This window comes from Streptomyces sp. NPDC005496 (assembly GCF_042872045.1).
Classification (GTDB): Bacteria; Actinomycetota; Actinomycetes; order Streptomycetales; family Streptomycetaceae; genus Streptomyces.
On sequence record NZ_JBIAJQ010000019.1, the window covers coordinates 1 to 56047 of the forward strand.

At 72.5% G+C, this 56047-nt stretch carries 50 protein-coding genes and 1 tRNA gene (1 of these 51 cut by a window edge); 29 read left to right on the top strand and 22 right to left on the bottom strand.

Translation table 11 applies throughout. The annotated features are described in order from the left end of the window. The first annotated feature begins 487 nt into the window (after window positions 1-487). The 3 genes from ACFYQQ_RS38295 to ACFYQQ_RS38305 all read left to right on the top strand — a co-directional run bounded on the left by ACFYQQ_RS38295 (window position 488) and on the right by ACFYQQ_RS38305 (window position 4849). Entirely contained in the window at window positions 488-1429 is a 942-nt protein-coding gene (locus tag ACFYQQ_RS38295) for a Ppx/GppA phosphatase family protein (protein ID WP_356239552.1), read from the top strand. A gap of 469 nt (window positions 1430-1898) precedes the next feature. Beyond that, window positions 1899-3305 carry an NAD(P)/FAD-dependent oxidoreductase gene (locus ACFYQQ_RS38300; protein ID WP_356164048.1) on the top strand — a complete coding sequence of 469 codons (1407 nt, stop codon included), beginning with the start codon at window positions 1899-1901 and terminating at the stop codon, window positions 3303-3305. Window positions 3306-3553: 248 nt separating this feature from the next. Next, window positions 3554-4849: a class I SAM-dependent methyltransferase gene (locus ACFYQQ_RS38305; RefSeq protein ID WP_355795146.1), complete on the top strand. Its 1296-nt coding sequence runs from the start codon at window positions 3554-3556 to the stop codon at window positions 4847-4849. A 258-nt stretch (window positions 4850-5107) separates the two neighbouring features. On the opposite strand, the gene ACFYQQ_RS38310 is transcribed toward ACFYQQ_RS38305, so the two are convergent. Both ACFYQQ_RS38310 and ACFYQQ_RS38315 read right to left on the bottom strand, forming a co-directional pair. Next, entirely contained in the window at window positions 5108-7636 is a 2529-nt protein-coding gene (locus ACFYQQ_RS38310) for an FtsX-like permease family protein (RefSeq protein ID WP_355779578.1), read from the bottom strand. A 114-nt stretch (window positions 7637-7750) separates the two neighbouring features. Next, a complete protein-coding gene (locus tag ACFYQQ_RS38315; protein ID WP_355779580.1) occupies window positions 7751-8521 on the bottom strand; it encodes an ABC transporter ATP-binding protein in 771 nt (256 codons plus the stop codon). Between the two features lie 392 nt (window positions 8522-8913). Here ACFYQQ_RS38315 and ACFYQQ_RS38320 point away from each other — a divergent pair. The 3 genes from ACFYQQ_RS38320 to ACFYQQ_RS38330 all read left to right on the top strand — a co-directional run bounded on the left by ACFYQQ_RS38320 (window position 8914) and on the right by ACFYQQ_RS38330 (window position 11415). Continuing rightward, a tRNA-Leu gene (locus ACFYQQ_RS38320) sits at window positions 8914-8996 on the top strand. 198 nt (window positions 8997-9194) lie between these two features. Continuing rightward, complete coding sequence (locus ACFYQQ_RS38325) at window positions 9195-10370, top strand: 4-hydroxybenzoate 3-monooxygenase (protein ID WP_355779583.1); 1176 nt, start codon at window positions 9195-9197, stop codon at window positions 10368-10370. 148 nt (window positions 10371-10518) lie between these two features. Next, window positions 10519-11415 carry a Bax inhibitor-1/YccA family protein gene (locus ACFYQQ_RS38330; protein WP_355779586.1) on the top strand — a complete coding sequence of 299 codons (897 nt, stop codon included), beginning with the start codon at window positions 10519-10521 and terminating at the stop codon, window positions 11413-11415. Between the two features lie 108 nt (window positions 11416-11523). Here ACFYQQ_RS38330 and ACFYQQ_RS38335 read toward each other — a convergent pair whose 3' ends face one another. Then, window positions 11524-11754: a DUF4287 domain-containing protein gene (locus tag ACFYQQ_RS38335; RefSeq protein ID WP_355779589.1), complete on the bottom strand. Its 231-nt coding sequence runs from the start codon at window positions 11752-11754 to the stop codon at window positions 11524-11526. Window positions 11755-11857: 103 nt separating this feature from the next. Between ACFYQQ_RS38335 and ACFYQQ_RS38340 the strand changes: the two genes are divergently transcribed. Beyond that, window positions 11858-12169 (top strand): hypothetical protein, encoded by a 312-nt coding sequence (locus tag ACFYQQ_RS38340; RefSeq protein WP_355779592.1) that lies wholly within the window; start codon window positions 11858-11860, stop codon window positions 12167-12169. A gap of 52 nt (window positions 12170-12221) precedes the next feature. Here ACFYQQ_RS38340 and ACFYQQ_RS38345 read toward each other — a convergent pair whose 3' ends face one another. The 3 genes from ACFYQQ_RS38345 to ACFYQQ_RS38355 all read right to left on the bottom strand — a co-directional run bounded on the left by ACFYQQ_RS38345 (window position 12222) and on the right by ACFYQQ_RS38355 (window position 16225). After that, the gene (locus ACFYQQ_RS38345) at window positions 12222-13004 is read right to left on the bottom strand and encodes a hypothetical protein (RefSeq protein ID WP_355779595.1); all 783 of its coding nucleotides are present in this window, start codon (window positions 13002-13004) and stop codon (window positions 12222-12224) included. 311 nt (window positions 13005-13315) lie between these two features. Beyond that, window positions 13316-14536, bottom strand: a complete 1221-nt coding sequence (locus tag ACFYQQ_RS38350; protein ID WP_355779598.1) for an acetyl-CoA C-acetyltransferase — start codon at window positions 14534-14536, stop codon at window positions 13316-13318. A 663-nt stretch (window positions 14537-15199) separates the two neighbouring features. Continuing rightward, a complete protein-coding gene (locus ACFYQQ_RS38355) occupies window positions 15200-16225 on the bottom strand; it encodes an SGNH/GDSL hydrolase family protein (RefSeq protein ID WP_355779601.1) in 1026 nt (341 codons plus the stop codon). 173 nt (window positions 16226-16398) lie between these two features. Between ACFYQQ_RS38355 and ACFYQQ_RS38360 the strand changes: the two genes are divergently transcribed. Next, a complete protein-coding gene (locus tag ACFYQQ_RS38360; RefSeq protein WP_355779604.1) occupies window positions 16399-17793 on the top strand; it encodes a cystathionine beta-synthase in 1395 nt (464 codons plus the stop codon). A gap of 447 nt (window positions 17794-18240) precedes the next feature. Here the strand turns inward: ACFYQQ_RS38360 and ACFYQQ_RS38365 are convergent, their stop codons facing one another. The 5 genes from ACFYQQ_RS38365 to ACFYQQ_RS38385 all read right to left on the bottom strand — a co-directional run bounded on the left by ACFYQQ_RS38365 (window position 18241) and on the right by ACFYQQ_RS38385 (window position 22154). After that, window positions 18241-18669, bottom strand: coding sequence for a hypothetical protein (locus ACFYQQ_RS38365; RefSeq protein WP_355779607.1), 429 nt, complete (start codon window positions 18667-18669; stop codon window positions 18241-18243). Window positions 18670-18805: 136 nt separating this feature from the next. Continuing rightward, complete coding sequence (locus tag ACFYQQ_RS38370; RefSeq protein ID WP_355779609.1) at window positions 18806-19738, bottom strand: ABC transporter substrate-binding protein; 933 nt, start codon at window positions 19736-19738, stop codon at window positions 18806-18808. 9 nt (window positions 19739-19747) lie between these two features. Further along, on the bottom strand, window positions 19748-20416 hold the full coding sequence (locus ACFYQQ_RS38375) for an ABC transporter permease (RefSeq protein WP_355779624.1): 669 nt from the start codon (window positions 20414-20416) through the stop codon (window positions 19748-19750). Next, window positions 20416-21057: an ABC transporter permease gene (locus ACFYQQ_RS38380; protein ID WP_355779611.1), complete on the bottom strand. Its 642-nt coding sequence runs from the start codon at window positions 21055-21057 to the stop codon at window positions 20416-20418. The genes ACFYQQ_RS38375 and ACFYQQ_RS38380 overlap by 1 nt, the downstream gene beginning before the upstream one ends. Next, complete coding sequence (locus tag ACFYQQ_RS38385; protein WP_356173108.1) at window positions 21054-22154, bottom strand: ABC transporter ATP-binding protein; 1101 nt, start codon at window positions 22152-22154, stop codon at window positions 21054-21056. Before ACFYQQ_RS38385 ends, ACFYQQ_RS38380 begins: the two co-directional genes overlap by 4 nt. 142 nt (window positions 22155-22296) lie before the next feature. Here ACFYQQ_RS38385 and ACFYQQ_RS38390 point away from each other — a divergent pair, with 142 nt between their 5' ends. The 3 genes from ACFYQQ_RS38390 to ACFYQQ_RS38400 all read left to right on the top strand — a co-directional run bounded on the left by ACFYQQ_RS38390 (window position 22297) and on the right by ACFYQQ_RS38400 (window position 25331). Continuing rightward, complete coding sequence (locus ACFYQQ_RS38390; protein WP_355792418.1) at window positions 22297-23826, top strand: aromatic amino acid ammonia-lyase; 1530 nt, start codon at window positions 22297-22299, stop codon at window positions 23824-23826. Then, window positions 23823-24665 carry a MurR/RpiR family transcriptional regulator gene (locus ACFYQQ_RS38395; protein WP_355792421.1) on the top strand — a complete coding sequence of 281 codons (843 nt, stop codon included), beginning with the start codon at window positions 23823-23825 and terminating at the stop codon, window positions 24663-24665. Before ACFYQQ_RS38390 ends, ACFYQQ_RS38395 begins: the two co-directional genes overlap by 4 nt. An 81-nt stretch (window positions 24666-24746) precedes the next feature. Continuing rightward, window positions 24747-25331 carry a hypothetical protein gene (locus tag ACFYQQ_RS38400; protein WP_388907158.1) on the top strand — a complete coding sequence of 195 codons (585 nt, stop codon included), beginning with the start codon at window positions 24747-24749 and terminating at the stop codon, window positions 25329-25331. A gap of 72 nt (window positions 25332-25403) precedes the next feature. Here the strand turns inward: ACFYQQ_RS38400 and ACFYQQ_RS38405 are convergent, their stop codons facing one another. The 5 genes from ACFYQQ_RS38405 to ACFYQQ_RS38425 form a co-directional block, all read right to left on the bottom strand. Continuing rightward, complete coding sequence (locus tag ACFYQQ_RS38405) at window positions 25404-25778, bottom strand: hypothetical protein (RefSeq protein WP_356173021.1); 375 nt, start codon at window positions 25776-25778, stop codon at window positions 25404-25406. Window positions 25779-25794: 16 nt separating this feature from the next. Beyond that, entirely contained in the window at window positions 25795-26346 is a 552-nt protein-coding gene (locus ACFYQQ_RS38410) for a roadblock/LC7 domain-containing protein (protein ID WP_355784132.1), read from the bottom strand. Between the two features lie 38 nt (window positions 26347-26384). Next, window positions 26385-27122, bottom strand: a complete 738-nt coding sequence (locus tag ACFYQQ_RS38415) for a transcriptional regulator (protein WP_355784150.1) — start codon at window positions 27120-27122, stop codon at window positions 26385-26387. 104 nt (window positions 27123-27226) lie between these two features. Continuing rightward, window positions 27227-27625 carry a hypothetical protein gene (locus ACFYQQ_RS38420; RefSeq protein ID WP_121402515.1) on the bottom strand — a complete coding sequence of 133 codons (399 nt, stop codon included), beginning with the start codon at window positions 27623-27625 and terminating at the stop codon, window positions 27227-27229. Between the two features lie 285 nt (window positions 27626-27910). Further along, the gene (locus ACFYQQ_RS38425) at window positions 27911-29326 is read right to left on the bottom strand and encodes a diaminopimelate decarboxylase (RefSeq protein ID WP_355784135.1); all 1416 of its coding nucleotides are present in this window, start codon (window positions 29324-29326) and stop codon (window positions 27911-27913) included. Between the two features lie 146 nt (window positions 29327-29472). On the opposite strand from ACFYQQ_RS38425, the gene hutU reads away from it, so the two are divergent. The 4 genes from hutU to hutI are packed head-to-tail and all read left to right on the top strand — an operon-like array spanning window position 29473 to window position 34923. Continuing rightward, complete coding sequence (gene hutU / locus ACFYQQ_RS38430) at window positions 29473-31137, top strand: urocanate hydratase (RefSeq protein ID WP_355784139.1); 1665 nt, start codon at window positions 29473-29475, stop codon at window positions 31135-31137. Then, complete coding sequence (locus tag ACFYQQ_RS38435) at window positions 31134-32357, top strand: allantoate amidohydrolase (RefSeq protein WP_355784142.1); 1224 nt, start codon at window positions 31134-31136, stop codon at window positions 32355-32357. Before hutU ends, ACFYQQ_RS38435 begins: the two co-directional genes overlap by 4 nt. Beyond that, on the top strand, window positions 32354-33688 hold the full coding sequence (locus ACFYQQ_RS38440; protein ID WP_355784145.1) for a formimidoylglutamate deiminase: 1335 nt from the start codon (window positions 32354-32356) through the stop codon (window positions 33686-33688). The genes ACFYQQ_RS38435 and ACFYQQ_RS38440 overlap by 4 nt, the downstream gene beginning before the upstream one ends. A 59-nt stretch (window positions 33689-33747) precedes the next feature. Next, window positions 33748-34923, top strand: coding sequence for an imidazolonepropionase (gene hutI, locus ACFYQQ_RS38445; RefSeq protein ID WP_388907164.1), 1176 nt, complete (start codon window positions 33748-33750; stop codon window positions 34921-34923). Between the two features lie 383 nt (window positions 34924-35306). Here the strand turns inward: hutI and ACFYQQ_RS38450 are convergent, their stop codons facing one another. Beyond that, entirely contained in the window at window positions 35307-36230 is a 924-nt protein-coding gene (locus ACFYQQ_RS38450; RefSeq protein ID WP_355792394.1) for an RNA polymerase sigma factor SigF, read from the bottom strand. A gap of 238 nt (window positions 36231-36468) precedes the next feature. Here ACFYQQ_RS38450 and ACFYQQ_RS38455 point away from each other — a divergent pair, with 238 nt between their 5' ends. From ACFYQQ_RS38455 to ACFYQQ_RS38480, 6 genes are all read left to right on the top strand, one after another. After that, window positions 36469-36837 (top strand): STAS domain-containing protein, encoded by a 369-nt coding sequence (locus ACFYQQ_RS38455; RefSeq protein WP_355792397.1) that lies wholly within the window; start codon window positions 36469-36471, stop codon window positions 36835-36837. A 233-nt stretch (window positions 36838-37070) separates the two neighbouring features. Beyond that, window positions 37071-37607 (top strand): ATP-binding protein, encoded by a 537-nt coding sequence (locus tag ACFYQQ_RS38460; RefSeq protein ID WP_356173041.1) that lies wholly within the window; start codon window positions 37071-37073, stop codon window positions 37605-37607. A 349-nt stretch (window positions 37608-37956) separates the two neighbouring features. Then, window positions 37957-38694 carry an LPXTG cell wall anchor domain-containing protein gene (locus ACFYQQ_RS38465; RefSeq protein ID WP_388907169.1) on the top strand — a complete coding sequence of 246 codons (738 nt, stop codon included), beginning with the start codon at window positions 37957-37959 and terminating at the stop codon, window positions 38692-38694. 102 nt (window positions 38695-38796) lie between these two features. Beyond that, complete coding sequence (locus ACFYQQ_RS38470; protein WP_356173047.1) at window positions 38797-39732, top strand: hypothetical protein; 936 nt, start codon at window positions 38797-38799, stop codon at window positions 39730-39732. Beyond that, window positions 39729-40835 carry a hypothetical protein gene (locus ACFYQQ_RS38475; protein ID WP_388907173.1) on the top strand — a complete coding sequence of 369 codons (1107 nt, stop codon included), beginning with the start codon at window positions 39729-39731 and terminating at the stop codon, window positions 40833-40835. Before ACFYQQ_RS38470 ends, ACFYQQ_RS38475 begins: the two co-directional genes overlap by 4 nt. A gap of 38 nt (window positions 40836-40873) precedes the next feature. Then, entirely contained in the window at window positions 40874-42157 is a 1284-nt protein-coding gene (locus tag ACFYQQ_RS38480; protein ID WP_355787027.1) for a hypothetical protein, read from the top strand. Between the two features lie 181 nt (window positions 42158-42338). Here the strand turns inward: ACFYQQ_RS38480 and ACFYQQ_RS38485 are convergent, their stop codons facing one another. Further along, a complete protein-coding gene (locus ACFYQQ_RS38485; protein ID WP_355785574.1) occupies window positions 42339-43835 on the bottom strand; it encodes an oligopeptide:H+ symporter in 1497 nt (498 codons plus the stop codon). 575 nt (window positions 43836-44410) lie between these two features. Here ACFYQQ_RS38485 and ACFYQQ_RS38490 point away from each other — a divergent pair. Both ACFYQQ_RS38490 and ACFYQQ_RS38495 read left to right on the top strand, forming a co-directional pair. Further along, on the top strand, window positions 44411-45088 hold the full coding sequence (locus tag ACFYQQ_RS38490; protein ID WP_355785576.1) for a response regulator transcription factor: 678 nt from the start codon (window positions 44411-44413) through the stop codon (window positions 45086-45088). A gap of 119 nt (window positions 45089-45207) precedes the next feature. Continuing rightward, the gene (locus ACFYQQ_RS38495; protein ID WP_355785579.1) at window positions 45208-46482 is read left to right on the top strand and encodes an ATP-binding protein; all 1275 of its coding nucleotides are present in this window, start codon (window positions 45208-45210) and stop codon (window positions 46480-46482) included. 37 nt (window positions 46483-46519) lie between these two features. Here ACFYQQ_RS38495 and ACFYQQ_RS38500 read toward each other — a convergent pair whose 3' ends face one another. After that, a complete protein-coding gene (locus ACFYQQ_RS38500) occupies window positions 46520-47059 on the bottom strand; it encodes a GtrA family protein (protein ID WP_355785582.1) in 540 nt (179 codons plus the stop codon). Between the two features lie 189 nt (window positions 47060-47248). Between ACFYQQ_RS38500 and ACFYQQ_RS38505 the strand changes: the two genes are divergently transcribed. From ACFYQQ_RS38505 to ACFYQQ_RS38520, 4 genes are all read left to right on the top strand, one after another. After that, window positions 47249-48388 (top strand): 5-(carboxyamino)imidazole ribonucleotide synthase, encoded by a 1140-nt coding sequence (locus ACFYQQ_RS38505; protein WP_355785585.1) that lies wholly within the window; start codon window positions 47249-47251, stop codon window positions 48386-48388. Continuing rightward, the gene (gene purE, locus ACFYQQ_RS38510; RefSeq protein ID WP_355785588.1) at window positions 48385-48924 is read left to right on the top strand and encodes a 5-(carboxyamino)imidazole ribonucleotide mutase; all 540 of its coding nucleotides are present in this window, start codon (window positions 48385-48387) and stop codon (window positions 48922-48924) included. The genes ACFYQQ_RS38505 and purE overlap by 4 nt, the downstream gene beginning before the upstream one ends. A 5-nt stretch (window positions 48925-48929) precedes the next feature. Then, the gene (locus ACFYQQ_RS38515; RefSeq protein ID WP_388907179.1) at window positions 48930-50108 is read left to right on the top strand and encodes a dipeptidase; all 1179 of its coding nucleotides are present in this window, start codon (window positions 48930-48932) and stop codon (window positions 50106-50108) included. Between the two features lie 115 nt (window positions 50109-50223). Next, window positions 50224-51348 (top strand): dipeptidase, encoded by a 1125-nt coding sequence (locus ACFYQQ_RS38520; protein WP_356173061.1) that lies wholly within the window; start codon window positions 50224-50226, stop codon window positions 51346-51348. Window positions 51349-51381: 33 nt separating this feature from the next. On the opposite strand, the gene ACFYQQ_RS38525 is transcribed toward ACFYQQ_RS38520, so the two are convergent. After that, complete coding sequence (locus tag ACFYQQ_RS38525) at window positions 51382-51741, bottom strand: VOC family protein (protein WP_355780246.1); 360 nt, start codon at window positions 51739-51741, stop codon at window positions 51382-51384. A 99-nt stretch (window positions 51742-51840) separates the two neighbouring features. Between ACFYQQ_RS38525 and ACFYQQ_RS38530 the strand changes: the two genes are divergently transcribed. Continuing rightward, window positions 51841-52338, top strand: coding sequence for a CGNR zinc finger domain-containing protein (locus ACFYQQ_RS38530; protein ID WP_355783266.1), 498 nt, complete (start codon window positions 51841-51843; stop codon window positions 52336-52338). A 103-nt stretch (window positions 52339-52441) separates the two neighbouring features. Here the strand turns inward: ACFYQQ_RS38530 and ACFYQQ_RS38535 are convergent, their stop codons facing one another. Further along, window positions 52442-53785, bottom strand: a complete 1344-nt coding sequence (locus ACFYQQ_RS38535; RefSeq protein WP_355783267.1) for a UDP-glucose/GDP-mannose dehydrogenase family protein — start codon at window positions 53783-53785, stop codon at window positions 52442-52444. A gap of 185 nt (window positions 53786-53970) precedes the next feature. On the opposite strand from ACFYQQ_RS38535, the gene ACFYQQ_RS38540 reads away from it, so the two are divergent. Then, window positions 53971-55128 (top strand): acyl-CoA dehydrogenase, encoded by a 1158-nt coding sequence (locus tag ACFYQQ_RS38540; protein WP_355783263.1) that lies wholly within the window; start codon window positions 53971-53973, stop codon window positions 55126-55128. A 73-nt stretch (window positions 55129-55201) separates the two neighbouring features. On the opposite strand, the gene ACFYQQ_RS38545 is transcribed toward ACFYQQ_RS38540, so the two are convergent. Then, a protein-coding gene (locus ACFYQQ_RS38545; RefSeq protein WP_355783260.1) for an LCP family protein crosses the window boundary here: on the bottom strand, window positions 55202-56047 show its 3' portion. Its footprint extends 432 nt past the window's final position; the window shows 846 of its 1278 coding nt (coding positions 433-1278); its start codon lies beyond the right edge, outside the window; its stop codon occupies window positions 55202-55204.

The following is a 56047-nucleotide window of genomic DNA, read 5'->3' on the forward strand; positions in this document are numbered from 1 at the left end:
CCATGCTGCCGGAGTGGTGGCGCAAGGGAACGTGCGTGGTCCCCGTCGCCGGGGCCGACTCTCCCGAGGGGTGACCGTCCCTGTGGGCGCCGTTGCCGGGGGCTGCCGCCCCCGGACCCCCGCATCGGCCTGGACGGCCTCGTCCTCAAACACCGGACGGGCTGAGAATCTCTCCCTCGCGGCGAGATCCGGGCCGCCCGGGGGAACCCGCTTCTGACCGGACGGACTTGTCCCCACACGCCGGACGGGCTGAGAATCTCTCCCTCGCGGCGAGAAGCCGGTCACCCGGGGGAAGCGGGTTCGGCCTGGACGGCCTCGTCCTCAAACGCCGGACGGGCTGAAATCTCTCCCGCACGGCGAGATCAAAGCGCTCTCTCCCGCACGGCGAGAGCAAGGCGCTCTCTCCCCCGCGGTGAGATCAAAGCCCTCTCTCCTCGTGGTGAGATCCGGGCCCCGGGGGAACCCATGACGACAGGAGACCGAACGCATGACCAGGGTCGCCGCCATCGACTGCGGTACCAACTCGATCCGTCTGCTCGTCGCGGACGCGGACCCGGCGACGGGTGAACTCGTCGACTTGGACCGGCGGATGACCATCGTCCGGCTCGGCCAGGGTGTCGACCGGACGGGGCGCCTCGCCCCCGAGGCGCTGGAGCGGACCTTCGCGGCCTGCCGCGAGTACGCGGCCGTCATCAAGGAGCACGGCGCGGAACACCTGCGCTTCGTGGCGACGTCCGCCTCGCGCGACGCCGAGAACCGCGACGAGTTCGTCCGGGGGGTCCTGGACATCCTCGGGGTCGAGCCGGAGGTCATCACCGGTGACCAGGAGGCCGAGTTCTCCTTCACCGGGGCGACGAAGGAGCTGACCGGGCGCGACGACCTGGCGAAGCCGTACCTGGTGGTGGACATCGGCGGCGGGTCCACGGAGCTGGTCGTCGGCGAGGACCACGTACGCGCCGCCCGTTCCGTGGACATCGGCTGCGTACGGATGACCGAGCGGCACCTCGTGCACGACGGCACCGTCACCGATCCGCCGACGCCCGCTCAGATCGACGCGATCCGGGCGGACATCGAGGCCGCGCTCGACCTGGCCGCGCGGACGGTCCCGCTGGACGAGGCGCGCACCCTGGTGGGCCTGGCCGGTTCGGTCACCACCGTCTCGGCGATCGCGCAGGACCTCCCCGAGTACGACTCGGCGGCGATCCACCACTCCCGGATCTCCCGCGACCGCGTCCGGGAGATCACGGAGCGGCTGCTGTCCTCGACGCACGCCGAGCGCGCGGCGATCCCCTCGATGCACCCGGGACGGGTCGACGTCATCGGGGCGGGCGCGCTGGTGCTGCTCGCGATCATGGAGCGCGTGGGCGCGGACGAGGTCGTGGTGAGCGAGCACGACATCCTCGACGGCATCGCCTGGTCCGTCGCCTGAGGCGGTGTCCTCGCAGTGCGGTGGGGTCGCCGGTGAGGGAGTCTTTACTACTCGCCGGTAGCCTCTCTTGAGCAGGTCGGATAACGTATGAGCGTGCCGAGAGGGCTCCGGGAACCCCCGCCGTGACGTGCCGTCGGGAAAGTTCGTGAAGTTCTTCACAAGAGAATCGGTCCCGATGGGCGCGGATTCGGCCCGATGGGCCCTTCCGGGGGGCTCACCAGCCCGGTAGGGGTGCTCACGGGAGCGTTTCAGGGGTGTTGCCGGCATGTGAGGCGAGGGGCTGGTCCAGAGGGTCCGAAGGCCCGGAGTGGCAGCTCACGCGGTGTTGACAACGGTCAACGGTGGACAGTGGTTCCCTCGATCCGGCATGACCTGGGTCACGTGAGCCGCGCAGTGTAGCAGAGGCCTCACCCATGCTTGTGAAGGGGCGCACGAGCGACCCCCCAGAAGCGGGTGGATACTCGATGGCATGAGCACCACGGAGCGTCCCAGGATCCTCGTAGTAGGCGGTGGGTACGTAGGCCTGTACGCAGCTCGGCGCATTCTCAAGAAGATGCGCTACGGAGAGGCGACCGTCACGGTCGTCGACCCCCGGTCGTACATGACCTACCAGCCCTTCCTCCCCGAAGCCGCCGCCGGCAGCATCTCCCCTCGGCACGTCGTCGTCCCGCTGCGACGCGTCCTGCCGAAGGCGGAAGTCCTCACCGGCCGGGTCACCACCATCGACCAGGACCGCAAGGTCGCCACGGTCGCGCCCCTCGTCGGCGAGGCGTACGAGCTGCCCTTCGACTACCTCGTCATCGCGATGGGCGCGGTCTCCCGCACCTTCCCGATCCCCGGCCTCGCCGAGCAGGGCATCGGCATGAAGGGCATCGAGGAGGCCATCGGCCTGCGCAACCACGTCCTCGAGCAGCTCGACAAGGCCGACTCCACGACCGACGAGGACGTCCGCCGCAAGGCGTTGACCTTCGTCTTCGTGGGCGGTGGCTTCGCGGGCGCCGAGACCATCGGCGAGGTCGAGGACATGGCCCGTGACGCGGCCAAGTACTACAACAACGTGTCCCGCGAGGACATGCGCTTCATCCTCGTCGACGCCGCGGACAAGATCCTCCCCGAGGTCGGCCCCAAGCTCGGCGCGTACGGCAAGGAGCACCTGGAGAGCCGCGGGGTCGAGGTCTACCTCTCGACCTCGATGGACTCCTGCGTCGACGGTCACGTGGTCCTGAAGAACGGCCTGGAGGTCGACTCCAGCACCATCGTGTGGACGGCCGGCGTCAAGCCGAACCCGGTCCTCTCCCGCTTCGGTCTGCCGCTCGGCCCGCGCGGCCACGTGGACACCCAGCCCACCCTCCAGGTGCAGGGCACGGACTACATCTGGGCCGCGGGCGACAACGCCCAGGTGCCGGACGTCGCGGCCCGCAAGGCCGGCGTGGAGAACGCCTGGTGCCCGCCGAACGCCCAGCACGCGCTGCGTCAGGCGAAGGTCCTCGGCGACAACGTGATCTCCGGTATGCGGGGCTTCCCGCAGAAGACGTACGCGCACTCCAACAAGGGCGCGGTCGCGGGTCTCGGCCTCCACAAGGGCGTCGCGATGATCGTCATGGGCAAGATGAAGATCAAGCTCAAGGGCCGTCTCGCGTGGTACATGCACCGCGGCTACCACGGTCTGGCGATGCCGACCTGGAACCGCAAGATCCGCGTCTTCGCGGACTGGACGCTTGCGATGTTCCTCAAGCGCGAGGTCGTCTCGCTCGGCGCCATCGAGACTCCGCGCGAGGAGTTCTACGAGGCCGCCAAGCCGGCACCCGCCGTCGCGCAGGCCGCGGAGGCCCAGCTTCCGCCGGCGAAGACCGAGGAGAAGGCCAAGGCCTCCTGACCTCCGGTCGCTGAACGTCCCGAAGGGGCCTCCCGCCATCCGTGGTGCGGGAGGCCCCTTCGGCGTTCCCGGGCGCGGTGGGGCGAAAGGCCCCTCGAGCGCCCGCCGTTCGCGCGGCCCCGGCCCCAAAGCATGGTGCGTACATCTGTTTTGCCGATCCGTGACGCGGGTGAGGGACTGCGAGCGGGGACGGTTGGTGTTTACGTGGTGTTGGACGTTCCGGGATCCGTTGTCACGGAGGTGTGGCCATGCCCGACGCCGCGCTGCGGCTGAACAGCCTTTTCGAGCAGTTGCTGGGAGCCCCGCTCCCGGTTCGCATCCGCGCCTGGGACGGTTCGGAGGCGGGGCCGCCCGGCGGGCCCGTCCTCGTGATCAGGAACCGCCGCGCGCTGCGCCGGCTGATCTGGAAACCGGGGGAGCTCGGGCTCGCGCGGGCCTGGGTCGCCGGGGACCTCACGGTGGAGGGAGACCTCTACGCGGTCCTGGAGGTGATGGCCGGACTCGTGTGGGAGCGCGGTGAGGGGGCCAGGGGACTCGGCGAGGCGCTGCGCGACCCCGACGCGCGCGCGGCCGTCCGGGGCCTGCTGCGGATGGGCGGCCCCGCCGGACCGCCCGCGCCGCCTCCCGAGGAGGTCCGCGGGCGCCGCCACCTGCACACCAGACGCACCGACAAGCGCGCCATCAGCCACCACTACGACGTGGGCAACGACTTCTACGAGATCGTCCTCGGCCCGTCCATGGTGTACTCCTGCGCCTACTGGGAGGACGACGGCACCCTGGAGGGCGCCCAGCGCGACAAGCTCGACCTGGTCTGCCGCAAGCTGGACCTGCGGCCGGGCATGCGGCTCCTGGACGTCGGCTGCGGCTGGGGCTCGATGGCCGTCCACGCCGCCCGGGAGTACGGGGTGAGCGTCGTCGGCGTCACGCTGTCGCAGGAGCAGGCCGCTTACGCCCGCAAGCGCGTCGCGGAGGAAGGGCTGACCGACCGGGTCGAGATCCGGGTGCAGGACTACCGGGACGTCACCGACGGCCCGTACGACGCCGTCTCCTCCATCGGCATGGCCGAGCACGTCGGGAGCGAGCGCTACCTGGAGTACGCCCGGGTGCTGCACGCCCTGCTCAAGCCGGGCGGACGGCTGCTGAACCACCAGATCGCCCGCCGCCCGCAGACGGACGAGTCGGCGTACAGCGTCGACCGGTTCATCGACGCCTACGTCTTCCCGGACGGCGAGCTCGCCCCCGTCGGCACCACCGTGACGCAGCTGGAGCGGGCCGGGTTCGAGGTCCGCGACGTCGAGTCCCTGCGCGAGCACTACGCCCTCACCCTGCGCCGGTGGGTCGCCAACCTGGAGGCGCAGTGGGTGCGGGCGGTGCGGCTCACCAGCCCGGGGCGGGCCCGCGTCTGGCGGCTCTACATGGCGGCCAGCGCCCTCGCCTTCGAGCGCAACCGCATCGGCGTCAACCAGGTCCTGGCGGTCCGCACCCCCGAGCCCGGCACCTCCGGCATGCCGCTGCGGGCCCGCACCTGGAAGACCCGGCCGTAGCGGAGGCGGCGTACGGCGGTGGGGGGCCCCCCCGGGGGGGGGGGGGGGCCCCCCCCCCCCGGGGCGCCCCCGGGGGGGGGGGGGCGCAACTTGAAACGGGCGGCCCCCCGCGCCCCGCCCCGCGCGGGCCCCCCCCCCCCCCCCCGCCCCCGCCGCCCGGCGGGGGGGGCCCCCCCGGGCCCCCCCGGGCCGGCGGGGGGGGGGGCGCGGGGGGGGGGCCCCCGGCGGGGCCCGGGGGGGGCCCCCACCGCCCTACGGCTACTCGGACTTGATGGCCGTCAGCATGTTCAGCCGGGCCGCCCGGCGCGCCGGCCACAGCGCGGCCAGGACGCCGACCACGGCGGCCAGCAGCAGGAACACGCCCATCCGGACCCAGGGCAGCACCAGTTCGTACGTCGCCATCCTGGTGCCCAGCAGTTCACCGGCCGCCCAGCCGAAGAAGACGCCCAGACCGATGCCCAGCACACCGCCGAACAGCGAGATGACCAGCGACTCCAGCCGCACCATCCGCTTGACGCCCTTGCGGTCGAGGCCGATCGCGCGCAGCATCCCGATCTCCTGCGAGCGCTCGAAGACCGACATGGCCAGGGTGTTGACGACCCCGAGGACCGCGACGATCACCGCCATGGCGAGCAGCCCGTAGAGCATGTTCAGCATCAGCGTGAACATCTGCGCGATGTCCTCGGAGATGTCCTTCTTGTCCTGCACCAGGACGGCCGGGTTGTCCCCGAGCGCCGCCTCCAGCCGGTCCTTCGCCGCGCCCGAGGCCCCGCCGGACGTCTTCAGCATGACCTGCATGTCCGTCGGGTCGTCCTGGTGCGCCGCGAGCGTGGCGGTGTCCACCATCACGCCCTGGAAGAGGTCGTTGCCCGTGTAGACCCCGGCGACGGTGAGGCGTTGGCGCGCCCCGCCCTCGTAGGAGACCGTGAAGTGCGAGCCGGCCGTCCAGTGATGGGACTCGGCGGTGCTGTCGTCGACGACGACCCGGGTGCCGCCGACCTCGAAGGTGCCGTCCTCGACGGGGAGGTCGGTGAGGTCCGCGATGGACCGGCCGTCGACTCCGGTCAGGTTCTCGGTCCTGCCGTCGACGCGCGAGAGCGCGTTGCGCAGCGGGCTGGTGGCGGTGACGCCGTCGGTCGCGGCGAGCTTCTTCTCCACGTCCGGCGAGAGGCTGTTGCCGTTCGCCATCGACACCACGTAGTCCGCCCGGATCGCGGAGCCCGCCATCCTGTCGATCGACTTCTGCAGACTGCCCGCCATCACCGTCATGCCGGTGATCAGGGTCAGGCCGATCATCAGCGCCGACGCGGTGCCGGCGGTGCGGCGCGGGTTGCGCAGGGAGTTCTGCCGGGCCAGCTTGCCGGACACCCCGAACACGCGCAGCACGGGCGCCGCCGCGGCGATCAGCGGTCGGGACAGCAGCGGTGTCAGGACGAAGACGCCGATGATCAGCAGGACCGCGCCGAGACCCATCGGGGCCTGGCCGTCGGAGCCGTCCATGGTCGTGGCGTACAGGACCACCGCGACGCCCGCCGCCGAGAAGAGGGCGCCGAGGGTGTTGCGCAGGACGAGGGACTTGGTGGTCGCCTTGGCGTGCACGCTGCTCATCGCGGCGACCGGCGGGATCCTCGCCGCCCGGCGGCCCGGCAGCCACGCGGCGAGCATGGTGATCAGGATGCCGACTGCGAGCGCCGTGAGGACCGTGCCCGGCGTGACGACCAGCGGGCCGTCGGGGACGGTGGCGCCGAGCGTGCCCATCAGGGAGCGCATCCCGGCTCCGATGCCGACGCCCGCGGCGAGCCCGGTGACGGCCGCGACGGCGCCGACCAGGAACGCCTCCAGCAGCACCGAGCGGGTGATCTGCCGGCGGGAGGCGCCGACCGCCCGCAGCAGGGCCAGTTCCTTGGTGCGCTGGGCGACCAGCATGGTGAAGGTGTTGGCGATGATGAACGTGCCGACGAACAGGGCGATGCCGGCGAACACCAGCAGGCCCGTCTTCATCCCGCTCATCTGGGAGGAGATCCGGGTGGCCTGGTCGTCGGCGAGCCGCTTGCCGGTGGTGGTGGAGGCGACGTCCTTCGGCACGACCTCGTCGAGCGCGCTGCGCAGCGCGGTCTGGCTGGTGCCGGGTGCGGCCGTCACGTCGATCTCGTCGAAGGTGCCGGGTTCGCCGAAGAGCCGCTGCGCGGTGGCGGTGTCGAACAGGGCGAGGCTGCCACCCGCCGCGACGTTGCCGTCGTCGGTGGTGAAGACGCCGGTGACGGTGGGCTTCAGGACCGGCCCGTCCACGGAGAGCCGCACGGTGTCGCCGACGCGGTACCCGGTGCGGCGCGCGGTCTCGGCGTCGATGGCGACCTCGTCCTCGCCGTGCGGAGCTCGGCCGCTCGCCAGCGGGTACCGCGGGTCCTTCCTGCCCCAGTAGTTGCCGCCCTGCGACTGGAAGCCGTCGCCGACCAGTTCGCCGTCCTTGCCGGCGAGCGCGGTGAAGCCGTTCACGACGCCGACGGCGGTCTCGGCGCCGGGCACCCGGGCCGTCTTCTCCAGCAGCGCCTGGGTGAGCTTCGGCTCCTTGCCGATGCGGTCGCCCTCGCTCTGCCGTCCCTCCGGCCGGACGGCGACGTCGACGTGGCCGAAGCCCTTGGCCGAGCTGTTCTGGTAGGCGTCCGAGATGGTGTTGGTGAAGACCAGGGTGCCGGAGACGAACGCGACGCCGAGCATGACGGCGAGCACGGTCATCAGCAGTCTGGCCTTGTGCGCGAACACGTTGCGCAGGGCGGTACGGAACATGGGTTTTCTCAGTCCAGGGTGAGGAGAAGCTCTGGTCGGCCGCGCGGGCGGATCCGGGCGTCGCGGCGGCGGGCGACGACCGGTGGCGGCGGCGGTGGACCCGCGCCGGGCGGGTCAGCTCGTGCGGCCCTTGGCGTCGAACTGCTTCATCCGGTCCAGGACGGCGTCGGCGGTCGGCCCGTGCACCTCGTCCACGATCCGCCCGTCCGCGAGGAAGACCACCCGGTCCGCGTACGCGGCGGCCACTGGGTCGTGGGTGACCATGACGACGGTCTGGCCCAGCTCGCGTACGGAGTTGCGCAGGAAGCCCAGGACCTCGGCGCCCGCCCGGGAGTCGAGGTTTCCGGTCGGCTCGTCGCCGAAGATGATGTCCGGCTGGGAGGCCAGGGCGCGGGCGACGGCGACGCGCTGCTGCTGGCCGCCGGAGAGCTCGGAGGGCCGGTGGCCGAGGCGGTCGGCGAGACCCACCATCCCGATCACGGTGTCCAGCCACTGCTTGTCCGGCTTGCGGCCCGCGATGTCCATGGGGAGCGTGATGTTCTCCAGGGCGGTCAGGGTCGGTAGCAGGTTGAACGCCTGGAAGATGAAGCCGATCTTGTCGCGGCGCAGCCGGGTGAGCTGCTTGTCCTTGAGCGAGCCGAGCTCGGTCTCGCCGATGCGCACGGAGCCGGAGCTGAAGGTGTCCAGGCCGGCCACGCAGTGCATGAGCGTGGACTTGCCGGACCCGGAGGGGCCCACGATCGCCGTGAACTCGGCCTGCCGGAAGTCGACGGTGACCCGGTCGAGCGCGACCACCTGGGTCTCGCCCTGTCCGTAGACCTTGGACAGTTCCGTGGCGCGGGCGGCCACCGCAGTGGCCGGGGCGGCGAGGGGGGTGGTGGTCACGGGAGGGTGCTCCTGACGGGACGACGGTGTTTCGGGGAGACGTCGTCCATCCTCACGGCGGCCCGGCGCCGTGTAGTCAGCCGCTGTCCCGGTGTTCGAGCGCGACTCCGGTCGGACCATGGGCGGCTGTGTCATACCTGGGTATGACGCTCTTCCCTGAGGGGTCATCAGGCGCGCACCGTGCGGACACCGTCACCCGGGCGGTGAAATTCCGTCATTCCGTATACGCGGCCCTGCGCCGCCCGAAAGGCTATTGGCAAGTGCGGATGGCCCGTACCCAGTGCTGATGCACCCTCAGACGCCAATAAAATAAGACAACATCGAGCCGCCCTCCCGTAGTTAGGGGGACGCGTCCCGATAGGCTCGGAACCTCGATGCGGAGCCCATGGCCTGCCCGGATGGTGGAATGCAGACACGGCGAGCTTAAACCTCGCTGCCCCTCGCGGGCGTACCGGTTCAAGTCCGGTTCCGGGCACCTCCGACTTACACGCGGACGAAATCACCCGCTATGGGGCCAAGAGCGTGTTCCGAGACGCCGTAGACCGCACGGCCTCTCCCGGGGCACTTCCCACGCCGCTCGTTGACAGCCGACCCGGCACGCCGGAGACTCGCCTGAGCAGCTGGTGAAATAATCTTCACTACGCGAACAGAGCGAGCGCAAAGGGGCGTGCCGATGCGGACCACCGTCGGAATCATCGGGGCCGGACCGGCCGGACTGCTGCTGGCGCGACTGCTGCACGAGGCGGGCGTCGAGTCGGTCGTCCTGGAGAGCCGCGACCGGGCCTACGTCGAACAGCGCCAGCGCGCCGGGATCCTGGAGCAGGGCACGGCCGACGTGCTGCGCGCGGCCGGCGCCGGGGAGCGCATGGACCGCGAGGGACTGCGGCACGACGGCATCGAGCTGCGCTTCGACCGCACCCGGCGCCGCGTCGACCTCCCCGCCCTCACCGGCGGCAGCGCCGTGACGGTGTACGCGCAGACCGAGGTCTGCAAGGACCTCATCGCGCTCCAGCTCAAGGAGGGCGGACCGCTGCTCTTCGGCGCCGAGGCGCTGGCCGTCGAGGACGCGGACGGCGGGCACCCGCGCGTGCGCTTCCGCCACGGGGGACGCGAGGACGTCCTGCACTGCGACTACGTCGTGGGCTGCGACGGCTTCTGGGGCGTCGCCCGCAAGGCGGTCCCCGCCGCGCTCTCCCGCGTCTTCGAGCGGACCTACCCCTACGCCTGGCTCGGCATCCTCGCCGACGTGCCCCCCTCGCACGACGAGCTCGTCTACGCCCGCCACGACCGGGGCTTCGCCCTGCTCAGCATGCGCTCGCCGGCCGTCTCGCGCCTCTACCTCCAGGTACCGGAGGGCACCGACGCCGGGGCCTGGTCCGACGAGGACGTCTGGGACGAGCTGGAGCGGCGTCTGGAGACCGGTGACGACTGGCGGCTCGACCGGGGCCCGGTCACGGCGAAGTCGGTGACCCCGATGCGCAGCTTCGTCCACGAGCCCATGCGGTACGGGCGGCTCTTCCTGGCCGGCGACGCGGCGCACATCGTGCCGCCCACCGGCGCGAAGGGGCTGAACCTCGCGGTCGGCGACGTTGTCACCTTCGCCCGCGCCCTGGTCCACGAGCGGGACACCGGATCGGCGGACCTGCTCGACGCGTACTCCGAGACCTGCCTGCGCCGCGTCTGGCAGGCCGAGCGGTTCTCGTACGACATGACGACCCTGCTGCACCGCGCCCCCGACGCCACCCCCTTCGACGACCGCGTCCAGCTCGCCCGGCTGCGGCGGATCGCCGGGTCCCCGGCCGCCGAGACGGACCTGGCCGAGGCGTACACCGGCTTCCCCCTCGGCTGAGAGGCCCCTCACGTGCCGGGAATCCCCCGGCCGCGTAGCGTGTTGCGCACCACGACGAGGGAAAGATCCTCCCCAAGCAGTAGGTTCTTTCCTTTGCCTACCTATTACTCTTGAGCCAAGGCCCACTCGGTGGCCATGGAGGAGTGAAATGAGGAGCAGCAACCCGGTCTTCTCGCGACGGGGGTTCAGCCGCGACAACGGCTACGCGGGCTTCAACACCGCGCCGCAGGCCGGGGGAGCACCTGTCGGCACGCAGGGCAACCCGTACGCGCAGGGCAACCCGTACGCCCAGCAGGGCGGCAACCCCTACGCGCAGAACCCCTACGCGCAGCAGGACCTTCAGCACGGCGCCCCGCAGGCACCGGTCACCACCGGCCGGATGACGATGGACGACGTCGTCATGCGCTCGGCCATGACGCTCGGCACGGCAGCCGTCGGCGCCATCCTGGCCTGGACGCTGCTGCCGGTCTCCAGCACCAGCTACGGCCTGGCGGTCGGCGCCGCGATCGTCGCCTTCGTCCTGGCGATTGTCCAGTCCTTCAAGCGCAAGGCCTCGCCCGCGCTGATCATCGGCTACGCGGCCTTCGAGGGTGTCTTCCTCGGGGTCATCAGCGAGATGTTCAACAGCCGGTGGTCGGGCGCGCCCTTCCAGGCGGTGCTCGGCACCATGGCCGTCTCCGGCGCCACCCTGCTCATCTACCGGGCGGGCTGGATCCGGGTCACGGCGCGGTACGCGCGCATCGGCATGGCCATCGCCATCGCCTTCGTGCTCGTCCTCGCGGTCAACCTGCTGCTGGTCGCCTTCGGCGTCGCCGAGGACGGCGGACTGCGCAGCATGGGCCCGCTCGGCGCGATCGTCGGCATCATCGCGATCATCCTGGGCGCGTTCTTCCTGACCCTCGACTTCAAGCAGATCGAGGACGGCATCGCGTACGGCGCTCCCCGCGAGGAGGCGTGGCTGGCCGCGTTCGGCCTGACCCTGACCCTCGTGTGGATCTACCTCGAGATGCTGCGGCTGGTCGCCATCTTCAGCAGCAGCGACTAGCGGTACGGCTTCCAGGGTCCCGCCGGTCCGCCGGCGGGACCGAAGGGCCCGCGAACCACGGTTCGCGGGCCCTTCGTCGTCTGCGGTGCCGTTGCCGGTGGTGCGCGCTCAGAGGAGTTTGCGCGCGGCCCTCCTCAGGTCGTACTCGTGGATGATCGCCTTGGCGTGGCCGTACGCGAGATCGTGTTCCGCGCGGAGCCAGCTGACCTTCTCCTCGAAGCGGAAGAGGGCGGGGCCTTCGTCGACGGTGCGAAGCCAGTCGGAGACTTCACGACCGGTGCAGTGCGGGATTCGGGCGAGCAGGTTGCGATGGGTCTCCTCGGAGAAGACTTGGGACATCGGCGCCTCCGGACGCAATGGGATGTAAGCCGGTCCTTCACGACACCGTGCCTGAGCGTTCGGGCGTTGGCAACAGTCCCGCCGCGGCGCGTAGTCTCGCGGCGTGCTTGATACGACGCCGCTGACCCGAGCCGTGGACCACTTCGCCGACCGGTTGCGGGCCGCCCCGCAGAGCCGCCTGCAACGGGGTGCGGCGGCCGAGGCACTGGGGGTGGCCAGGGAGTTGTCCCGGCGGGCCCAGCGTCTGGAGGACCCCTCGACCACACCGCGGGAGATGCCCGACGTGGGCATGTTCGCCGCCGCCGACCAGATCACCGTGGCCGGACACGACCTGGCACTCGCACTGAAGGACGAGGCGGATCTGGCGGAGGCGCTGACGCTCGTCCAGGAGGCACAGAAACGCGCCGGAGTCTGACCGGCGATCGGCTCCGACGCGTGGGTCGGGCGGTGCCCGCCGCGGAGGCGGGCTACAGGGACGCGATGACGCGGTCCGCGAGGATGTAGACGTTCTCCTCGCCGCACGCGAACGTGAGGGTGTAGGCACCCGAGACGCCCGAGCCGCCCAGCAGGACCGGGGTACGGCCCGCGCGCAGGGCCGCGGCCAGCCGCTCAGCGGTCTCCCGGTGGCCCGGGGTCATGCACAGGGTCGTACCGTCCGCGAAGACGTAGACGTCGAGGGTGCCCAGCGGGCCCGGGCGGACGTCGGCCAGCTCGGTACGGGACTCCGCGAGCTCCTCCAGGCAGGCCACCGTGCGCTCGTGGTCGTTCACCACGGGTGACTGGACCGGCACGAAGTCCGGATGCGAGGGGTGGCGGCGGCGGGCCGCGGCCAGCTCCGGGGACTCCCCGGCAAATTCGTCGACCTCCAGGCCGGGCTCGGTCACCGGCTCCAGGTGTTCCAGGCCGGCGAAGTCCGACTGGCGCGGCAGGAACAGCTCGCTGTCCGGCAGACCCAGCAGCGTGGGCCCGTCGGAGGCGTCACGCGACTCCTGGGCGGCCCAGAACGCCCGCGCCTCGGCCAGCTCCCGCTCCCGCTCCTCGGCGAGTGCCTCGGCGACCGCGGTGCGTATCTCCTCGGTGTCGGCGCCGGAGCGGGCCACGGGCACGCGGCCGCGCAGGGCCTCGGCGCGGCTCTCGGCGAGCTCGGTGTGCAGGGCCCGCACCTGTCGACGCAGCCCGTGCACGGCACGCAGGACGGCGACGCCCACGGCGGCTGTTGCGGCCGTGGTGAGCAGCAGAGCTAGAGGCATGGTGCTCACTGACGTACTCCCGGTTCAAAGTCGACCCCCGACTTCCTACATCAGCTTGAAGGGCGGACTAACCAGCTGTCAGTGCGTAACGTCACGAAAGGGGCAGGACTTTGGGCCCGGTGTTTACTCGTGAAACGGCTCTGACCTGGGAAAAGGCCCCTCCGGAGGGAGATAGGTCACATCCTGGGGGAGATTGGATCACAAATCGGCCCAGAGTCCCGAAGTTTCCGGGGCTCTGGGCCGGTTCGGTCACGGTGCGTCCAACTGCGGTCACGCACAAGGAAGTAGGTGACCGCTTTTCGGCGCGGTGGTCAGCTGAGGCGCTCGATGACCATCGCCATGCCCTGGCCGCCGCCGACGCACATCGTCTCCAGGCCGAACTGCTTGTCGTGGAACTGGAGGCTGTTGATGAGCGTGCCGGTGATGCGGGCGCCCGTCATGCCGAAGGGGTGGCCGACGGCGATGGCGCCGCCGTTCACGTTCAGCTTCTCCAGCGGGATCTCCAGGTCGCGGTAGGACGGGATCACCTGGGCGGCGAACGCCTCGTTGATCTCGAACAGGTCGATGTCGCCGACGGTCAGCCCCGCGCGCTTGAGGGCCTGCTTCGACGCCTCGACCGGGCCGAGGCCCATGATCTCGGGGGAGAGGCCGGTGACGCCGGTGGACACGATGCGGGCGAGCGGGGTCAGGCCCAGCTCGCGGGCCTTGGTGTCGCTCATGATGACGAGGGCCGCGGCGCCGTCGTTCAGCGGGCAGCAGTTGCCGGCGGTGACCAGACCGTCGGGGCGGAACACCGGCTTGAGGCCCTGGACGCCGTCCAGGGTGACGCCGGCGCGGGGGCCGTCGTCCTTGCTGACGACCGTGCCGTCCGGGGTGGTGACCGGGGTGATCTCCCGCTCCCAGAAGCCGTTCTTGATGGCTTCCTCGGCCAGGTTCTGCGAGCGGACGCCGAACTCGTCCATGTCCTGGCGGGTGACGCCCTTGATGCGGGCCAGGTTCTCGGCGGTCTGGCCCATCGCAATGTACGCGTCCGGCAGCAGGCCGTCCTCGCGCGGGTCGTGCCAGGAGGCGCCCTCGCTCTGCGCGACCGCGGCGGTACGGGCCTCGGCGTCGGCGAAGAGGGGGTTGTGGGTGTCGGGGAGGCTGTCGCTGTTGCCCTTGACGCTGCGGGAGACCATCTCGACGCCGGCCGAGATGAAGACGTCGCCCTCGCCGGCCTTGATGGCGTGCAGGGCCATGCGGGAGGTCTGCAGCGAGGAGGAGCAGTAGCGGGTGATGGTGCAGCCCGGCAGGTGGTCCATGCCCATCTGCACGGCGACGATGCGGCCGAGGTTGTGGCCCTGCTCGCCGCCGGGCAGGCCGCAGCCCAGCATCAGGTCGTCGATGTCCCTCGGGTCCAGCTCGGGGACCTTGGCGAGGGCCGCCTGGATGATCGTGGCGGTCAGGTCGTCGGGGCGCAGGTCCTTCAGGGAGCCCTTGAAGGCGCGGCCGATCGGGGAGCGGGCGGCTGAGACGATCACGGCTTCGGGCATCACGGCTCCATGGGAAGGGGGGGCGGCGCGGAGCGCCTGGGCGAGCGGGCTTGCGGGACTGGTTGGGAAGTTACCCGTACGTACCCGCGCGGTCACGGGTGTGGGGGTGTGACTCGGGCCGCACTTTCCAAGCGCTTGCTTTTTTCTGGCGGGGGCGCCTTCGGGGGGTGTCGTTCGCCGGGGCCGTCCTTTGCTCGGTCGTTGTCCGCACCGCCACGGGGCTCCGCCCCGGACCCCGCTCCTCAGACGCCGGAGGGGCTGAGATCTGCCTCCCGTGTGCCGTAGGGGCTGGGGCTCCTGTTCGCGGGGCTGGAATGTCCTCGCCGGCCGCCGGGTTCGGGTTCCCCGTCTCCCGCCACGGGGCTCCGCCCCGGACCCCGCTCCTCAGACGCCGGAGGGGCTGGATTCCTGCCGGAGGGGCCGGAGCTCCTGTCCGCCGGGCCGGAATGTCGGTGCAGGGCCGGCCGCCGGGCTCGGGTCTCGCCCTCTCCCGCCACGGGGCTCCTCCCCGGGCCCCGCTCCTCAGACGCCGGAGGGGCTGAGATCTGCCTCCCGTGTGCCGGATGGGCCGGAGCTCCTGTCCGGGGGGAGGAGTTCCAGCCCGTCCGGCGATTGAGGACGAGCGCGGTAGCGCGATTCTCTGACGGAGTGGGGACGGTGCCGTCAGTTGTACGGGGCCGGGGTCGTGGCTGGGTCTGTGGTGGGGAGGCGCCGGCGGCGACGGCGTTTGAGGAGGGCCCAGGGGCCGCGCGGCCCCGTCGGCATCGCGGCCGTGACCTCCGTGCCCGGCTCGGACGCGGCCTCCGCGGCGGCCCGTGCCACCGGCAGGAAGCCCTCGCGGCGCGAGACGTCCGGACGCTCCTCGTCGGCCGGCCACAGGCCGAGCGCGGCGCAGACCGTGGGCAGGACCGCCATCGCGGCCGTCGCGTACCCCTCCGCCGAGGGGTGGTAGTTGTCGGGGCCGAACAGCTCCCGCGGGTTCTCCTCGAACTCGGGGCCCAGCAGGTCGCCCAGCGACACCGTGCGCCCGCCCTGCTCGACCGTTCCGATCGTCTGCGCCGCCGCCAGCTGGCGGGAGGCACGCCGGGCCAGCCAGCGCAGCGGCTGCTGGACCGGCTCGATGGTGCCGAGGTCGGGACAGGTGCCGACGACGACCTCGGCGCCCGCGGTGCGCAGCCGCCGTACCGCGGAGGACAGGTGACGGACCGAGCGGGTCGGCGGCATCCGGTGCGTGACGTCGTTCGCGCCGATCATGATCACGCAGACGTCGGGCACCCGGGCCGGGTCGGCGAGGGTGAGCGCCACCTGGCGGTCGAGGTCGTCGGACTGGGCGCCGGGCAGCGCGACGTTGGTGAGCTCGACCGGACGCTCGGCCACCGCCGCGAGACCGGCGGCCAGCAGGGCTCCCGGGGTCTGCCGGGCGCGGTGCACGCCCTGGCCGGCGGCCGTGGAGTCGCCGAGTATGGTCAGCCGCAGCGGCGGATCGTCGAAACCGGCGTACGCGTGTCCGTACAGGCCGTCCGCGCGGGGCGCGTGCGCGCTCCCGTTGCCCACATGGCGCTTCGCCAGCTGCACCTCGGCCAGCAGGACGCCGACCGCGGCCGCGCCCACCAGACCGATCCCGCCGCCGCCGTACGCAGCACCCGCCGCGATGCGCCGGGCCACCCTTGCCCTCGACAAGCTCGACATGCGTAGCCGCCACCTCCTCGTAGCCGTACACCCACTGCTTGCCCCGTAGAGCAGGTCGGCCAATCTCGGGGGGCGGTCGTGGCACCTTCTGGAGGCAACTGTCGGCCCTCCGTCCCACGTGGGGCCTTAGGCTGACGGGACCATCCCTCAGATACACAGCTCCGGAGACAACGGTGCAATTCCACGACTCGATGATCAGTCTCGTCGGCAACACCCCGCTGGTGAGGCTCAACAACGTGACCGCGGGCATTCAGGCGACGGTCCTCGCGAAGGTTGAGTACTTCAACCCCGGCGGGTCCGTGAAGGACCGCATCGCGCTGCGCATGATCGAGGCCGCGGAGGAGAGCGGCGCACTCAAGCCCGGCGGCACCATCGTCGAGCCGACCAGCGGGAACACCGGTGTCGGCCTCGCCATCGTGGCGCAGCAGAAGGGCTACAAGTGCATCTTCGTCTGCCCCGACAAGGTCAGCACCGACAAGATCAACGTGCTGCGGGCCTACGGGGCCGAGGTCGTCGTCTGCCCCACCGCCGTGGACCCCGAGCACCCGGACTCGTACTACAACGTCTCCGACCGGCTGGTCCGTGAGACGCCGGGCGCCTGGAAGCCGGACCAGTACTCCAACCCGCACAACCCCCTCTCGCACTATCACTCCACCGGCCCCGAGCTGTGGGAGCAGACGGAGGGGAAGATCACGCACTTCGTGACCGGCGTCGGCACCGGCGGGACCATCTCGGGCACCGGCCGGTACCTGAAGGACGCCAGTGACGGCCGGGTCAAGGTCGTGGGCGCCGACCCCGAGGGATCCGTGTACTCCGGCGGGTCCGGGCGGCCGTACCTCGTCGAGGGCGTCGGCGAGGACTTCTGGCCGAGCGCGTACGACCGGACCGTCGCCGACGAGATCGTCGCCGTGTCCGACAAGGACTCGTTCCAGATGACCCGGCGCCTGGCCAAGGAGGAGGGGCTGCTGGTCGGCGGCTCCTGCGGGATGGCCGTCGTCGCCGCGCTGCGGGTCGCGGAGCGGCTCGGTCCGGACGACGTCGTGGTGGTGCTGCTGCCCGACAGCGGCCGCGGCTACCTGAGCAAGATCTTCAACGACGAGTGGATGGCCGACTACGGCTTCCTGGAGGACTCCGGGCCGAGCGCCCGCGTCGCCGACGTGCTGAGCGACAAGGCCGGCGGCACCATCCCCTCGCTGGTGCACATGCACCCCGACGAGACCGTCGGCGAGGCCATCGAGGTGCTGCGCGAGTACGGCGTCTCGCAGATGCCGATCGTCAAGCCCGGCGCCGGCCACCCGGACGTCATGGCGGCCGAGGTCGTGGGCTCCGTGGTCGAGCGGGAGCTGCTGGACGCCCTGTTCACCAAGCGGGCCTCGCTGGAGGACCCGCTGGAGAAGCACATGTCGGCGCCGCTGCCGCAGGTCGGCTCGGGCGAGCCGGTCGGGGACCTGATGTCGGTGCTCGGCGCGGCGGACGCGGCGATCGTGCTGGTCGAGGGCAAGCCGACCGGGGTCGTCAGCCGGCAGGACCTGCTGTCGTTCCTCGCCAAGGGCGGCACCAAGCAGTAGAGGTTCCGCGCGTAGACCCGTGCGCGGAGCGCAGGAGATCGCCTGAAGTGCCCCGATCGGAGGGGATCTTCCGGTGACGGCGGCGGGGAACTTCGCGGAAGTGGTACGAGCGCGTCACGTCCGCGCAGCACCCGCTTAACACGCGTCCGGCACATTGGTGGATGTCGGCAGGGCGAGGGCGGTACCTCCCAGGCGTTCAGCTCTGGGGAGGCTCCCCGCCCGGGCCGGCAACCGAACGGCGTCAAGGACCTCCGGAGCGGCTCCCGGACCTCCAAGACGTCAAGGACGCGCAAGCCCGGCCCTGACCCGGCCCGCGTCCCTCGCGGGGACCGCCGTCGTCCCGCCCCCCGGCAACGGGGGTGCGGCGGTCCCCGCGCACAATCCTTTTCCCGGGCCTTCTCCCGGTCGCGTCCGCCGGACCCGTCTTCGCGGGCGGCGGCGCCGGGCTCAGTCCTCCCAGTCCGAGGACGGCTTGTCGCGGTCCCGGCGCAGCGGCAGCGTGTGGCGCAGGGCCTGCACCGCGTTGACTCCCACGATGCCCGCCCAGGCGACCATCAGGCCCGGCAGGTGCGCGACGCCGCCGCCGATGGCGGACAGCGGGATCGCCAGGACGAGCGAGACGATCCCGAAGCCGAAGCGCTCCCCCCAGGAGTCCGAGGACCCGGGCGAGCGGGCCTCCCTGGCCACCACCATCTGCTGCTCCGCGAGGTGGCGGCGCACCCGGCGCTCCACCGTGCCGTCGAGGCGCTGCTCGACCTTCTCGAGGAACGAGTCGACCAGCGCGGGCTCGTACTCCTCGCCCAGCTCCCTGCGTGCCCGCAGGGTGGCGTCGAGTTCCTTCTTGAGGTCGGTGTCGCTGGCATCCATACCGGTCATGGCCTCCACGCTAGGGAGCGGAGCCCATGACCGCACTGGGGTTAGCCCCCCTTTCGGGACTGTGCCGCACCCCCGCCGCACCGGGCGCCCGGAGACCCCGGGGGGTGAGGCGGACGCCCCGCGGGGGAGCCGGCCGTCACTTCGCCAGTCCGTGCCGGCGGGCGTACGCGTCCGCCACGTCCTGCGGGTCCTTCTTGTCCTTGTCGACCTGGCGGTTGAGCTCGGTGAGCTGGGCGGTGGTGAGCACGTTGCCCAGCCGGGCGAGGGCCTTGCGGACCGTGGAGTCGGCCTTGCGGTCGGCGATGAGGGGCACGACGTGCTGGCCGGGGACGAGGTTCTTCGGGTCGGTGAGGACGACCCAGTCGTTGGCCTGGATGTCGGTGTCGGTGGTGAAGAGGTTCGCCACGTCCACGTCGCCCTTCTTCAGGGCGCCCTTGACCAGCGGCCCCGAGGAGTCCAGCGACTTGAACTCCTTGAACTCGACGCCGTACACGTCCTTGAGGCCGACCACGCCGACCTGGCGCTTCTTCACCTCGGCGGAGGCGCCGATGACGAGCTTCCCGTTCTGCTCGCGGAGGTCGGCGAGGGAGGTGAGCCCGTACTTCCGCGCCGTCTGCCGGGTGACCACGAACGCGTCGGAGTCCTCGGCCCTGCCGTACGGGAGGATCTGCAGCCCCCTGGGCAGGGCGACGGCGAGGGCGTTCTGCATCTCGCCCTCCTCGGTGGCCTTCGACTTGGGGTCGAGGTAGTGCAGCAGGGCGCCCTGGTACTCGGGCAGCAGGTCGATGTCACCGCCCCGCAGCGCCGGGATGAGGATCTCCCGGGTGCCCAGGTTCGGGCGGACCTTCGTCTTCACGCCCGCCGCGTCCAGGACGGCCGCGTAGAGGTATCCGAGGACCTGGTTCTCGGTGAAGTTGGCGGTGCCGATGGTGAGGCCGTCCTTGCTGGAGCCGCCACCGCCGGCGGCGGACCCCTCGCCGTCGAGCGAGGTGATGCCGCTGCTGCACGCGGCGAGGGCGGGGACGGAGGCGGCGGCGAGCAGGCCGCCGAGGAGGGTACGACGATTCACGGGGGTCCCCTATGCGGTGCGGGTGCGGTGGCGGAAGAGGAAGCGCTGCAGGCCGCTCAGGGCCAGGTCCAGGACGACGGCGACGACGGCGACCAGCACCGCGCCCCCGAGCACCTGGACGAGGTCGCGCTGGGCGAGCCCGTCGAAGACGTAGCGGCCGAGGCCCCCGAAGGACACGTACGCCGCGATGGTGGCCGTGGCGACCACCTGGATCAGCGCGAGCCGCAGGCCGGTCATGATCAGGGGGAGGGCGAGGGGCAGTTCGACCTGGAGGAGCACCTGGTGCCAGCGCATGCCCTGCCCGCGTGCCGCGTCCTTCACGTCAGGGTCGACGGCGGTCATCCCGGCGTAGGTGTTCGTCACGATCGACGGGACCGCGAGGGCGACCAGCGCGATGTAGACCGGCCACATCGACAGGCCGCTGGCCAGGAAGACCAGGACCACCAGGCCGACGGTGGGCAGCGCGCGCCCGAACGACGCGAGGTTGATGGCGAGGAACGCGCCCCGGCCGGTGTGCCCGATGAGCAGCCCGACCGGCAGGGCGATCGCGGCCGCGACGAGGGTGGCGAGCAGGGAGTACTGGAGGTGCTCGGCGAGGCGGTGGGCGATGCCGTCCGTGCCGGACCACTGGTCGCCGCTGGTCAGCCAGCCGCCGAGGTTCTTGAAGAGTTCGTACATCAGGCTCGCCGCCTCGTCCACGGGGTGAGTACGTACTGCACGGCGACCAGCAGCGCGTCCGCCGCCAGGGCCAGCAGGAGCGTCAGGACGACACCGACGATCACCGGCGTCGGGAAGTTGCGCTGGAAGCCGTCGGTGAAGAGCTGGCCGAGGCCGCCGTCGCCGATGTACGTGGCGACCGAGACCAGCGAGATCGACATGACGGTGGCGATCCGCACGCCCGCCATGATCACCGGCAGGGCGAGGGGCAGCTCGACGGTGAGGAGCGTGCGCAGCGGGCGGGTGCCCATCGCCTTCGCGGCCTCCTTGGTCCGCGCCGGTACGGAGTCCAGGCCCTCGACGGTGTTCCGCAGGAGGACGACCAGGGTGTAGATCGTCAGCCCGATGACCGTGGTGGTGCGGGTGAGGCCGGACACCGGCAGGAGCAGCACGAACACCGCGATCGAGGGGATCGTGAAGAGGACGTTCGACAGCCCGAGCAGGAAGCCGCGCAGCGGGCGCACCCGGTGGGCGAGCACGGCCAGCGGCAGGGAGATCAGCAGGCCGAGGAGGACGGCGGACAGGGCCGCCTGGAGGTGGGACAGCGTGAGGGTGGTGAGGTCGTCGGCGTGGTCGGAGATCCACGACCAGTCGATGGTCATATCGCCACGCCCGCGGTGTCGTCGGGGGAGCCGGCCGGGCCCGCGCCGCCGGCGGCACCGGTCGTCGTGGCCGTGGTCGCGGCGCTGTGCGCCAGGCCAGCGTGCTCGTGGATCTCCTCGCGCGAGGTGACGCCGGTCAGCACGCCGTCGCTGTCGACGCGGGCGACCAGACCGGTCGGCGAGGCGATCGACTCGTCGAGGGCCGCGAGCAGCGAGTCGGTGTCGCGCAGCGGCCGCAGCGGGAGTTCGGTGTCCCCGTCGCGCCAGTGCAGGGGCCTGCGGGCGCCGTCCAGGACGAGTTCCCAGGGGCCGCCCTCGGGGGCGGGGGCCCGGGGGACGCCCGCGAGCGGGGTGAGCGAGAGGAGCTTGAGGCCGCGCTCGGCGCCCAGGAACCCGGCGACGAAGTCGTCGGCGGGGCGGGCCAGCAGTTCCGCGGGGGCCGCGCACTGGACGAGGTGCCCGCCGGTGCGGAAGACCGCTATCCGGTCGCCGAGCCGGACCGCCTCGTCGATGTCGTGCGTGACGAAGACGATGGTCTTGTTCAGCTCCTTCTGCAGGCGCAGCAGCTCGTCCTGGAGCTGGGTGCGCACCACCGGGTCGACCGCGCCGAAGGGCTCGTCCATGAGCAGCACGGGCGGGTCGGCGGCGAGCGCCCGGGCCACGCCGACGCGCTGCTGCTGGCCGCCGGAGAGCTGGTGCGGGTACCGCTTGCCCGCGCCGGCGTCGAGGCCGACGGTCTCCAGCAGCTCGGCCGCCCTGGCCCGTGACCTGCGCCGGCCCCAGCCGAGGAGGAGGGGCACGGTGGCGATGTTGTCGAGCACCGTGCGGTGCGGGAAGAGCCCCGACTGCTGGATGACGTATCCGATGGAGCGGCGCAGTTCGGCCGCGTCCTGTCGCAGGACGTCCTTGCCGCCGACCCGGATGGTCCCGGAGGTCGGCTCGACCATCCGGTTGATCATCCGCAGGGTGGTCGTCTTGCCGCAACCGGAAGATCCGACGAGGACGGTCACGCCGCCTTCCGGCATCTCCAGGGAGAGGTCGTGGACTGCTGTGGTGCCGTTCGGGAAGCGCTTGTGGACCGTGTCGAACTGGATCATGAGGTGTCCCTTGCCCGGCCTGTATATCGTCATGCAGAGTTCTCGGTGTCTGAATAGCTTGTCAATGCCCCGGCGTTAATCGCCGGTTACTTATGGCCGACCGGCAAGACCTGATGTCCGGGTTGAGGGGAGTTCGCACGTGATGTCGTCTCGGATCGTGGACACGTCGACGGCGGTGGCGGCGCCCGCCCGGCCCGGCCCGGTCGGCCCGGTCGTCCTGGACGGGCGCGGTCTCGGCGTCGGCGACGTCGTCCGCCTCGCCGACGGGACCGCGAGCCCCGCCCCCGGCACCGAGGCGATGAAGCGCGTCGAGGAGTCCTGGGACGCCGCCCGGCGCATCGCCGCGACCGGCCGCGTCTACGGGCGCTCCACCGGCGTGGGCGCCAACCGGAACGAGGACGTGCCCACCGAGGCCGCCGCCGGACACGGCCTGCGCCTGCTGCGCAGCCACGCCGGCGCCATCGGCGAGGAGCTGCCGGCGCGTCAGGTGCGGGCCATGCTCGCCGTGCGCGCCAACCAACTGCTCGCGGGCGGCGCGGGCCTGCGGCCCACCGTCGTCACCGCCCTGTGCGAGGCGCTGGAGAGCGGCGCGTACCCGGCGGTGAACGAGTTCGGGTCCGTGGGCACCGGCGACATCGCGGCCCTGGCCCAGCTGGGACTCGCCCTCGCCGGGGAGCACCCCTGGCGCGGACCGGGCGCCCCCGCACCCCAGCCGCTGGACAACAACGACGCGCTCGCGCTCATCAGCAGCAACGCCCTCACCCTCGGCCAGGCCGCCCTCGCCCTGCACGAGCTGCGCGGACTCATCGCCGCCACGCAGGTCGCCGCCGCCCTGTCGCTGGTCGCCGTCGACGGATCGCACGAGGCGTACGCGGCCCCCGTGCACAGCGCCCGGCCGCACCGCGGCTCCACCGAGGTGGCCCGCCGCATGCGCGAGCTGATCGGCGCCGCCGACCGGCCCACCCCGCCGCTCGGCCGCATCCAGGACCCGTACGGCTTCCGGTGCGTGCCGCAGATCCACGGCCCCGCCCACGACGCGGCCGACGCCCTCGAACAGGTCCTCACCGTCGAGATCAACGCCGCCGCCGAGAACCCCCTCATCTGCGCCGAGGACATGGCCGCCTACCATCACGGCGGCTTCTACCAGGCACAGCTCGCCCTCGCCCTCGACCACTTCCGGCTGGCCGTCACGCAGGTCGCCCGGCTGTCGTCCTCCCGGCTGTCGACCCTGAACGAGCCCGCCTACACCCGGCTGCGCCCCTTCCTCGCCGACCACGAGCCCGCGTCCTCCGGCGTGATGATCCTGGAGTACGCGGCCGGGGCGGCCCTCGGTGACCTGCGGGCCTTCTCCGCCCCCGCCTCGCTCGGCCACGCTGTACTCTCCCGGGGCGTCGAGGAGCAGGCGAGCTTCGCCTCGCTCGCGGCACGCCAGACCCTGCGGGCGTGCGGCGCGTACCGTCTCGTCGTCGGCTGCGAAGTCGTGGCCGCCGTGCGGGCGTTGCGCCAGCGCGGTCTGCGGCCCGACCCGGAGCTGCCGGCTGGACGGGCGCTGGAACTCGCCGAGTCGGTGCTCGACCCGGACCAGGCCGACCGGCCGCTCACGGACGACGTGGCGGCGGCGGCCGCACTGCTCGACCGGTTCACGGACATCTGGAGGGGGAGCACGTCATGAGCGTGACCGACAGCCCTGCCGCGCGGCTTCAGGCGCTCTTCGAGGGGCGCCGGCTCACACCGACGCAGCGGCGCATCGCGCACAGCATGGTGCGGCGCGCCGCCGACGTGCCGTTCCTGTCGAGCGTCGAACTCGCCGAACTCGCCGGGGTCAGCCAGCCGTCCGTCACCCGCTTCGCGGTCGCGCTCGGCTTCGACGGCTACCCGGCGCTGCGCCGGCACCTGCGCGAGGTCGCCCCCGCCGAGCCGGTCACCGACACGGCCTCCTACAACGAGTACCAGCAGGCCGTCGAGGCCGAGATCGAGAATCTGCGCCACCTCGCCGAGGTGCTGGCCGACCCGCGTCCGGTGGAGCGCGCGGGCCGGCTGCTCGCCGCGTCCAGGCCGCTGCCCGTCCTCGGGCTGCGGGCCGCCGCCTCCCAGGCGTACGGCTTCGCGTACTTCGCCGCCAAGGTGCACCCGGACGTCCGGCTGCTGCACGAGGGCGGCACCATGCTGCACGACCGGATCGACGCCGCCGTGCACGCCGGCGCCACCACCCTGCTGTGCTTCGCGCTGCCCCGGCATCCGCGCGAGGTGGTGGACTCCCTCGCCTACGCCAAGTCGGCGGGGCTGACCGTCGTCACCGTCGCGGACTCGGCGTTCGCGCCGGTCGCCAAGGTGTCGGACCTGCTGCTGCCTGCCGCCGTCGGCACGGGCCTCGCCTTCGACACCGCCTGCGCCCCGATGCTCCTCGGCCGGGTGCTGCTGGAGGCGATGTGCGACGGACTGCCGGACGCGCAGGCCCGGCTTGAGGAGTTCGACGCGCGGGCCGCCGCCCGGGGCCTGTTCGTGGAGTGAGCGGGCGCCGCGTTTCTCAGACTCGTCTCACGTTCTCTCGCTAATCTGCACCTCCCAACAGGCCGAGACGGGAGGCGGAACGTGGCACGCGGAGGGCAGGGACTGGCTCGGGTGGCGGTCGTCGTGAGGGCCGGGGCGGCACCGCTGTGGTGGACGGGAGTGTGCGCGGCGGGCATCGGTGTGGTGCCGCCCGGGGTGACCGGCCGTCGGATCGGGGTCATGGCCGGGGCGGTGTGCTTCATCGTCGCGGCGGCCGTGGTGGCGTACGCGCGCCGCGGGCGGTACGCGGAGCTGTCCCGCTCCGCCGCCCGCGCCGCCAAGCAGGACGTGCTCCAGGACCGCGCGGTGTCCGTGCGCAACTGGCGCCGGTGTCACCGCTGGTGGCTGCTGCTCGGCTTCCTGGCCGCGCTCGGCAGCGCCTTCGCGGTGCCGGCCGCGGGCGGTCTGCTGCTGGCCGGTACGGGTGTGGGGCTGTGGCTGAAGGCCGCCTGGCTCGGCCGCCGCGAGCGGGACGGCGAGGCCCTGCTGTGGGTGCGCGTCGACTGGCTCGGCAAGCGCGCCGGCGCCCCCGCGGGCAGAGCGGTCAAGTCCTTCCGCAGCACGGGCATCGCCGCGGGCGACGCGGCCCCGGGCGGGGCGCGCCGCCGCGTCGACGCCCTGGTGTAGTTCGCGCGTCCACCCCGCCGGCCGCCGGGGGCGCCGTGCGGCGCCCCCGGCCGGCGGCAGGTGGGGGCTGCTCTAGACCTCCAGTTCGGCTTCGATCCGCTTCAGCTGATGGCGGGCCATCGCCAGGTTGGACCGCTTGGAGTCGAGGACGAGGTAGAGGAACAGCCCGTTGCCGCCGCGCCCCTGCATCAGCCGGATCAGGTGGTACTGGTCGCTCAGGGTGATCAGGATGTCCTCGATCTCGCCCTTGAGGCCGAGGTGCTCCATGGTGCGGAGCTTGGCGCGGACGACGTCGGTGTTGCCGGCCGCGGCGACGTTGAGGTCGAACCCCTTGCTGCCGCCGATCGTGCCGAGCGCCATGCCGCTGGTGTAGTCGACGAGCGCGACGCCGGTCGCGCCTTCGATGGAGGCGAGTGCCTCTTTCAGTGCGGTCTCCGTGTTGGCCATGGTGCTGTGGGTCCTTTCAACTTTCGCTGGTGGTAGGGGATTTGGTGGTAGGTGTCCGGACGGGCAGGCTCGGTTCCGCGGGTGCCGGATCGGTGCGGCCGTTCGCCGGGGCGCGCGGCGCGCGGGTGCGCGAGCCGACCGTCCGGGTCGTGGGCTTCGCGGCGATCCGGGCCGGTCCGGCCGGCTCGCCGCGGGCGGTCGCGGCGTCCACGAGCTCGCCGATCCGGGTCCCGGAGCGGCGCCCCTCAAGGTGCAGCCGGCCGACGTTGACCCGGTCCTGGGCCAGCAGCGTCAGCACGGCCGAGGGACCGGCGGCGTACGTCGCCACGTAGCCGTACACGCCGCGGACGAGCAGTTCGCGGAAGTCGCCCTGGCCGGTGGCGTCGGTCATGCGCAGGGCGACGCCCAGGGACGCCGCGGTGAGCGCGGCCACGCCCTCCGGTTCCACTCCCGGGGTGTCGTGGGCGAGCACGAGGCCGTCCACGCTGGCCGCGAGCGCGCCGGTCACCTGGGGTACTCGCGCCCTCAACCGGTGGATTTCGTCGAGGACTTCGGCCTCCGCGGCCATGAGCAGTCTCCTTTCGGCACGCTGTCGGAGCGCGCGGATCACAGGGCCTCCAGGGCGTCTCTGAGCCGGCGCAGCAGGGCGACGTCCGGGTCGTCCGACGTCTGGTCGAGCACGGCCGCCACGGCGGGCGAGGGGGCCCGCTCCGGGACGGGCGCCGTCGCCACGATTCCGCCGGCCGCCAGCCGGCGCAGGTCGACCAGGGTGTGGAACGCGGGGCGTCCCAGGGCGAGCGATATGTCCGCCGCGGTGCGTACGCCGTCCACGTGGCCGAGGACGGCGCGCTGGCGCGGGGTGAGCGAGGGGCCGGCGCCCCGGGAGCGGACGAGCGGCGCGGTGTCCGTCGCCGGGTCACGCCAGATGCGGTGCAGCAGCGCACGGCGGCGCAGCGTCTCGCGCTCCAGGGCGGCCACCGGGACCGGGCGCAGCGGACCGAGCCAGTGCGCCGCCCCGTACCGGAAGCGGGCCGGGGCGCTGCTCGGGCCGAGCACGAAGTACGCGGCGTCGTACAGCGCCCCGAGGTGGCACAGCTCCAGCGCGCCCTCGGCTATCCGGCCGCTGTCGACCAGGAACCGCCCCACCCGGCGGCGCGCCCCGGCCTCGGCGACCGCCTGCCGCCACACGTCGGCGTGCAGTGTGCCGGGGACGGTGAGCAGGACGTCGAGCCCCGGGGTCGCCGGGCTCTCGGCGTGCACGACCTGCCCCTCGCAGAGGTAGAGCGTGCCGCGCTCGCGCATGAGCACTCCGGTCGCCCGCTCCTCGGCCAGCCGGCTGAGCATGGGGGAGAGGCCGCCGGCCGGACCGGTGTGCCGGTCCCGACCGCCGGGCTCCTCCAGGGCGTCCCGCACGGGGAGCGGAGGCGCGGGCGGTGTTCTGACCGTGGTCATCCGAGCACCAGCCGTCCGGCCATCTCGCCGAGCCTGATGCGGGCGAGGGCGAGGTTGCCGTCCTCGCGGCCCAGCCACAGGTGCAGGAAGACGCTGCTGTCGAACGTCGTCCTGACGAACCGCAGGACGTGGTAGCTGTCGCGGTTGCTGATGATCAGGTCCTCGACGGGCGGCTCCGCCTCGGACCAGTCGGAGCCGTCCGCCGGGGCGAACGCGTGGTGCTCCGCGGCGAGCCGGGCCAGTTCGGCGGCCTCGGCGGCGGTCGTCTCGTGGTCACCGCCCGGTGCGTCGCCGACGGTGCCCAGCGCCAGACCGCTGGTCCAGTCGACCACCGCGGCACCTCGCGCACCGGGCAGACGCATGGCTTCCAACAGGCACTCGTCGATTCCGGGCACCGTATCCCCTCCCGCCTCGGGTTCGGCTGAGTGACGCAGAGGCTACGCAACGTGTGCGCGGGGGGTGAGGGTTCCGGCATTTTCCAGTGGAACATGCGCGGACTGGCTAAGGTGGGTCAACTGACCTCAACCGGCGCCAAGTTGACCATGGACGGACCCTGGCGAGGAGGGTGGCCCGAGCTGCGTGGACGCGATCCGCTCGGGTCGTTCGCCGCCCGAGAAGGGTCCCGTCGGCGCCGGCGCAGCGGTCCCGCCGCGTCTCCGGCATGATCCGCCGGACAGGCCCTAGAGCGCGGTGAGCGACGAGGCGTGCGCGCCGCCCGACTCCGCCACGATCTCCGGGAGCGTCTGCGGTTCCCGTACGACCGCGAAGCGCACCCCGCCGCCGTCCGGCGCGAAGCCGTGGACGCCCGGGCGGGCCAGCGAGTTGTACGCGTAGTGGTGGGCGAAGCAGTACGCCCCCGTGTCCAGCACTGCCGCGTGGTCGCCCGCTTCGAGCAGCGGCAGCGAGCGGCCCTCGGCGAGCAGGTCACCGGCGAAGCAGGCGGGCCCCGCGATGTCCTGCACCACGCCGGGGCCCGGCTTGGGGCGCCCCTTCGCGTCGTAGGCGGCGATCCGCAGCGGCCAGGAGGCGGGCGCGTAGACCGTGCGGGCCGCGATCTGCACTCCGGCGTGGGTGACCGCGATGGGCCGGCCGCCGGCCCGCTTGGCGTACTCGACCCGCGTGAGCACCGTCCCGTGCTTGGCCAGCAGCGACCGCCCGAACTCGGTGACCAGCCCGTAGCGCCCGTCGAACAGTCCCGGGACGACCTCGGCGAGCAGCCGCGCGTACTGCGCGTACGTCGGGGTGGTGACGTCCGAGCCGAAGTTCACCGGCAGGCCGCCGCCGATGTCCAGGGTGTCGATCTGCCGCCGCCCGATCCGCTCGTTGATCTCCTCGGCGAGCGCGTACGTCTCCGCCACGCCCCGGGCCATCAGCGAGAGCGGCACGCCCTGCGACCCGGAGTGCGTGTGCAGTCGCGTCAGCCAGGGCCGGTCCGCGTACGCCTGGACGAGCCACGCCCGGGCCCCCTCGTCCCGCAGCGCCACGCCGAACTTGGACGTCGGCGTCGCCGTCGACAGCGCCTCGATGGAACCGCCGCCGACCTGCGGGTTCACCCTGATGCCGACGGGCGAGCGGGTGACGGCGGAGCGCACCAGGCCGTCGAGGCGCTCCAGCTCCTGCGGGTTGTCGGCGTTGACGGCGATGCCGAGGGCCAGGGCCTCGCGCAGTTCGGCGCGGGTCTTGGCGGGGGAGTCCAGGACGGTGCGGGCGGGCGCCACCCCGGCGGCGCGGGCGAGCGCCAGCTCCCCGGCGCTCGCGACCTCGGCCCCGATGCCCGCCTCGCGCAGCAGCCGCAGCACCGGCACCAGCGGGGCCGCCTTCACCGCGAAGGCGTGCAGCACCGGGGTGCCGGACGCGGTCACGGCGTCGAAGGCCGCCCGCAGGGCCGCCGCGGACGCCCGGATACCGGCGACGTCGAGCAGGCACACCAGCGGGGCGCCGGGGCCGACCAGGCCCTGTTCCACGGCGGCCCGGACGGCCTCGTCGCGCCGGGCCACCCGGTCCTCGTCCCGCTCACCCGACCCGGCCGGCGCCGGCACGGCACGGTTCACCCCGTCGCCCATCGGATCCCCCGTCGTCTCCTTGTGCGCGCCCATGCGTCCCAGCCAAACACCGACGGCGCGCCCGCGCTGACGTACCAACGTATTGACTAGCTCTATTCATGAGTCCAGGATGTGAATAACCACTGCAACAACCGGCATGCCGCGGCCCGCGTGCGGCAGTCCATCCCAGGAGGCAGACCATGTCAGGACCCCGCCCCGTCCGAGCGCCGCGCGGTACGGAACTGAGCGCCCTGGGATGGCAGCAGGAAGCCGCCCTGCGCATGCTGCAGAACAACCTCGACCCCGAGGTCGCCGAGCACCCCGACAAGCTCGTCGTCTACGGCGGCACCGGCAAGGCCGCCCGCGACTGGCGCTCCTTCGACGCCATGGTGCGCACCCTGCGGACCCTCAAGCAGGACGAGACCATGCTCGTCCAGTCCGGCCGCCCCGTCGGCGTCATGCAGACCCACGAGTGGGCCCCGCGCGTCCTCATCGCCAACTCCAACCTGGTCGGCGACTGGGCCAACTGGGAGGAGTTCCGCCGCCTCGAACAGCTCGGCCTGACCATGTACGGCCAGATGACGGCCGGCTCGTGGATCTACATCGGCACCCAGGGCATCCTCCAGGGCACCTACGAGACCTTCGCCGCCGTCGCGGCCAAGAAGTTCGGCGGCACCCTCGCGGGCACCATCACCCTGACCGCCGGGCTCGGCGGCATGGGCGGCGCCCAGCCGCTCGCCGTCACGATGAACGACGGCGTCGCGATCTGCATCGACTGCGACCCGCGCGCCATCGAGCGCCGCATCGAGCACCGCTACCTCGACGTGAAGGCCGACTCCCTGGAGCACGCCCTCCAGCTCGCCACCGAGGCCCGCGACGCCCGCCGCCCGCTCTCCATCGGCCTGCTCGGCAACGCGGCCGACCTGCTGCCCCGCATGCTCGCCGAGGGCGCCCCCGTCGACATCGTCACCGACCAGACCTCGGCCCACGACCCGCTGTCCTACCTGCCCTCCGGCGTCGACTTCGACGACATGGCCGCCGCGGCGGCGAAGGACCCGGCCGGCTTCACCACCCGCGCCCGCGAGTCGATGGCCCGGCACGTCGAGGCCATGGTCGGCTTCATGGACGCCGGCGCCGAGGTCTTCGACTACGGCAACTCCATCCGCGGCGAGGCCCGGCTGGCCGGCTACGACCGGGCGTTCGCCTTCCCCGGCTTCGTCCCCGCCTACATCCGCCCGCTGTTCTGCGAGGGCAAGGGCCCCTTCCGCTGGGCGGCCCTGTCCGGTGAGGCGTCCGACATCGCCAAGACCGACAAGGCGATGCTGGAGCTCTTCCCGGAGAACGAGTCGCTGCACCGCTGGATCAAGATGGCCGGCGAGCGCGTCCACTTCCAGGGCCTGCCCGCCCGCATCTGCTGGCTCGGCTACGGCGAGCGCGACAAGGCGGGCGAGCGCTTCAACGACATGGTGGCCTCCGGCGAGCTGGCCGCACCGCTGGCCATCGGCCGCGACCACCTCGACTCCGGCTCCGTCGCCTCCCCGTACCGCGAGACCGAGGCCATGCTCGACGGCTCCGACGCGATCGCCGACTGGCCGCTGCTGAACGCCATGGTCAACGTCGCCTCGGGCGCCTCCTGGGTCTCCATCCACCACGGCGGCGGCGTCGGCATGGGCCGCTCCATCCACGCCGGCCAGGTCTCCGTCGCCGACGGCACGAAGCTCGCCGGCGAGAAGCTGCGGCGCGTGCTCACCAACGACCCCGGCATGGGCGTCATCCGGCACGTCGACGCCGGCTACGACATCGCCGAGACCGCCGCCGACGAGCGCGGTGTGCGGGTCCCGATGCGTGAGGGTGACCAGGCGTGACCTTCCACAGCATGTGGGCGGAGCTGCTGCCGGTCGGCCGCAGCTCCGCCTCCGGCGGGTACCGCAGGTTCGCCTGGACCGGTGCCGACGCCGACTGCCGCGCCTGGTTCCGCGCCCAGGCCGAGGCCCGCGGCCTCACCTACGAGCTGGACCGCAACGGCAACCAGTGGGCCTGGCTCGGTGACCCCGCCGCCGGGGACGCCGTCGTCACGGGCTCGCACCTGGACTCGGTGCCAGACGGCGGCGCCTTCGACGGCCCCCTCGGGGTCGTCTCGTCCTTCGCAGCGCTGGACGAACTCCTCAGGAGGGGAACGGAGTTCGCGAGGCCCGTCGCCGTCGTCAACTTCGGCGACGAGGAGGGCGCCCGCTTCGGCCTCGCCTGCGTCGGCTCCCGCCTCACCGCGGGCGAGCTCACCGTCGAGCAGGCGCACCGCCTCACCGACGCGGACGGCGTCACCCTGCCGCAGGCCATGGAGCGGGCCGGGTACGACCCGGACGCCATCGGCCCGGACCCCGAGCGGCTCGCCCGCATCGGCGCCTTCGTCGAACTGCACGTCGAGCAGGGCCGCGCCCTCGACCTGAGCGGCGACCGGGTGGGCATCGCCAGCGCCATCTGGCCGCACGGCCGCTGGCGCTTCGACTTCCGGGGCGAGGCCAACCACGCGGGCACCACCCGGCTGACGGACCGCCGGGACCCGATGCTGCCCTACGCGCAGACGGTGCTCGCGGCCCGCCGCGAGGCCGAACTCGCGGGCGCCGTCGCCACGTTCGGCAAGATCGCCGTGGAGCCGAACGGGGTGAACGCCATCCCGTCCCTGGTCCGCGGCTGGCTCGACTCCCGCGCCGCCGACCAGACGGCCCTCGACACCGTCGTCACCGGCGTCGAGAAGGCAGCCCGCGAGTACGCGGACGCCCACGGCGTCGACCTCGACGTCGTCCGCGAGTCCTTCACGCCCGTCGTCGAGTTCGAGCACGCCCTGCGCGACGAGCTCGCCCGCATCCTGGGCCGGGACCGCGACGCGCACCTCGCGGTCCCCGTCCTCGGGACCGGCGCGGGACACGACGCGGGAATCCTCTCCGGGAGGATCCCGACCGCCATGCTGTTCGTGCGCAACCCCACCGGTGTCTCGCACTCCCCGGCCGAGTACGCCGCCGAGGACGACTGCGAGGCCGGGGTGACCGCACTCGCCGACGTACTCGAAGGGCTGGCCCGCAGGTGACGCAGACGTACTGGCTGGAGCACGCCTGGCTCGACACCCACGTCGAGCCGGGCGTCACCGTCGAGGTCGCCGACGGGCGGATCACCGCCCTGCGCACGGAGACCGCCACCCCGCCGCCCGGCGCCGAGATCCTGCGCGGCCTCACCCTGCCCGGCCTCGCGAACGCCCACTCGCACGCCTTCCACCGGGCCCTGCGCGGCACCGTCCAGGTCGGCTCCGGCACCTTCTGGACCTGGCGCGAGGTCATGTACTCCGTCGCCGACCGGCTGACCCCGGACACCTACCACGCGCTCGCCCGCGCCGTGTACGCCGAGATGGCGCTCGCCGGGATCACGGCCGTCGGCGAGTTCCACTACGTGCACCACGCCCCCGGCGGCACCCCCTACGCCGACCCCAACGCCATGGGCGAGGCGCTGATCGCCGCCGCCGCCGAGGCCGGCATCCGCATCACCCTCCTCGACACCACCTACCTCTCGGCCGGCTTCGGGCAGCCTCCCAACCGCCACCAGCTGCGCTTCTCCGACGGCACGGCCGAGGCCTGGGCGCAACGCTGTGCAGTTCTCAAGGACCGGGACCACGCACGGATCGGTGCCGCCGTGCACTCCGTACGGGCGGTGCCCGCGGAGCAGCTGGCGACGGTGGCCCGCTGGGCCGAGGAGCGCCGGGCCCCCCTCCACGTCCACCTGTCCGAGCAGACGGCGGAGAACGACGCCTGCCGGGAGGCCCACGGCCGCACGCCCACCCGGCTGCTCGCCGACCACGGGGTCCTCGGGCCCCGCACGACCGGCGTCCACAGCACGCACCTCACGGACGAGGACATCGCCCTGCTCGGCGGCTCGGGGACCGGCACCTGCATGTGCCCGACGACCGAACGGGACCTGGCCGACGGCATCGGCCCGGCCGTCGCCCTCCAGCAGGCGGGCTCGCCGCTGTCGCTCGGCTCCGACAGCCACGCCGTGATCGACCTGCTCGAAGAGGCCCGCGCCATGGAGCTGAACGAGCGGCTGCGCACCCGCACCCGCGGCCACTGGACGGCCGCCGCGCTGCTGCGGGCCGCCTCGGCGGACGGCCACGCGGCCCTCGGCTGGGACGAGGCGGGCAGCCTGGAGGCCGGCGCGCTCGCCGACTTCACGACGATCGCGCTCGACACCGTCAGGACGGCCGGACCGCTGCCGCGGCTCGGCGCCGAGACCGCCGTATTCGCCGGGACGGCGGCCGACGTGCGCCACACGGTCGTGGCCGGCCGGCACGTCGTGCGCGACGGCGCGCACACCCTCGTACCCGACGTGCCGTCAGCGCTCGCGGACGCCGTCGAGGCGCTGCGCGCCTGACCCCGGCCGACACCGCAGCCACCGCCGCCCACACCGCCGACAAGGCCCACGAGGACGCCATGAGCAGCACGACCGTCATCACCGACATCGCCCGTCTTGTCACCAACGACCCCTCCCTCGGTGACGGATCCCCCCTCGGTCTGATCCACGACGCGGCCGTCGTCATCGACGGCGACCGCGTCGCGTGGATCGGTGAGTCAAGACAAGCACCCGCCACTGACAACCGGGTCGACGCCGGGGGACGGGCGGTGATCCCGGGCTTCGTGGACTCCCACTCGCACCTCGTCTTCGCGGGCGACCGCACCGAGGAGTTCAACGCCCGCATGTCCGGCCGCGCCTACAGCGTCGGCGGCATCCGCACGACGGTCGCCGCGACCCGGGCCGCGAGCGACGAGGACCTGGAGCGCAACCTCGTCCGCCATCTGCGCGAGGCGCTCCGCCAGGGCACCACGACCTTCGAGACCAAGTCCGGCTACGGCCTCACCGTCGAGGACGAGTCCCGGGCCCTGCGGATCGCCTCCCGCCACACCGACGAGGTGACCTACCTGGGCGCGCACATCGTCTCGCCCGACTACGCGGACGACCCCGCCGCCTACGTCGCCCTCGTCACCGGCGAGATGCTCGACGCCTGCGCGCCGCACGCCCGCTGGATCGACGTCTTCTGCGAGAAGGGCGCCTTCGACGGCGACCAGGCCCGCGCCATCCTCACGGCGGGCCGGGCGAAGGGCCTGCACCCCCGCGTCCACGCCAACCAGCTGACGTACGGCCCCGGGGTCCAGCTCGCGGTGGAGCTCGACGCCGCGTCCGCGGACCACTGCACGCACCTCACGGACGCCGACATCGACGCCCTGGCCGGCAGCGCGACCGTGGCCACCCTGCTGCCCGGCGCCGAGTTCTCCACCCGCGCCGCGTGGCCGGACGCCCGCCGCCTCCTGGACGCGGGCGCGACGGTCGCCCTCTCCACCGACTGCAACCCGGGCTCGTCCTTCACGTCCTCGGTCCCCTTCTGCATCGCCCTGGCCGTACGGGACATGGGGATGACCCCGGACGAGGCCCTCTGGTCGGCCACGGCCGGCGGCGCCGCGGCCCTGCGCCGGGACGACATCGGCCGCCTCACCCCGGGCGCGTACGCCGACCTGGCCCTGCTCGACGCGCCGAGCCACGTCCACCTGGCCTACCGGCCCGGGGTCCCGCTGGTGTCGCAGGTGTGGCGGCGCGGAGTCCGCGAGGTCTGAGGCAAGGGGCGGCCGAGGCCAGCGCCGCGGCGCCGTCCGGAGGCGTCCCGGAGGCGCCTCCGCGGCTTCGGGGGCCCACGGGGCCGCCAGACCCGTCCAAGCCCGCCCCGGGGCCTCGTGAGGGCACCTCACGCCTTCCGGCTACGAGGGCACTTCCCGACGCGTGCCGGGTCGCATGGACGGTCGTGCCCGGCGTGAGGTGTCTCACGCGCACCCTGCGCCACGCCCGGCGTGAGGTGTCTCACCCGCCCCGTCCGTCGCACCCGGCGTGAGGTGTCTCACGAGCGCCGGCACCACGACCGGCGGAGACCGGAGCAAGGGACAGACGAAACCGCGCCCGGTCCCCTCGCGGGGATCCGGGCGCGGCCGACGACTTCGGGCGGTCACTCCTCGACCGTCAGTCCCTTCCGCAGGCGGACCAGGGTCCGCGACAGCAGCCGGGAGACGTGCATCTGGGAGATGCCGAGCTCCTCGCCGATCTCCGACTGCGTCAGGCCGGCGACGAAGCGCAGGGACAGGATCTTGCGGTCCCGGGAGGGGAGTTCCGCGATCAGCGGCTTCAGGGACTCGACGTACTCGATGCCTTCGAGCCCGTGGTCCTCGTAGCCGATGCGGTCCGCGAGCGCGCCCTCGGAGTCGTCCTCCTCGGGCTGGGCGTCCAGCGAACTGGCCGTGTACGCGTTCGAGGCGGCCATGCCCTCGACGACCTCGTCCTTGGTGATGCCGAGGCGTTCCGCCAGCTCGCCCACCGTGGGGGCGCGGTCGAGCTGCTGGGCGAGTTCGTCGCCCGCCTTGGCCAGGTCGAGACGGAGCTCCTGGAGCCTGCGCGGCACGCGCACCGACCAGCTGGTGTCGCGGAAGAACCGCTTGATCTCACCGACGATGGTTGGCATCGCGAAAGTCGGGAACTCGACGCCACGACTCAGTTCGAAGCGGTCGATCGCCTTGATCAGGCCGATGGTGCCGACCTGGATGATGTCCTCCATCGGCTCACTGCGGGAGCGGAAGCGGGAGGCGGCGAACTTGACCAGTGCGAGGTTGAGTTCGACCAGGGTGTTGCGGACGTACGAGTACTCGTACGTGCCTTCCTCGAGGGACTCCAGCCGCTCGAAGAGAGTCTTGGACAGGGCCCGTGCGTCAACCGGCCCCACCTCTGCGTACGGAGGGATCTCCGGAAGGCCGGCGAGCCCGTCGGCCTCGCGCGGTGAGGCGGCGAGAGACCCGCCCGTCAGACTGTCCGGAGGGAGTGTCGACGTCGCCTTCTGGGTATGCGATTCGTCGAGCCGGGGTGACATGATGTCCTCCATCGTTCTCGGCATATGGCCGCCGATGCCTGTACGTGCACTGCGGTGTGCGGCGCCTCCAAAGCCGGCCGTGTCGATTAGGTGTCCCTACTAGCCCTACCCGGTTTCGCGACGCCACCGCAAGTGCGCTTCCTTGTGAAATGTCCTTTTTGGCGGGGTTGTTCGGGTGCCAAGGTGCGCAGGGAGGGCGTAGGGTTCGTGAGCATCGGGCAACAGCAACGACGGTCGGGAGAGAGACGGCATGGACCGCGGGACGGTCGGCAGCGCACAGTCGGGCCGGCTTCTTGTCGAAGTGCGAGAAGAGGGCACGAGTGCCGTCGTGACCCCGGCGGGTGAGTTGGATCACCACACCGCCGATCTGTTGCGTGAGCCACTCGAGGAATGTCTGGCCAAGGGCTTCGCCCGGCTGGTCGTGGACTGCTCACGCCTCGAGTTCTGTGATTCCACCGGGCTCAACGTGCTGCTCGGTGCGCGGCTGAAGGCCGAGGCTGCTGGGGGTGGGGTCCATCTCGCGGGAATGCTGCCGGTGGTGGCGAGGGTCTTCGAGATCACCGGGGCGGAGGCCGTCTTCACCGTCCACGAGACGCTGGACGCGGCACTGGCCGAGTAGGCCGACCACCCGGCGGACGGATCACGTGCCGGGGGCCCCGTGTGACCGGCGCGTTGTCCGAGTCACACGTTCCGTGTCGAACAAGTGGGTGTTCGGACGGTTCGGTCGGGCAGGAGACATCCTGAACAAGTCGGCACCCGCACATGTCGGCAGCTCAACCGGCGACTGCGCCGCAGATCCAAACGTACTGAGTCTTGAATCACGAACTGGTGAATCGGTGAGGTGAAGCGCTGATGAGCACCACCCGGCCTTGTCCGCCGGGCGACCGCGGCCCGGAGTCGGGTACCGGCGGCGCTTCCGGGGCCTCCGAACCGGGTGCGACCGCGCCCCCCGAGCAGGGCGCGACCGTGCCCGCCGCCGCCCGTAGGGTCCGCAGACTGGACTTCGAGGGCGAGAGCGGAGTCGTGCCCCTGGCGCGGGACTTCGCCCGTCAGGCGCTCTACGCCTGGGGCTGGCTGCCGGCCGACGGCGCCGACCAGCGCGCCGCCGCCGAGGACGTCCTGCTGGTGGTCTCCGAGCTGGTCACCAACGCCTGTCTGCACGCCGAGGGGCCGGACCAGCTCCTCATCTCGTGCGACAACAAGGTGCTGCGCATCGAGGTCTCCGACCGCGGCACGGGCCAGCCCGCCCCGCGCACCCCGCACCGCGCCGGCCGTCCCGGCGGCCACGGCATGTTCATCGTGCAGCGGCTCTGTCTGGACTGGGGAGTCGTACGCGCCCCCGGCGTCGCTGGCAAGACGGTCTGGGCGGAGCTCGGCGCACCCGCGTGAGCCCGCCGGGCCGACCCCCGTCCAGGTGAGCCGGCCCCCGTGACCGCACCCCCGCGCGCGGCAGGCCCGCGCGCGCCGTCCGGCCGCCTGGCCCGGCCGCACGACCGCGTTCCCGTGACCACGCAGCCGCGGCCACCTGCGTGAGGACACCGCAGGCCCGCCCGCGCGAACGCGCCCCCACCGCACCCCGCCACCCCGCCTCCGCGCCACCTTCGATCCCCACCTCGGGTTACCCGCGGTTCGCAGCCCCCTCCGCTCCTCACCTCCGCGCACCGCATCTCCTCCGGATCCGGGGCGCACTTTGTCTTCCCTCCGTGAGACCCCGGGCGTACTTTGAGCGCCCGATCTGATGTGCCGTCAGAAAACTCCGGCGACGAGGGGACTCGAGGTGTCCTACCGGACGTACCAGAAACGGACCGCCGCGCTCGCGTTCACCGCGGCCCTGGCCGGCTCGGCGGTGCTGATGGCCGCCCCCGCCGCCCTGGCCGACGTGGTGGACGTCGACTACCAGTGCAAGACGCCGATCGGCGACAAGAGCGCCGTCTCGCCCATCGACATCAAGAGCGTCAAGAGCGGCGCCGGCTACAAGCTCACCATGTCCTTCCAGAAGGGCGTCTCCTCCAGCCCCGTGGAGCTGGGCAAGGGCGCCATGAACCCCAGTGCCGTCATCAAGGTGGGCGGCGCCGACAGCGGCACCGTCGCAGTGACCGGCCCCGCCAACCCGGCAGCCATCCCCGCCGACACGCCGATCAAGATCACTGATCTGTCGGGCACGTACACCCCGAAGAAGAGCGGCAAGGTCACCTTCACCGCGGGCGTGCTCACCATCAAGGCGCTCGGCACCACCACGACGTGCACCCCCTCGAACAACCCGAAGCCCTCGCTGACCCTCGACGTCACGGCGGCGGGCGGCGGCGGAGCGCCCGCCGACCAGGCGCGGACGGGCTCCGGCTCCGACGCCGGGCTCCCGCAGACCGGCCCCGGGGACTCCGCGGTCGCCCTCGGCACCCTCGGCGGCACGGTGCTGCTCGCGGGCGCCGCGGGCACGCTGTGGCTGACCCGCAGGCAGCAGACGGCGCGCCGCTGAGCCCGCCGCGAGCGGACCCGCCGGACGCCCCACCCCACCCCGGCGGGGGCCCCCGGAGCCCGGGGGACCCCGCCGCGCCGCCCCTGCCCACGGGAGCCGCCGATGCCGTACGCCCCCAGCGCCGTGCGTGTGCTGTGTCTCACCGGTCTGCTGCTCGCGGCCGCCGCGCCCGGCGCCGTGGCCGGGGACGGCTGGTCCGTCGTGCCGTCCACGAGCACGCCGCAGGGGCGGCCGTACGTCTACGCGGAGGGCGAGCCCGGCACGGTCCTCCAGGACGCCGTCTCCGTGCGGAACCCGGGCGGCGGGCCGGTCACCGTGCGGCTGCGCGGGGCGACCACCGACGGCACGGGCGGCACCGGGGGCGAGCGGGCGCGGGACGCCGGTGCCTGGATCGGCTTCGCCGGGACGCGCGGCGGGCGGCGGGTCCCGGTCGGCGCGGTGTCGGTGCGGGTCCCCGCGCACACCCGCGCCGAGGTGCCCTTCACGCTGAGCGTCCCGGCGGACGCGGCGCCCGGCGACCGGACCGGCACGATCCGCGCCACCGGCGGCGGCCGGTCCTCGGCGGTCCGGATCCGGCTGCGGGTCGGCGGTCCCGCGCTGTCCGCGCTGACCGTCGAGCACGTCGCGGTGCGCCCCGGCCGGATCTCGTACGAACTCGTCAACCGCGGTACCACCGTGCTCACTCCGCGGCTCGCCGTGCACGCCGACGGACTCCTCGGCGCCCTCCTCGACCGTCCGCCGCGCACCCTGCCCGTCGAGCTGCCGCCCGGTCGCCGGATCACCCTCAGCGAGCCGTGGACGGGGACTCCGGCGCTCGACGCCGTCGAGGTGCGGCTGACGGTGACGGCTCGGGGCGGCGCGCGCGGCACGGCGTCCGCGTCCGCGCGCTTCGTGCCCTGGCGTGCGGTGGGCGCGGTCGCGGGCGCCCTCGCGGTCGTCGCCGCCCTGGTCGCCGTACGGCGGCGGCGCACTCGTACGGCGGACGGCGCGCCCCAAGACGCCCGCAGGGAAGCCGAGTTGACGGGAGCGGTGACGTGAAGGTGCTCATTCCGGCGCTGTTGGCCGTCCTCGCGTTCGTATGGGTCCCACTGTCCGGGCCGGTCGCGGTCGCGGCGGACCGGCCGTCCGTCGGACTCTCCAAGTCCCAGGCGGGCGCGGGGGGTTCGATCACCGTCTCGGGCAGCGACTGGGGTGCGAAGCGGCTGCTGATGATCCTGATCTGCGGCCAGTCCGTGCCGTCGCGGGGAGTGGTCGGCGGCACCAACTCCTGTGCCAACGCGGACGGCCGGGCCGTCACCACCGACGCCGGGGGCCGCTTCGAGCGCGGGCTCCCGGTCGTCGAACCGCCGAGGCCGTGCCCGTGCGTGGTGCACGTCGCCACCGTCACGGGCCCGAAGGCCGCGGCGGACGCCGTCCTCGTGGTCGCCGGCCACTCGGTCGAGCCGCTGCCGGAGGAGGCGGCGGGCGGCCGGCTCTCCGTGCTGACGGACACCCGACTCGACGGCTCCGGCACGCTGCTGGCCTGGTTCGGCTCACCGCCCTCGCGCCGGCTGGTGTTCACCGTCGGCAACACCGGGACGACCCCGGTCAGGAACCCCGTCTTCCAGGTCGGCACCGCGCACGGCGTGTTCGCGCCGCGGTGGGAGGAACAGCAGTGGCGCGGCACGATCGCGCCGGGCCGCAAGGCGCGCGTCTCCCTGCCGGTGGAGCTGCCCGCCGGGGCGCACGGCGACTACACGGTCTCGCTGAAGTACGGCGGCCGGGTGCTGGCGGAGCAGCCGTGGGGCGTCGGCCGGCCCTGGGGAGTGACCCTCTTCTGGATCCTGGTGTGCGTCGTCGTGCCGGCGGCCGTCTTCCGCGCCGGCATGGCGGTCGTGGACCGGGTGCGGCCCCGCCGGACCTCCGGGCGCGGCGGCCGGCACCGCGGACTGCGCCTGCCCGAACGGGCCCCGCGCGCACCGGGGCCGGGCCGGTCCGGGTCACGGTCCGCGAAACCGGCATCTGGATCCCCGGCGGCCCCGGCGCCCCCGGCGCTGCCGTGGTTCACGCCGGACACCGATCCGGGGACCCCGGCGGCCCCTCAGCTCTCCGCACCGCACGAGAACGGTCCGACGACCCCGACGAGGAGAGGGAACACGTGAGCAGGAGACGGAGAGCCGGCGCGGCCGGAGTCGCGCTGATGCTCGGCGGCGCGGGCATGCTGCTGGGAGTCGCCGCGGCCCCGGCCCAGGCCGCCGAGGTGGCGTACGCGACCGAGTGCGTGCCGCCCGCGATCTCGGGGCTGCCCCCGGTCCAGGGCACGACGAAGGCGGAGATCACCGCCCCGGCCGAGGCGAAGGTCGGCGACGAGGTGACGGTCACCTGGACGTTCGTCCAGGCCGCGTCCAGGAACCCGGACGTCCTCGACCTCGACAAGGACACGGTCAAGCCGACGGGCACCCTCAAGGCGGCGGGCGCGCAGACGGCGGCCGTCGCGATGGAGGGGCCGCGCACCAACCCGGCGATCCCCAAGAACAGCGACATGAAGCTGTCCCAGATGACGGGAAGGCTGAAGCTGACCACCGCGGGCGAGGTGACGCTCACACCCGACGCGTACACCATCAACGTCAGCAAGCCGCTGTCGACCGACACGAAGTGCACGCCGAAGGAGACCGTGAAGTCCGCGGCGACCATCACGGTGACGGCGGGCGGCGGGAGTCCGGGCGGCACGACGGGCGGACAGCCCACGGCGACCCCGCCCACGGGCACGCCGTCGGCCAGTGCCACCGGTCCCGGGGGCACGGGCGGCAGTGGCACGGGCGGCTCCACCGGAGGCGGCGGGCAGACCGACTTCCCCGGCAAGGAGGTGTCCGTCCCCTACGCCTGCAAGACCCCCATCGGCGACAAGGACGCGACGTCGCCCGTGCGGATCGACGCGAAGAAGGACGGCGGGAGCTTCGGACTCACCGTCCGGTTCGGGAAGTCCGTGATGGACAGCCCGGCCGACATCCCCGCCGGCTCGGTGAAGCCGTCGATGGAGGTCGTCCTGGGCGGCGCGGACAAGGGCACGGTGCACGTCGAGGGCCCGGCCAACGCCTCGGCGATCAAGGCGGGCGACCCGATCGAGGTCCCCGACCTGACGGGCACCTACAAGCCGGGCGCGAGCGGGAAGTCGACCCTCTCGCCGGGCGTGCTGACCGTGCGGGCCCTCGGTACGACGACCACCTGCACCCCGGTGCAGACGGCCGTCTCCCTGACCCTCGACACCACGGAGCAGGCGAGCGGCGCCTCGGGCGGCGGCTCGGCGGCGGGCGGTACGGCGGGCGGCGGCACCGCGAACGGCGCTGCGGCGTCCGGCGGCGGCCTCGCGGAGACGGGCGCCGAGGCCCACGGCGCCCTGAAGGCCCTCGGGCTGGTCGCGGGGACGGTGTTCCTGCTCGGCGGGGCGGTCTTCACGTTCATGCCCCACCGCCGGCCGCACTGACCGGCCCGGCACCCGCGAAAACTCGCCCGTGCACGGCGAGGGGCCCCGCACACGACGAAGGGCCCGCACACGACGGAGGGCCCGCACACGACGGAGGGCCCGCACACGACGGAGGGCCGCCGCACCTGATCGGTGCGGCGGCCCTCCGTCGCCGTGCGTCAGCGCACGGGCTGTGGACGCGTCAGCGGACGTCGCCCATCAGCTCCTTGACCTTCTTGCGGTACATCCACACCGCGAATCCGGCGACCGCGGCGAGCGTGGCCTCCAGGGTCACGATGCCCATCTTGTTCAGGTCGACCCCGGCGATGGAGAGCAGACCGGTCGTGGCGTCACCGGCGGTGACGGCCAGGAACCAGACGCCCATCATCTGCGAGGCGTACTTCGCGGGCGCCATCTTCGTCGTCAGCGAGAGGCCGACGGGGGAGACCGTCAGCTCACCGACGGTCTGCACGAAGTAGATCGCGACCAGCCACAGCGCGGCCGCCTTGTGACCGCCCTCGGCGATCGTCAGGGGAGCCAGGAAGAGGAAGAAGGACGCGCCGATGAGGATCAGGCCCGAGGCGAACTTCACCGCGGTGCTCGGCTCCTTGCCGCGCCGGTTCAGCGCCAGCCACAGCCAGGCGAACACCGGCGCGAGGGCCATGATCATGACCGGGTTGACCGACTGGTACCAGGAGACCGGGAACTCCCAGCCGAAGACGCTGTTGTCCGCGGAGGTGTCGGCGAACAGCGACAGCGTCGAACCGCCCTGGTCGTAGATCATCCAGAACACGGCGGCGGCGACGAAGAACCAGATGTACGCCGACATCTTCGACTGCTCGACGCGGTCCAGCTCCTTGTCGCGCTTGATGCGCGCGATGACCATGACCGGGATCAGCAGACCGGCGACCGTGATCGGGACCAGCAGCCAGTTCAGCGTGTAGTGGCCGGAGAAGCCGACGATCGCGTAGAACACCACGGCGACGCCCGCCCACATCGCGGACTTGCGGAGCGTTGCGGCCTTCTCCTCGGCGGACAGCGGCGTCGGGACGACGTCGGACCGCGCGCTCAGGTGGCGGCTGCCGAGCAGGAACTGGATCAGGCCCAGCGCCATGCCGAGCGCGGCGAGCGCGAAGCCCAGGTGCCAGTTGACGTTCTCACCGATGGTGCCGATGATCAGCGGCGCGGCGAAGGCGCCGAGGTTGATGCCCACGTAGAAGAGGGTGAAGCCACCGTCGCGGCGCGGGTCGTCCGGGCCGTCGTAGAGGTGGCCGACCATCGTGGAGATGTTGGCCTTGAGCAGGCCGGAGCCGATCGCGACCAGACCGAGGCCCGCGTAGAAGGTGCCGGAGTTCGGCAGGGCCAGGGTGAGGTGGCCGAGCATGATGACCGCGCCGGCGACGGCGACGGTCTTGCGCGGTCCGAGGACACGGTCGGCGAACCAGCCGCCCGGCAGGGCGAGCAGGTACACCAGCGACAGGTAGACCGAGTAGATCGCGGTCGCGGTCGCCGCGCTGAGGTGCAGGCCGCCGGGAGCGACGAGGTACAGCGGGAGCAGTGCCCTCATGCCGTAGTAGGAGAAACGCTCCCACATCTCGGTCATGAAGAGAGTGGCCAGTCCGCGGGGGTGGCCGAAGAAGGACTTCTCGGAACCGGGGGTGCCCGGAGTGACCGAGTCCTTCGTCAGGCTGGACGCCATGGTCGTTCCTTGCTGGTCGGGGCGTGCCGCACGGGGGGTCCCCCGGGCCCGGACGCGGCCGGGTACCAGGGGGCGGGAGCGCGCCCGGTGGGGGGCGGCCGGCACCGGCGGGACTCGACCGTCCGCCCCCACGCCCAGGGGAGTCCGCTCCGGGTCACGAAGCGGTGGACGACGACCACCGGGATCCACGCCCCTTCGCGCGTCGATGCGCTCGGGGCCCGGCCACAGGTCATTCCTTTCAAGGCTGGCGAACACCAGCCCGCACACAAAAGAGACCTTCAGCATCGAACTCCCGCCAAAGGTCCCCGTGTGGTGCTACAGGCGTCTGGTCACCATACGACATGTGAATGCGGCATATGGAAGGACTTGAGACATGGATCACAGGTAAGAAAGGAACCGCAGACGTTTATTCGAAGGTCTTCACCAGGATCGCATCCCACAGCCGCAGGCGACTTGCGTCACAGCGCGCGGCGGACCGGCCTCCGGAGACGGGCCGCGGCCCCGCCGGACGAAGGTAAGAATCACGCCTGCGGATCACCCCCCGGCTCCCGTCCGGGGCGGACTACCATCAGCCCATGACCCGTGTACTGCTCGCCGAGGACGACGCGTCCATCTCGGAGCCGCTGGCCCGCGCCCTGCGCCGCGAGGGTTACGAGGTGGAGGTGCGCGAGGACGGACCCACCGCGCTCGACGCCGGCATCCAGGGCGGCGTCGACCTGGTCGTGCTGGACCTCGGACTGCCCGGCATGGACGGCCTGGAGGTGGCCAGGCGGCTGCGCGCCGAGGGCCAGACCATCCCGATCCTCATCCTGACCGCGCGCGCCGACGAGGTGGACACCGTCGTCGGCCTGGACGCGGGCGCCGACGACTACGTCACCAAGCCGTTCCGGCTGGCCGAGCTGCTGGCCCGGGTCCGGGCCCTGCTCCGGCGCGGCGCCGCCGAGCCCCAGCAGCCGCCCGCCACCCACGGCGTGCGGATCGACGTCGAGTCGCACCGCGCGTGGATGGGTGACGAGGAACTCCAGCTCACCGCCAAGGAGTTCGACCTCCTGCGGGTCCTCGTCCGGGACGCCGGCCGGGTCGTCACCCGCGACCAGCTGATGCGCGAGGTCTGGGACACCACCTGGTGGTCCTCCACCAAAACCCTCGACATGCACATCTCCTGGCTCCGCAAGAAGCTGGGGGACGACGCGGCGAACCCCCGCTACATCGCGACCGTACGCGGCGTGGGCTTCCGCTTCGAGAAGAGCTAGGCCGTGTCCGCAAAGGCCTAGGCCTGTCGCCCGGGTCGGCCCGATCCGGCCGACAGGCCCCACGGGACCCTTGTCCGCACGGGCCGGCCCCAGCCCCTCCGCTCCCCAGGTGACAGGTCATGCGCCGACGACTCATCCAGTCCACGCTCGCCGTCGTACTCGTGGTGATCGCCGTCTTCGGTGTGTCCCTCGTCATCGTCGAGACCCGGACCATCAGCAACAGCGCCCAGGAACGGGTGGACTCCGAGGCACTGCGCCTCGCCAGCATCGTGGACAGCCGCATCCTCGGCGACGAGCGGATCAGCGGCGACATCCTCAGGGACCAGGTCGCCGAGGGCCGCTACGCCGTGATCCGCGTCCCCGGGCAGGCGCCCATCGAGATCGGCGAACCGCTCACCGGCGACGTCATCCACGCCAAGGCCACCGGCGAGGAGGGCGAGACGGTCACGGTCGAGGAGCCGCGTTCCTCGGTCACCCGCGAGGTCGGCCGGACCCTCATGATCATCGCCGCGGTCGCGCTGCTCGCCGTGATCGCCGCCGTCCTGCTCGCGGTACGGCAGGCCAACCGCCTCGCCTCCCCGCTCACCGACCTCGCGGAGACGGCGGAACGGCTCGGCTCGGGCGACCCCCGCCCCCGCCACAAGCGCTACGGCGTCCCGGAGCTGGACCGCGTCGCCGACGTCCTGGACTCCTCCGCCGAGCGCATCGCCCGCATGCTGACGGCCGAGCGCAGACTGGCCGCCGACGCCTCCCACCAGCTCCGTACGCCGCTGACGGCCCTGTCCATGCGGCTGGAGGAGATCACCCTCACCGACGACCCGGACACGGTGAAGGAGGAGGCGACCATCGCGCTGACCCAGGTCGAGCGGCTCACCGACGTCGTGGAGCGGCTGCTCACCAACGCCCGCGACCCGCGCACCGGCTCCGCCGTCTCCTTCGACCTCGACGAGGTCATCCTGCAGCAGCTCGCCGAGTGGCGACCCGCCTACCGCAGCGCGGGCCGCGCCATCGTCAGCTCCGGCAAGCGGCACCTGCGGGCGGTCGGCACCCCGGGCGCGGTCGCCCAGGTCCTCGCCGCCCTCATCGAGAACTCCCTCATGCACGGCGGCGGCACCGTCGCCCTGCGCACCCGCGTCACCGGCAACCAGGCCGTCGTGGAGATCACCGACGAGGGTCCGGGCGTCCCCGCCGACCTGGGCGCCCGCATCTTCGAGCGCACGATCAGCGGCCGCAACTCCACGGGCATCGGCCTGGCCGTCGCCCGCGACCTCGCGGAGGCCGACGGCGGCCGGCTGGAGATGCTCCAGGCCCAGCCCCCGGTCTTCGGCCTGTTCCTGTCCCGTACGCCGCTGAAGCGGCCCGCGGAGGGGGAGCAGGAGCCGACGGTCCGCTGACGGGCGGGCTCGTGCGACGAACGCCCGCCCGGCGGGATCAGGGCACGCGCTGGGCGGGCCGTCCGGCCTGTTCCGGCCGGGACCCGAGAATCGATTCCGCGCCCGGCACCGGCTCGCTCACCGGGAGCGAGCGGAACACCATCGTGCGGTACGACCAGAACCGGAACATCGTCGCGATGCCGATGCCGAGGACCTTGAAGACGTTGCGCTGCACCGGGCTGTCCCAGCCGAAGCCGTAGATCGCCGCGTAGAGCACGCCGTTCTCGATGACCAGGCCCACCATGCTGAACGCCAGGAAGAGCGTGAGCTCCTTCGTCCGGGCGCTCTTGTCGCGGTCACGGTAGGTGAAATAGCGGAAACCCACGTAGTTGCAGGCGATGGCGACGACCGTGGCGATCACGTTCGCCCGGACGGCCTGGAGGTCGGTGGTGTGCCACAGCAGATTCGAGACGCCGAAGTTGACCACGGTGCCCAGGGCGCCCACGGCCCCGAACTTGGCGACCTCGCGTAGGAGCCGGTCGAACCGCTCGCGCACCGCGCTGCGGGGCGCGCGCAGGTCCGTGGAACCACTGCCCATCGTGTCGCCAGCCCCCGTCGTTCGGATGCGTACCTCGGATACGTCGACCCAGCCATGCTAACCAGCGGCCCCCGGCGGCGCCCGTGTACGGGCGGACACGCGGGCAAAGACCGGCCCTCGCACCCCTTCGGAGGGGGGTCGGGGAGGGACCAGATCCGGCCGCTCCGGCGTGGCCGATACTCTTGGAGCGTGACGTTCCCGGTAGTCGGCATGGTCGGCGGGGGTCAGCTCGCTCGTATGACACACGAGGCGGGCATCCCGCTCGGCATCAGGTTCAAGCTCCTCAGTGACACCCCGCAGGACTCAGCGGCGCAGGTGGTGGGTGATGTCGTCGTCGGCGACTACCGCGACCTCGACACGCTGCGTGACTTCGCGCGGGGCTGCGACGTGATCACCTTCGATCACGAACACGTACCCACCGAGCATCTGCGGGCCCTGGAGGCGGACGGCATCCCCGTCCGCCCGGGCCCCGACGCACTCGTGCACGCCCAGGACAAGGGCGTGATGCGCGCGAAGCTCACCGAGATCGGCGTGCCCTGCCCCCGGCACCGGATCGTGAGCGACGTCGAGGACGTCGCCCGGTTCGCCGCCGAGGGCGACGGGTTCCCCGTGATCCTCAAGACGGTCCGCGGCGGCTACGACGGCAAGGGGGTCTGGTTCGTGCGCTCCGCCGAGGAGGCCGCCGCGCCCTTCCGTGCCGGCGTCCCGGTCCTCGCCGAGGAGAAGGTCGACTTCGTGCGCGAGCTCGCGGCCAACGTGGTGCGCTCGCCGCACGGCCAGGCGGTCGCCTACCCCGTCGTGGAGTCCCAGCAGGTCGACGGCGTCTGCGACACGGTGATCGCGCCCGCCCCCGGCATCCCGGAGGCCCTCGCCCTGGAGGCCGAGGAGCTGGCCCTGCGCATCGCGCAGCGGCTCGGCGTCGTCGGGCACCTCGCGGTGGAGCTGTTCGAGACCCGCGACGGCCGCATCCTGGTCAACGAACTGGCGATGCGCCCGCACAACTCGGGCCACTGGACCCAGGACGGCGCGATCACCTCCCAGTTCGCCAACCACGTCCGCGCCGTGCTCGACCTGCCGCTCGGCGACCCGCGCCCGCGCGCCCCGTGGACCGTCATGGTCAACGTCCTGGGCGGCGACTACCCCGACATGTACTCCGCGTACCTGCACTGCATGGCCCGGGACCCCAAGCTCAAGATCCACATGTACGGCAAGGACGTGAAGCCCGGCCGCAAGGTGGGCCACGTCAACACCTACGGCGACGACCTGGACGACGTCCTCGATCGCGCCCGGCACGCAGCCGGCTATCTGAGAGGCACGATCACCGAATGAGCACGTCCCCGCAGTCGCCCGTGGTCGGCATCGTCATGGGGTCCGACTCCGACTGGCCCGTCATGGAGGCCGCCGCGAAGGCCCTCGACGAGTTCGAGATCCCCTACGAGGTGGACGTCGTCTCCGCGCACCGCATGCCGCGCGAGATGATCACGTACGGCGAGCACGCCGCGGAGCGCGGCCTCAAGGCGATCATCGCGGGCGCGGGCGGCGCCGCCCACCTGCCCGGCATGCTGGCCTCGGTCACCCCGCTGCCCGTCATCGGGGTCCCGGTGCCGCTCAAGTACCTCGACGGCATGGACTCGCTGCTGTCCATCGTGCAGATGCCCGCCGGCGTCCCCGTCGCGACCGTCTCCGTCGGGGGCGCGCGCAACGCCGGCCTGCTGGCCGCCCGCATCCTCGCCGCGCACGACGAGGAACTGCTCGCCCGGATGCGGGAGTTCCAGCAGGAGCTGAACGACCAGGCCACCGAGAAGGGCAAGCGGCTGCGCACCAAGGTCGAAGGCGCGGGCGGCGGCTTCGGGTTCGGGAAGTGACGCGGATGTCCTCCCTGGACCTCGCCCGCGAACTGCTCGCCGACTTCCCCGTGGTCGACGGGCACAACGACCTCCCGTGGGCCCTGCGCGAGCAGGTCCGCTACGACCTCGGCGCCCGCGACATCGCCGCCGACCAGAGCGCCCACCTGCACACCGACCTGGCGCGGCTGCGCGCGGGCGGGGTCGGCGCCCAGTACTGGTCGGTGTACGTGCGCTCGGACCTGCCGGGCGCGCTGACGGCGACCCTCGAACAGATCGACTGCGTACGGCAGCTGATCGACCGTCACCCGGCCGACCTGCGGGCCGCGCTGACCGCCGCGGACCTGGAGGCGGCGCGCGAGGAGGGCCGTATCGCCTCCCTGATGGGGGCCGAGGGCGGGCACTCCATCGACAACTCCCTCGGCGCGCTGCGGCAGTTGTACGCGCTGGGCGTGCGGTACATGACCCTCACGCACAATGACAACATCGCCTGGGCCGACTCGGCGACGGACGTGCCGCGCGTCGGCGGTCTGTCCGCGTTCGGCCGCGAGGTGGTCCGGGAGATGAACCGCGAGGGCATGCTCGTGGACCTCTCGCACGTGGCGGCGACGACGATGCGCGACGCGCTCGACACCAGCGTCGCGCCGGTGATCTTCTCCCACTCCTCCGCCCGCGCGGTGTGCGACCACCCGCGCAACATCCCGGACGACGTCCTGGAGCGGCTGCCCGCCAACGGGGGAGTGGCGATGGTGACGTTCGTGCCGAAGTTCGTCCTCCAGGCGGCCGTCGACTGGACGGCCGCGGCGGACGAGAACATGCGCGCGCACGGCTTCCACCACCTCGACACCACCGCCGAGGCCATGCAGGTCCACCGCGCCTTCGAGGAGACGAACCCGCGCCCCGTCGCCACCGTCTCCGCGGTCGCCGACCACCTGGACCACATGCGCGAGGTCGCCGGCGTCGACCACCTCGGCATCGGCGGCGACTACGACGGCACGGCGTTCACGCCCCAGGGCCTGGACGACGTCTCCGGCTACCCGAACCTCGTGGCGGAGCTGCTGGACCGCGGCTGGTCCCGCGCCGACCTCGCCAAGCTGACCTGGCAGAACGCGGTACGGGTGCTGGGCGCGGCCGAGGACGTGTCCCGCGACCTGCGGGCGAGCCGCGGCCCGTCGAACGCCACCCTGGAGCAGCTGGACTGCTGAGCGGTCCCGTGGCGTTCGGGGGCCCGTACCCCCGAACGCCCCATCCACCGAGAAGCCCGGGGGCCTCCGTGCGACGGTGACCGTACTGCGATCACGCTGACGTACGGAGCCGGCCATGGCAGACCTCCAGGACGACCTGCACAGCACCGCCGAGGTGGGCGGACTCGACCGGCCCGTCGCGCTGCCCGCGACCGCGCCGCAACGGCACGCCGAGGAGGAGCCCGCCGTCTCCCCCGACGTGCTGGAGCGGGCCCACACCCTGCTCGCCGAGCACCCCGTCGCCGACGGCTACACGGGTCTGCCCTGGGCGCTGCGCCACCTGCCCTGGTACGACCTGGAGCTGGGCGAGAGCGCCCTGGACACGGATGTGCCGCGGCTGCGGGCGGGGCACGTGGGCGCGCTGTTCTGGTCGCTGCACCTGCCCGAGGGGCTGGCCGGCGACCGGGCCGTCGGCGCGACCCTCGACCAGATCGACCTGGTGAAGACGGTGGTGCAGGCGCACCCCGAGGGCCTGCGCCTCGCGTACAGCGCGGGCCAGATCACCGACGCCCGATACTGCGGCCGCATCGCCGTGCTGCTCGGCCCCGCGGGCGCCCCCGCGCTCGGCGACTCCCTGGGCATCCTGCGGGCGCTGCGCGGCCTCGGGCTGCGCTTCCTGACGCTCACGGGCACCAGCTGGGCGAGCGGGACGGGCCTGACCCGCTTCGGCGAGGAGGTGGTCCGCGAGATGAACCGCCTGGGCGTGCTCCCGGACCTCTCCGGCGCCTCCGACGCCACGGTCCGCCGCGCCTTCGCGGTCTCCAAGGCGCCGGTGGTCTTCGTCCGGTCCGCGGCCCGCTCGCTGCGCCCCCACCCGGCCAACCTGCCCGACGACGTGCTGACCGAGCTGGGGGCGGCCCACGGACTGTGCCTGGTACCGCTGACGGCCGAGCAGACAGGCCCCTCGGTGGCGGACGTGGCCGACCACCTCGACCACGTGCGCGCGCTCGCGGGACCCGAGTGCGTCGGCCTCTCGGGGACGTACGACACGGGGGCGGCGCACCCACGCGGCCTCGCCGACACCTCCTGCTACCCGCGCCTGGTGGCGGAGCTGCTGGACCGCGGCTGGCCCGAGTCCGACATCGCCCTGCTCACCTGGGGCAACGTCCAACGGGTGCTGCGCAACGCCGACTTCACGGCCCGCGCCGCGCAGTCCCGGCGCGAGCCGTCCACGGCGAAGATCTCCGAACTGGACAGCTGAGGCGGGCGGAGCGCCCCCGCCACGGCCGGCCGGTCAGCAGGCGCAGAGGCAGAACGGATGCCCCGCGGGATCGGCGTACACCCGGAAGGTGCGGGAGCGGTCCTCGGTGTCCAGCGGCTTGGCGCCGAGTGCCAGCACGCCCTTCTCGGCCGCGTCCAGGTCGGGGACCATCAGGTCCAGGTGGAACTGCTGGGAGTGCTCGGCGGCGGGCCACTTCGGCGGTACGAATCCGGGCGCGGCCTGGAACGCCAGCGTCCGGCCGCCCGGCACCTTCAGGTCCACCCACTCCCCGTCGCCCTCGACCGTGCCGCCGAGCACCTCGGCGTAGAACCCGGCCAGGGCGCGGGGGTCGGGACAGTCCAGGACGACGGCGCCCAGTTCGGCCAGAGCCATGACTTCCTCCTGTGTCACCTGCGGAATGCGGTTACCTGTAGAGGCGGGTAACCAGTAACGGTTACTGCATGCTCCCGCATAGGAGGTAACGTCGCAAGCATGAATGACCGTGCGCCCGCACCCGGCGGCCTGGCCCTGGTCCAGGCGCTGGTGAACACCCTGGACATCGACTCGGGCGCCGACCGGCTGGACACGGAGGAGGGACGGGCGCCCTTCGGTCTCACGGAGGCGGACGGGCCGGCGGCGCGCGAACTGCGCGAGTCGCTGCGCGCGGTGTGCCTGGCCCACGCCGGGCATCCGCCGCACCGCGAGGTGACCCCGCTCGGCCGGCTGCTCGCGGAGGCGCCCCTGGTGGTCACGGTGGACGGCGACGGCGCCGCCTCGCTCACCGCGGCCGACCCGGCGCCGCTGGCCTCCCGGGTGGCGGCGGCGGTCGCACAGGCGCTCGTGGAGGGCACCTGGCTCCGCCTCAAGGCCTGCGAGGCACCGGACTGCCACTGGGCGTACTACGACCGCAGCCCGGCGGGGCGGGGCCGCTGGTGCTCCATGGCCGTCTGCGGGGCCCGCGCGAAGATGCGCCGCTACCGCGCGAAGTAGCGGCTTGTGGCCACGCCCCGGGGCGCGGCGGGGGAGAATGTGCGAGGACGCCGGTCCGGCCGACTGAGCCTCGGCCGGACCGGCGTTCTCCCGAGTGCGGGCGCTACGCCGTGGGCCGGCCCATCGCGCGGTACGTCCAGCCGGCCCGGCGCCACAGCTCCGGGTCGAGGGCGTTGCGGCCGTCCAGGACCAGCCGGGCGGTGACCGCCTCGCCCAGCACGGCCGGGTCCAGCTCGCGGAACTCGCGCCACTCCGTCAGGTGCAGGACCACGTCGGCGCCGCGCACCGCTTCGAGGGCCGAGTCGGCGTAGCCGAGCGTCGGGAAGATCCGGCGGGCGTTCGCCATGCCCTTCGGGTCGTAGACGGTGACCTGGCCGCCCTGGAGGTGGATCTGCCCGGCGACGTTCAGCGCGGGGGAGTCCCGTACGTCGTCGGAGTCCGGCTTGAAGGTCGCGCCGAGCACGGCGACCCGCTTGCCCAGGAAGGAACCCCCGCCGAGCGCCTCGCGCGCCAGCTCCACCATCTGGCCGCGCTGGCGCATGTTGATGGAGTCGATCTCGCGCAGGAAGGTCAGCGCCTGGTCGGCGCCCAGCTCGCCGGCGCGGGCCATGAAGGCGCGGATGTCCTTGGGCAGACAGCCGCCGCCGAAGCCGATCCCGGCGCGCAGGAACTTCCTGCCGATCCGGTCGTCGTGCCCGATGGCCTCGGCCAGCTTGGCGACGTCACCGCCGGCCGCCTCGCAGACCTCGGCCATGGCGTTGATGAACGAGATCTTGGTGGCGAGGAAGGAGTTCGCGGAGGTCTTCACCAGCTCCGCGGTCGGGAAGTCGGTCACCACGAACGGCGAGCCCTCGGCCACGGGCGTCGTGTAGACCTCGCGCAGCAGCTTCTCGGCGCGCTCGCTGCGGACGCCGACGACGATGCGGTCGGGGTGCAGCGTGTCCTGCACGGCGAAGCCCTCGCGAAGGAACTCCGGGTTCCAGGCCAGTTCGGCGTCCCCGCCGGCCGGCGCCAGCTCCGCCAGCCGGGCCGCGAGCCGGTCCGCCGAGCCGACGGGCACGGTCGACTTGCCGACGACCAGCGAGGGGCCGCGCAGATGCGGGGCGAGCGACTCGAACGCGGCGTCGACGTACGACATGTCGCAGGCGTACTCGCCGTGCTTCTGCGGGGTGTTCACGCAGACGAAGTGCACGTCGCCGAACGCGCCGACCTCGGCCCAGTCCATCGTGAAGCGCAGCCGGCCGCTGGATCCCTCGATGCCCGCGACGTGCTTGCGGAGCAGCTCCTCCAGACCGGGCTCGTACATCGGGACCTCGCCCCGCTGGAGCATCTCGATCTTCTCGGGCACCACGTCGAGACCGAGGACCTCGTAGCCGAGTTCCGCCATGGCCGCGGCGTGCGTGGCGCCGAGATAGCCGGTGCCGATCACGGTGATCTTGAGGGCCATGCGGTGCTCCCGTGCTTCCAGGCGGACTTCGTTCTGCAGTGCGGGCCCGAGCATAGTCGGGGCGTGACGGGGCCCCTCACCGGGCAACTTCCCCCTGTCGCCAAGCTCACGTATCACTCGGGTGGGCGGACCTCTAAAATTTGGGTTACTTAACGGTAATTAGCGTCCTTGGAGCGTGAGAGACCTTGGCCGGATCGGCTGATTTCGACCTGTACCGCCCGTCCGAGGAGCACGACATGCTCCGGGACGCGATCCGTGCGCTGGCCGAGGCGAAGATCGCGCCGTACGCCGCCGCGGTGGACGAGGAAGCCCGTTTCCCGCAGGAGGCGCTGGACGCCCTGACCGCGAACGACCTGCACGCGGTGCACGTGCCCGAGGAGTACGGCGGCGCCGGCGCCGACGCGCTGGCCACGGTCATCGTGATCGAGGAGGTGGCGCGGGTGTGCGCCAGCTCCTCCCTGATCCCGGCGGTGAACAAGCTGGGCTCGCTCCCGGTGATCCTCTCCGGCTCCGAGGACCTGAAGAAGCGGTACATGACCCCGCTCGCCAAGGGCGAGGGGATGTTCTCGTACTGCCTCTCCGAGCCGGACGCCGGTTCGGACGCCGCGGGCATGAAGACGAAGGCGGTCCGCGACGGCGACCACTGGATCCTCAACGGCGTGAAGCGCTGGATCACCAACGCCGGCGTGAGCGAGTTCTACACGGTCATGGCGGTGACCGACCCCACGAAGCGCTCCAAGGGCATCAGCGCCTTCGTGGTCGAGAAGTCGGACGAGGGCGTCTCCTTCGGCGCCCCGGAGCGGAAGCTCGGCATCAAGGGCTCCCCGACCCGCGAGGTCTACCTCGACAACGTGCGCATCCCCGCGGACCGCATGATCGGCGCCGAGGGCACCGGCTTCGCCACCGCCATGAAGACCCTGGACCACACCCGCATCACCATCGCGGCGCAGGCGCTGGGCATCGCGCAGGGCGCCCTGGACTACGCCAAGGGCTACGTCCAGGAGCGCAAGCAGTTCGGCAAGCCGATCGCCGACTTCCAGGGCATCCAGTTCATGCTCGCCGACATGGCCATGAAGATCGAGGCCGCCCGCCAGCTCACCTACGCGGCCGCGGCCAAGTCCGAGCGCGGCGACAAGGACCTCACCTTCCAGGGCGCCGCCGCCAAGTGCTTCGCCTCCGACGTGGCCATGGAGGTCACCACGGACGCCGTCCAGCTGCTCGGCGGCTACGGCTACACCCGCGACTACCCGGTCGAGCGCATGATGCGCGACGCGAAGATCACGCAGATATACGAGGGCACGAACCAGGTCCAGCGGATCGTCATGGCCCGCAATCTGCCGTAACCGCTCCTCCCGTGCACGAAGAGGGCCCCGCCGGTGCGACCGGCGGGGCCCTCTTCGTGCGGTGCGGCGGGGCTCAGTTGCCCGACACCGTCACCTTCTCGTCGTTCTTCAGCTCGTTCACCAGGGTCTTCACCTTGGCCTTGTCCCAGACGAGGTTGCCGCCGGTGGAACCCGAGATCGGCATGTTCATCGAGGTGCCCTCGCCGCCGCTGACGCTCTTCATCGCCCAGAACATGTCGCCCAGGTCGAACAGGCCCATGTCCTTGTCCACGATCAGGGTGTCCAGGCCCGCGCTCATCGTCGGGTACAGCTTGAACGGGTTCAGGATCGTGCCCGGCGTCGCGACCTGGTTGGCCAGCGCCGACAGGAACTTCTGCTGGTTCTTCGTACGGTCCAGGTCACTGCCCGCGAGCGCGTACCGGGTGCGCACGAAGGCGAGTGCCTGCTGCCCGTCCAGGGTCTGCTTGCCCGCCTCGAAGTCGGCACCGGACTTGGTGTCCTTCATGCCGCCCTTGGGGATCTCGATCTCCACGCCGCCGACCGAGTCGACGATGTTCGCGAAGCCCGCGAAGCCGATCTCCACGTAGTGGTCGATGTGCAGGCCGGTGTTGAACTCGACCGTGCGGACCAGGAGTTCGGGCCCGTCCTCCGCGTACGCCGCGTTCAGCTTCACGTGCCGGCCCGTGCCCTGGTACGTCTTGCCCGACTCGGAGCCCTTGAAGGTGGGGATCTCGACGTCGGAGTCGCGGGGGAGGGAGATCAGCGTGGAGCCGTTGCCGCCGGTGTGCAGGATCATCATCGAGTCCGTGCGCTTGCCCTCGGCGGACCCGGTGTGCAGCTTCTTCTTCTCCTCGCTGGACATCCCGGCGCGGCTGTCGGAGCCGACGATGAGGTAGTTCGTCCCCTCGCCCGCCTCCGG

Bases quoted from the DNA above. Each gene is read 5' to 3' on its own strand.
- ACFYQQ_RS38295 (WP_356239552.1), top strand. From the start codon at position 488: ATGACCAGGGTCGCCGCCATCGACTGCGGTACCAACTCGATCCGTCTG.
- ACFYQQ_RS38300 (WP_356164048.1), top strand. From the start codon at position 1,899: ATGAGCACCACGGAGCGTCCCAGGATCCTCGTAGTAGGCGGTGGGTAC.
- ACFYQQ_RS38305 (WP_355795146.1), top strand. From the start codon at position 3,554: ATGCCCGACGCCGCGCTGCGGCTGAACAGCCTTTTCGAGCAGTTGCTG.
- ACFYQQ_RS38310 (WP_355779578.1), bottom strand. From the start codon at position 7,636: ATGTTCCGTACCGCCCTGCGCAACGTGTTCGCGCACAAGGCCAGACTG.
- ACFYQQ_RS38325 (WP_355779583.1), top strand. From the start codon at position 9,195: ATGCGGACCACCGTCGGAATCATCGGGGCCGGACCGGCCGGACTGCTG.
- ACFYQQ_RS38330 (WP_355779586.1), top strand. From the start codon at position 10,519: ATGAGGAGCAGCAACCCGGTCTTCTCGCGACGGGGGTTCAGCCGCGAC.
- ACFYQQ_RS38335 (WP_355779589.1), bottom strand. From the start codon at position 11,754: ATGTCCCAAGTCTTCTCCGAGGAGACCCATCGCAACCTGCTCGCCCGA.
- ACFYQQ_RS38345 (WP_355779595.1), bottom strand. From the start codon at position 13,004: ATGCCTCTAGCTCTGCTGCTCACCACGGCCGCAACAGCCGCCGTGGGC.
- ACFYQQ_RS38350 (WP_355779598.1), bottom strand. From the start codon at position 14,536: ATGCCCGAAGCCGTGATCGTCTCAGCCGCCCGCTCCCCGATCGGCCGC.
- ACFYQQ_RS38355 (WP_355779601.1), bottom strand. From the start codon at position 16,225: ATGTCGAGCTTGTCGAGGGCAAGGGTGGCCCGGCGCATCGCGGCGGGT.
- ACFYQQ_RS38365 (WP_355779607.1), bottom strand. From the start codon at position 18,669: ATGACCGGTATGGATGCCAGCGACACCGACCTCAAGAAGGAACTCGAC.
- ACFYQQ_RS38375 (WP_355779624.1), bottom strand. From the start codon at position 20,416: ATGTACGAACTCTTCAAGAACCTCGGCGGCTGGCTGACCAGCGGCGAC.
- ACFYQQ_RS38380 (WP_355779611.1), bottom strand. From the start codon at position 21,057: ATGACCATCGACTGGTCGTGGATCTCCGACCACGCCGACGACCTCACC.
- ACFYQQ_RS38385 (WP_356173108.1), bottom strand. From the start codon at position 22,154: ATGATCCAGTTCGACACGGTCCACAAGCGCTTCCCGAACGGCACCACA.
- ACFYQQ_RS38390 (WP_355792418.1), top strand. From the start codon at position 22,297: ATGTCGTCTCGGATCGTGGACACGTCGACGGCGGTGGCGGCGCCCGCC.
- ACFYQQ_RS38395 (WP_355792421.1), top strand. From the start codon at position 23,823: ATGAGCGTGACCGACAGCCCTGCCGCGCGGCTTCAGGCGCTCTTCGAG.
- ACFYQQ_RS38405 (WP_356173021.1), bottom strand. From the start codon at position 25,778: ATGGCCAACACGGAGACCGCACTGAAAGAGGCACTCGCCTCCATCGAA.
- ACFYQQ_RS38410 (WP_355784132.1), bottom strand. From the start codon at position 26,346: ATGGCCGCGGAGGCCGAAGTCCTCGACGAAATCCACCGGTTGAGGGCG.
- ACFYQQ_RS38415 (WP_355784150.1), bottom strand. From the start codon at position 27,122: ATGCTCAGCCGGCTGGCCGAGGAGCGGGCGACCGGAGTGCTCATGCGC.
- ACFYQQ_RS38425 (WP_355784135.1), bottom strand. From the start codon at position 29,326: ATGGGCGCGCACAAGGAGACGACGGGGGATCCGATGGGCGACGGGGTG.
- hutU (WP_355784139.1), top strand. From the start codon at position 29,473: ATGTCAGGACCCCGCCCCGTCCGAGCGCCGCGCGGTACGGAACTGAGC.
- hutI (WP_388907164.1), top strand. From the start codon at position 33,748: ATGAGCAGCACGACCGTCATCACCGACATCGCCCGTCTTGTCACCAAC.
- ACFYQQ_RS38450 (WP_355792394.1), bottom strand. From the start codon at position 36,230: ATGGAGGACATCATGTCACCCCGGCTCGACGAATCGCATACCCAGAAG.
- ACFYQQ_RS38455 (WP_355792397.1), top strand. From the start codon at position 36,469: ATGGACCGCGGGACGGTCGGCAGCGCACAGTCGGGCCGGCTTCTTGTC.
- ACFYQQ_RS38460 (WP_356173041.1), top strand. From the start codon at position 37,071: ATGAGCACCACCCGGCCTTGTCCGCCGGGCGACCGCGGCCCGGAGTCG.
- ACFYQQ_RS38465 (WP_388907169.1), top strand. From the start codon at position 37,957: ATGTGCCGTCAGAAAACTCCGGCGACGAGGGGACTCGAGGTGTCCTAC.
- ACFYQQ_RS38470 (WP_356173047.1), top strand. From the start codon at position 38,797: ATGCCGTACGCCCCCAGCGCCGTGCGTGTGCTGTGTCTCACCGGTCTG.
- ACFYQQ_RS38480 (WP_355787027.1), top strand. From the start codon at position 40,874: ATGCTCGGCGGCGCGGGCATGCTGCTGGGAGTCGCCGCGGCCCCGGCC.
- ACFYQQ_RS38485 (WP_355785574.1), bottom strand. From the start codon at position 43,835: ATGGCGTCCAGCCTGACGAAGGACTCGGTCACTCCGGGCACCCCCGGT.
- ACFYQQ_RS38490 (WP_355785576.1), top strand. From the start codon at position 44,411: ATGACCCGTGTACTGCTCGCCGAGGACGACGCGTCCATCTCGGAGCCG.
- ACFYQQ_RS38495 (WP_355785579.1), top strand. From the start codon at position 45,208: ATGCGCCGACGACTCATCCAGTCCACGCTCGCCGTCGTACTCGTGGTG.
- ACFYQQ_RS38500 (WP_355785582.1), bottom strand. From the start codon at position 47,059: ATGGGCAGTGGTTCCACGGACCTGCGCGCGCCCCGCAGCGCGGTGCGC.
- purE (WP_355785588.1), top strand. From the start codon at position 48,385: ATGAGCACGTCCCCGCAGTCGCCCGTGGTCGGCATCGTCATGGGGTCC.
- ACFYQQ_RS38515 (WP_388907179.1), top strand. From the start codon at position 48,930: ATGTCCTCCCTGGACCTCGCCCGCGAACTGCTCGCCGACTTCCCCGTG.
- ACFYQQ_RS38520 (WP_356173061.1), top strand. From the start codon at position 50,224: ATGGCAGACCTCCAGGACGACCTGCACAGCACCGCCGAGGTGGGCGGA.
- ACFYQQ_RS38525 (WP_355780246.1), bottom strand. From the start codon at position 51,741: ATGGCTCTGGCCGAACTGGGCGCCGTCGTCCTGGACTGTCCCGACCCC.
- ACFYQQ_RS38530 (WP_355783266.1), top strand. From the start codon at position 51,841: ATGAATGACCGTGCGCCCGCACCCGGCGGCCTGGCCCTGGTCCAGGCG.
- ACFYQQ_RS38535 (WP_355783267.1), bottom strand. From the start codon at position 53,785: ATGGCCCTCAAGATCACCGTGATCGGCACCGGCTATCTCGGCGCCACG.